Source organism: Pseudonocardia sp. OZ21 (assembly GCF_059359135.1).
This window is the reverse complement of sequence record NZ_JCADBN010000001.1, coordinates 282,098-337,545: the sequence shown is the minus strand read 5'-3', so window position 1 is coordinate 337,545 and position 55,448 is coordinate 282,098. Positions and strand designations below refer to the sequence as shown.

Genomic DNA, 55,448 nt, shown 5'->3' with positions numbered 1-55,448 from the left:
GCTCGCGACGTACCGGGCCAGGGGAGGAGTTCGTTCCGTGCCGAGACGCAGCGCCGACACCCGTGCCGAGATCCGGGAGGTCGCCACGGAGCTGTTCGCCGCCCAGGGGATCGAGCAGACGAGCCTGCGTGAGATCGCCGAGCGTCTCGACATCACCAAGGCGGCGCTCTACTACCACTTCCCGTCGAAGGACGAGCTGATCGCCGAGCTCGTCCGGCCGATGGTCGCCGACCTCGAGGCGTTCCATACCGACGTCACGAGCGTGGCTCCCGGCGATCTCCGCTCCCTGCTGCAGCGCTACCTCGACCTGTGCCACCGGCACCGCCTGCTCTTCCAAGGGCTGCTGCGCGACATCGCCGTCCTCGGCCGGCTCGACGTGCTCAGCACCGTGCTCGAGAAGCGCGCCGAGGTGGACCGGGTACTGGTGGGCGGCGACGCCCCGGCCGACCGGGTGCGGGCGGTGATCGCCCTGGGCGGCCTGCAGGACTGCGTGGTGCTGATGTCCGACGAGCCCCTGGAGTCCTACCGCGAAGCGGCAGTGGACTCCGCGCTGAGAGCACTCCGCCCGGCCTAGCCGCGCTCACCGAAGTTCAGGAAAGCCACTTTCAGGCCCTCTCCGGGCAGCAAAGTGGCTTTCCTGAACCACGGGGGCCGCGGCGGGGGCGGGGCGCGTTTACTTCGCTCCGGCCCGACGCTCAGACTGTCCGGCGTGGATCGCGGGAGAGTGTCCTTCATCGGGGCCGGGCCGGGTGCGGCCGACCTGATCACGCTGCGTGGTGCGCGGCGGATCGCCGAGGCCGACGTGGTGATCTGGGCCGCGAGCCTCGTGATGGAGGAGTGCGTCACCGAGCACGCCCGTGCGGACGCCGAGCTCGTCGACTCCTCGGCGATCGCCCACGAGGACGTGCTCGCGCTCTACCGCCGCGCCGCGGCCGACGGGCTGAAGGTCGCCCGCGTGCACTCCGGCGACCCGTCGCTGTGGGGCGCAGTGCAGGAGCAGTACGACGCGGCGGAGGAACTCGGCCTCGACGTCGAGATCGTGCCGGGGGTCTCCGCGTTCGGGGCCGCCGCCGCCGTCGCCGGGCGGGAGCTGACGATCCCCGAGGTCGCGCAGTCGGTGGTGCTCACCCGGCTCGAGGGCGGCAAGACGCCGATGCCGGAGCGGGAGAAGCTGCGCGAGTTCGCTCGCCACGGCACCACGATGGCGATCTTCCTGTCCGCCGCCCGCACCGCCCAGATGGTCGACGAGCTGCGCGCGGGCGGCTACCCGGTCGACACGCCCGTCGTGGTCGCCTACCGCACCAGCTGGCCCGACGAGCTGACGCTGCGCTGCCGGCTCGACGAGGTGGAGGCCGTCTGCAAGGAGCGCAAGCTGTGGCGGCAGACGTTGTTCCTGGTGGGTCCCGCACTCGGCGCGACGGGGCGGCGCAGCCACCTGTACCACCCCGGCCACTTCCACACCTTCCGCAAGCCGGACGCCGCGGCGCGCCGTGAGCTGCGCGCGGCCCGGGCGGCCGGGCGCCCCGCTCCGTGACCCTCACCGTCATCGGGCTCGACGGCGCCCCGCTCCCGCCGGGCGCGGCCGCGGCGCTCGCGGAGGCCGAGATCGTGGTCGGGGCGCCTCGGCACCTGGCGGCAGCGCCGGTGCCGGATGCCGCCGAGCGCGTCGAGCTGGGCCCGGTCGAGCCCGCACTGGCGAAGCTCGCCGGTCGCCGGGCCGTGCTGCTGGCCAGCGGTGACCCGGGGTTCTTCGGGATCGTGCGGCTGCTGCGCGAGCGAGGTCACGAGCCCGTCGTGCTGCCCGCCCGGTCGAGCGTGCAGCTGCTCTTCGCCCGCATCGGCCGCTCCTGGGACGACGTGGCCGTGGTGAGCGCGCACGGGCGTGCCCTCGGCCCGGCGGTCAACGTCTGCCGGGCCCGCGGGGCCACGGCCGTCCTCACCGGGCCGGGTGCCGGGCCTGCCGAGATCGGCGCCGCCCTCGACGGCTGGCCGCGCACGCTCGTCGTGGCCGAGGACCTGGGCGGTCCGGGGGAGCGGGTGACCACCCTGGCGGCTGCCGAGGCCGCCACCCGCGCGTGGCATCCGCTCAGCGTGGTGCTGTGCCTGCGCTCCACCGACGCACCGGACGTTCCCGCCCGCGGCTGGTTCGCCGGTGGTGAGCCCGCGCCGCCGCCCGGCGGGTGGGCGCTGCCCGACACCGCCTTCGAGCACCGCGCCGGGATGGTCACGAAGGCCGAGGTCCGGGCCGTCGCGCTCGCCCGGCTCGCCCCGCGCCCCGGCACGCTCGTCTGGGACGTCGGCGCCGGGTCGGGCTCGGTGGCCGTCGAGTGCGCCCGCCTCGGCGCGGCGGCGCTCGCGGTGGAACGCCGGGACGACGACGCCGCACGGGTCCGGGCCAACGCCGCCGCCCACGGCGTCGAGGTGCGGGTCGTGGCCGGAGCGGCGCCTGCCGCGCTGGCCGGGCTGCCGCGCCCGGACGCCGTGTTCGTGGGTGGTGGGGGCCCCGAGGTGGTTGCCGCCGCCGCGGCGGCGGGGCCGGAGCGGATCGTCGTGGCGCTCGCCGCGCTGGACCGGATCGCCCCGACCCGCGCCGTGCTCCTGGCCGCCGGCTATGCGGCCGGTGGCACGCAGATCGCCGCGAGCCGGCTCGCCGAGCTGCCCGACGGCTCGGTGCGGCTCGCGGCCACCAACCCGATCACGCTCGTCTGGGGAGAGGTGCAGGACCGATGACCGACGCTCCGCTCGGTGGGTACGCCGCATGAGCATCGCGCTGTTCGCCGTGACCGAGGCAGGCAGGCGGGCCGCCGCCGAGGTGGCGGGCCCGCTCGGCGCCACCCCGCACGGACTGGCCGAGCTGGCGCAGCTGTGGCCGCGCCTCGACGGGGCCGTGTTCTTCCTCGCCACCGGCGCGACCGTGCGGCTGATCGCCCCGCTGCTGGCCGACAAGCGCACCGACCCCGGCGTGGTCTGCGTGGACGAGGGCCGTCGGTTCGCCGTGGCACTCGCCGGCGGTCACGAGGGCGGGGCCAACGCCCTCGCCACGCGGGTCGGGGCGGTGCTCGGCGCCGAACCGGTGATCACCACCGCGTCCGACGCGGCGGGGAGCACGGGCCTCGACGAGCTGGTGGCGCTGCTCGGTGCCGCGGTCGACGGGGACCTCGCCGCCGCCGGCACGGCGCTGCTGGACGGCGCCGCGCACGTGGAGAACCCGCTGGGCTTCCCGCTGCCCCCGATGCCGCCCGGCACCGGGGAGCCCCGGCACCGGATCGTGATCACCGACCGCCTGCCGCGGGTCCCCGAGACTGCAGCGGGCGTCACGCGGCTCGTGCCGCCCACGCTCGTGGTCGGGATCGGCAGCGCCCGCGGGGTCCCGCCCGAGGCGGTCCGAGCGACCCTGCACCGGCTGGAGACCGGCAACCGAGTCGACCTGCGAGCCGTCCGCGCCTACGCGAGCGTCGACCTCAAGGCGGGCGAGGCGGGCATCCTCGCCGCGATCGCGCCGGCCGAGCTGCTCACCTACCCGGCCGCGGTGCTGGCCGCGGTCGACGTGCCGAACCCCAGCGAGGTGGTGCGCGCCGAGGTCGGTACGGCCAGCGTCGCGGAGGCGGCAGCGCTGCACGCCGCGGCCGAGCTGGGCGGCGGTGCACCGGTCGAGCTGGTCGTCGAGAAGATCAAGGGCGACAACGTGACGGTCGCGGCCGCGCGGATCCGCCCCCGGGGCCGGCTGGCGATCGTCGGGCTCGGGCCCGGTGCCGCCGACCTCCGCGTGCCCCGGGCCGACGCTGAGCTGCGGCGCGCGTCGATCGTGGTGGGGCTCGACCAGTACGTCGACCAGGTGCGGCACCTGCTGCGGCCGGGCACCGAGATCCGGGCCAGCGGCCTCGGCGACGAGGAGCAGCGCGCCGCCGACGCCGTCGCCCTCGCCGCGAAGGGGCACGCCGTGGCGCTGATCGGCTCCGGCGACGCCGGGGTCTACGCGATGGCGAGCCCCGCGTTGCAGGGCGCCGGAGCCGACATCGACGTGGTCGGGGTGCCGGGTGTGACCGCGGCGCTCGCCGCCGCGTCGCTGCTCGGGGCGCCGCTCGGCCACGACCACGTGCTGATCTCGCTGTCGGACCTGCACACCCCGTGGCCGGTTATCGAGCAGCGGGTGGCGGCCGCCGCGTCCGCCGACCTCGTCACGTGCTTCTACAACCCGCGCAGCCGCGACCGGCACTGGCAGCTCGGCGCCGCGCTGGACGCGTTCCGGGCCCACCGCCCCCCGACGACACCCGTGGGCGCGGTGCGGCAGGCGGGCCGGCCGGGGCAGCGGGTGTGGACGGCCGCCCTGGCCGACTTCGACCCGGCGGAGGTGGACATGCTCACCACGGTGGTGGTCGGCTCGTCGGCGACGAGGATGGTGGCGGGCCGCATGGTGACCCCCCGCGGCTACCGCTGGACGACCCCCCACCCGTGAGGGCCCCAGGAGCGCCCCCGGCAAAGTTCAGGAAAGCCACTTTCCTGCCCTCTGCGGGCAGCATCGTGGCTTTCCTGAACCAGGGGGCCGGGAGCCGCGGGTTATGCTCGGCGCGATCGGCAGCGTGGAACCCGGTGCGATCCCGGGACGGTCCCGCCACTGTGACCCCGGGTGACCCGGGGGAGTCAGACCCCCGCCGCCGACGACCACCGAACCCGTCCGGGCGTGGATACCCGGGGAGGAGACAGCGTGCGCGCCACCGTGCACCCCATCGAGGTGGAGTCGTACGCGATCCTGCGTTCCCGGCTCGACACCTCGGACCTGCCCCCGCTCACCCGCGCGGTGGTGGAGCGGGTGGTCCACACCAGCGCCGACCCGAGCTGGGCGGGCGACCTCGTCTGTGCCGAGGACGCGCTGCGCGCCGGGCGCACGGCGTTGCTCGCCGGGGCGCCACTGGTGACGGACGTGCGCATGGTCGCCGTCGGGGTCACCGCCCGGCCCGCCACGGTGGCCATCGACCTGCCCGGCGTGCGTGAGCTCGCGGCCGCCGAGGGGCTCACCCGGTCGGCAGCGGGGATCCGCGTCGCCGTCGGCGAGCACCCGGCAGGCGCCGTCTGGGCCATCGGCAATGCGCCGACCGCGCTGGCCGAACTGGTGCGCTGCGCCGCTGCGGGCCTGGTCACCATGCCGCTCGTGGTGGGGCTGCCCGTGGGCTTCGTCGGTGCGGTGGCGGCGAAGGCCGCACTGCGCTCGGCGCTGCTGCCCGCGGTGTCCAACCGATCGGAACGGGGCGGGGCGGCCGCCGCGGCCGCCACCGTCAACGCGTTGCTGTACAGCGAGGAGACCGCATGAACGCCCCGCCGGTGCTGCTGGTCGGCCACGGAACGGTCGACGCCACGGGCGTGGCCGAGTTCGTGGCGTTCACCGACCGGGTTCGGCGGGTGCTCGCTGCCGAGGGCGTCGACGTCGACGGCGGGTTCATCGAGCTGTCCCAGCCGACCGTGCACGAGGCCTGGACGGCCCTGTCCGGCCGGGGCCACACCGCGCTGGCGGCGGTGCCGATGGTGCTCGTGGCCGCCGGGCACGCCAAGGGCGACATCCCCGCGGCACTGCAGCGGGAGGTGGTGCGCGACCGGGCCACCAGCTACGTGCTCGGTCGCCCGCTCGGCCCGCACCCCGTGCTCCAGCACCTGCTCGACCAGCGGGTCACCGCGGCGTTGCAGGGCGACCCGGGAGCGGGCACGGCCGTGCTGCTGGTCGGGCGGGGCTCCACCGACCCGGACGCCAACGCGGAGGTCTGCAAGGTCGCGCGGCTGCTGCAGGAGGGCAGGCCGTACGACTTCGTCGAGCCCGCGTTCGTCTCGCTGGCCCGTCCCGACGTCACCGCCGGGCTCGCCCGCTGCCGGGCGCTCGGCGCGCGCCGGGTGGTGGTGGCGCCGTACTTCCTGTTCGACGGAGTGCTGCCGCGCCGGGTCGTCGACCAGGCCACGGCGTTCGGCGCGGAGCACCCGGACGTCGACGTGCGCATCGCGGGCTACCTCGGCGACTGCGACGAGCTGGCCGGGCTCGTCGTCGAGCGCTACCGCGAGGCGCTGCACGGCGACATCAGGATGAACTGCGACACCTGCGCGTACCGGGTGCTGCTGCCCGGGTTCGAGGACAAGCTCGGGGCCGCACAGACCCCGCATCACCACCCCGACGACCCGGCCCACGGCCATGGCCACGGGCACGGCCACGGGCAGGTGGAGGCGGTGGCCGGAGAATGAGGATCGTGGATCCCTATCTGGTGGGACTGGACCTCGGGGGCAGGCGCGTCGTCGTGGTGGGCGGTGGCGCGGTCGCCCAGCGGCGGATCACCGGCCTGCTCGCGGCCGGAGCCGACGTCGAGGTCGTGGCGCCCGAGGTCACCCCGGCGGTCGAGGGCATGGCGACGGCCGGGGAGGTGCGCTGGAGCGCGCGGCCCTACCGCGACGGTGATCTCGAGGCGGCCTGGTACGTGGTCGCGTGCACGGACGCCCCGGCCGTCAACGCGGCGGTGGGCGCCGACGCCGAGGCCCGGCGGATCTTCTGCGTGCGCGCCGACGACGCGCCGGCAGGCAGCGCGGTCACCCCGGCCGTGGGGCATCACGACGGGCTCACCGTCGGGGTGCTCGCCGGCCGCCGTCCCCGGCGCTCGGCGGCGGTCCGCACGGCGCTGGTCGAGGCACTGCAGACCGGCCTGGTCGACGACTCCGCCGAACCGGTGCACCCGGGGGTGGCGCTGATCGGTGGCGGCCCCGGCGACCCGGAGCTGATCACCGTGCGGGGCAGGCGGCTGCTGTCCCGTGCCGACGTCGTCGTCACCGACCGGCTCGGCCCCCGTGACCTGCTCGACACGCTCGCCCCGCACGTCGAGGTGATCGACGCCTCGAAGATCCCCTACGGCCGCGCGATGAACCAGGCCCGGATCAACGAACTGCTCGTGGAGCACGCCAGGGCAGGCCGGTTCGTCGTGCGGCTCAAGGGCGGCGACCCCTACGTCTTCGGCCGCGGCTTCGAGGAGGCGCTCGCCTGCGCCGAGGCCGGCGTGCCCGTCACCGTCGTCCCCGGCGTGACCAGCGCGTTCGCCGCGCCCGCCGTGGCCGACGTCCCGGTGAGCCATCGCGGGGTCGCGCACGAGATCGTCGTGGTGTCGGGACACGTCGCCCCCGGCGACCCGCGCAGCCTCGTCGACTGGCCGGCGCTCGGGCGCCTGCGCGGCACGCTCGTGCTGCTCATGGCGGTCGAGCGGATCGGCGCGTTCTCCACCGCGCTGATCGAGGGTGGTCGCCCCGCGGACACGCCCGTCGCCGTGGTGCAGGACGGGACGATGCGGATCCAGCGCTCACTGCGCGCCACTCTCGCCACGGTGGCCGATGCCGTGCGCGAGCAGCGGATCAGCCCGCCGGCGGTGATCGTGGTGGGACCGGTCGCCGGCCTGGCCCACGAGCCGGTCACCGGCTGAGACGAGGGGAACCCGTGCCGGACGAGGAGTCGCTGCTCGATCTCACCGTGCGTGAGCTGCTCGACGCCGTGGCCGCCCGCACCTCCGCCCCTGGCGGGGGCGGGGCGGCCGCGCTCGCCACCGCGCTGGCCGCCGCGCTCGCCGGGATGGCCTCGCGGTTCGGCGACGGCTCCGCCGCGCAGGAGGCCGACGCCCTGCGCGCCCGTGCCGCCCTGCTCGCCGATGCCGACGCCGCGGCGTACCGGGCGTACCTGGCGGCGGTGCGCCTCCCGCGCGACGACCCCTCCCGCGCCGACGCCGTGACCGCCGCCCGGAGCGACGCCGTCGGCGTCCCCGCGGAGATCGGGGGGATCGCGGGCGCGGTCGCCGACCTGGCCGCCGGGATCGTCCGCGACGGCAACCCGAACCTGCACGGCGACGCGGTGGCGGCGATCCACCTCGCGGCGGCGGCCGCGGCCACCTCCGCCGAGCTGGTGGCGGCCAACACCCCGCCCGACGACGTGCTGGCCAACGCCCGCGTCGTGGCGGCCGCCGCGCGGGCGCGCGCAGCCGAGGTGCAGGGCGGCTGACCGGCAGCGCTCAGCAGGCCTGCGGCGGGGCGATCGTGCGCGCTCCGCGGATCAGCAGGCCAGGGGCCGGGCCCGCCAGGCTGTAGGTGAGCCGCCAGTTCGTGCAGGTCTGGCCGCCCGGGCCAAGCTCGGCGGACTGGGTGCTGGTGAACGTCACGTCCACCTCGAGCCCGTCCGCGTCGTCGTCGCGCACCGCCGTCAGCACGGGGGAGTGGATGACCGTGGTGGCCTGCCCCTTCGCCCACACCTCCAGCCCGCTCCTGGCGATGTCGGAGTCGGGGTGCAGGAGCGCGAACGCGTCGGCGTAGCGGTTCTCGTTGATCCCCGCGACGTACTCGCTGATCACGGTGCGTGCCTCCGCCAGCGCGGGGTGCGCCACCCCCGGCGCGACGTCGACCAGGTCGTCGGGCGGGAGCTCGCCGGCCGACGTGCCGGTCGTGCCCGTGACGGCCGCGGGTTCGCTCGGCGCGGCGCGCACCGCCCGCGGACGGTCGACGAGGTGCAGGAACGCGATCGTTGCGAGCGTGGCCACCAGCACCGCGGCGACCATGGTCACCACCAGCGGACGGCGCCTGCGCCCCGGCGACACCCGCGTGGGCGGCGGCGCGAACTGCGGAGCCGGGGCGGCGGTGACGGAGGGATGCAGCCGCGGGACGTACACCGTCGCGGTGGTGCCGGGTCCGCCGGCGACCGGACCCTCGACGACGGCCCGGGTGACCGGCTGTCCCGTGGCCCGCTGCGCGCCCTGCAGTGCCTCGGCGGCCTCGGCGGCGGAGGCGAACCGGTCGCCCGGCGCCTTCGCCATCAGCCGCTCCACCACCCGGCACACCGCGTCGGGCACCCCTGCCGGGCGCAGGTCGGGGACCGGGTCATGGGCGATCCGCAAGACCGTGGCGACCAGCTCCTCGGTGTCGGTGACGAACGCCGGACGGCCGGTGAGCAGCGCGAACATCGTGGCGCCGAGTCCGTAGAGGTCGGCGGCGGGGGTGGCGTGCCCCTCCAGCAGCCGCTCCGGTGACGCGTAGGCCGCGCTCGCGCGGATCCGGCCGTCGGCCCTGGTCTCGGTGACGCCGGGGAGGCGCGAGATGCCGAAGTCGCCGAGCTTCGGCTCGCCGTAGCGGGAGACGAGCACGTTGGCCGGCTTGAGGTCCAGGTGCAGGATGCCGGCGCGGTGCGCCGTCTCCAGCGCCCCGGCCACCATGACCGCCACGTCCAGCACCTCGGCCCACGGCAACGGCCCGTCCCGGCGGATCCGGTCGGCGAGCGACCCCGCCGACATCAGGTCCATCACGATGTAGGGCTCGCCGCGGGCAGTGGTGCCGCTGCGGTGCACCGTGACGATGTGGGGGTGCCCGGAGAGCGCCCCCATCGCCTGGCACTCGCGGACGAACGCGCGCCGCACACCCTCGCCGTCGAGCCGTTCGTGCAGCACCTTGACGGCGACCCGGCGGCCGAACTCCGGTTCCTCGGCGGCGTAGACGGTGCCGTACCCGCCCTGGCCGACCACCTCGGGACGGGCCAGCCCCGGTATGCCGGGATCCGGCACGTCGGAGATCATCGGCGCAGTCTAGGAGCGCGCTCCTCGGGATGATCGTGCGCACGTCGGCATCCTCACGCCGCGTTGACCCGTGACCTCCCGATGTGTTCCAGTTCTCCGCGACGTCAGTGGAGGAAGCCGGTGTGAGTCCGGCGCGGTCCCGCCACTGTCACCGGGCCGGCACGCGCGGGCCTGGGAGCCAGACACTCGCTGCCGTCGCACCTCCACCAGTAGAGGGCGCGGACCCTCGGAAGGAACGCTGATGACGCGCGCTGCCTCCGCCACCACCGGCCGGGAGGGATCCGCCGCCGACGGGGCGTCGAGCACCGTCCTGCTGCTGTCCACCGCCGACACCGAGTTGCTGGCTGCCCGCAGCTCGGGGGCCCTCTACCGCACGGCCAACCCGGCGCGCGTCGAGCCCGCCGGCCTGGCGCCGCTGCTCGACGGCGTCGACGTCGTCGTGCTCCGGCTCCTCGGCGGGCGCCGCGCCTGGCCGGAGGGGGTCGACGCGCTCGTGGCGTCCGGGCGTCCCGTCGTGCTGCTGGGCGGGGAGGCCGCGCCCGACGCGGAGCTGATGGCCGCATCGACCGTGCCGGCGGGCGTGACGTCGGAGGCGCTGGCCTACCTCGCCGCCGGCGGGCGGGACAACCTGCGCGAGCTGCACCGGTTCCTGTCCGACACGGTGCTGCTGACCGGCGAGGGATTCGCCCCGCCCGCGCCCGCCCCCGACTTCGGGGTGCACGGCGAGCGCGAGCAGGCCGCCGGCCGTCCGACGGTCGCGGTGGTCTTCTACCGGGCGCACGAGCTGTCGGGCAACACCGCGTTCGTCGACACGCTCTGCGACGCGATCGAGGCGCGGGGCGCCAACGCGCTGCCGGTGTTCTGCGGGTCGTTGCGCGGTGTCCCGGCCGGCGGGGCGGACGGCCTGATGGAGCTGCTCGCCCGGGCCGACGCGCTGGTCGCCACCGTCCTCGCCGCGGGCGGCACCCGCGCGAGCGACGCCGTGGCGGGCGGCGAGGAGGACTCCTGGGACGCGGGCGCGCTCGCCGCGCTGGACGTGCCGGTGCTGCAGGGGCTCTGCCTGACCACGTCGCGGGCCACCTGGGCCGACTCCGACGCGGCACTCTCGCCCATGGACGCCGCGATGCAGGTGGCGATCCCGGAGTTCGACGGCCGGCTGATCACGGTGCCGTTCTCGTTCAAGGAGGTCGACGCGGGTGACGACATCCCCGTGTACCGGGCCGACCCGGAGCGCGCGGCCCGGCTGGCCGGGCTCGCCGTCCGCCACGCCCGGCTGCGGGCCACGCCCGTCGCCGAGCGGAAGCTCGCCGTGGTGCTGTCGAGCTACCCGACGAAGCACGCCCGCGTGGGCAACGCGGTCGGGCTGGACACCCCGGCGTCCGCGGTGGTGCTGCTGCGCGCGCTGCGGGACGCCGGCTACGCGGTGGGCGACTTCCCGGAGGACTCCGACCAGCTGATCCACACCCTGATCGCCGCCGGGGGCCACGACGTCGAATGGCTCACGGAGGAACAGCTCGCCGCCGCCCCGTCACGCGTGCGGCTGGAGCACTACCGCCGCTGGTTCGACGCGCTACCGTCCGAGCTGACCGACGGGATCCGCGAGCACTGGGGCGAGCCGCCGGGCTCGCTCTACGTCGACGGAACCGACGTCGTGCTGGCATCTCTGCAGTTCGGGAACGTGGTGCTGATGATCCAGCCGCCGCGCGGGTTCGGGGAGAACCCGGTGGCGATCTACCACGACCCGGACCTGCCGCCGTCACACCACTACCTGGCGGCGTACCGGTGGCTCGACCACGAGTTCGGCGCCGACGCCGTGATCCACCTCGGGAAGCACGGCACGCTGGAGTGGCTGCCCGGCAAGGGGCTCGGGCTGTCGGCCGAGTGCGCCCCGGACGCCGTGCTCGGCGAGCTGCCGCTGGTCTACCCGTTCATCGTCAACGACCCGGGCGAGGGCACGCAGGCCAAGCGCCGCGGGCACGCCGTGGTCGTCGACCATCTGGTGCCGCCGATGGCGCGCGCCGACACCTACGGCGAGATGGCGAAGCTCGAGCAGTTGCTCGACGAGTACGCGACCGTCGCCGCGATGGACCCGGCGAAGCTCCCGGCGCTGCGCGCGCGGATCTGGGAGGTCGTCACCACCGCTCAGCTGCACCACGACCTGCACGTCGACAACGCGCCCGGCGAGCAGGACTTCGACGACTTCGTCCTGCACATCGACGGGTACCTGTGCGAGGTCAAGGACGTCCAGATCCGCGACGGGCTGCACGTGCTGGGTGGGGTGCCTGCCGGTGAGGCGCAGGTCAACCTGGTGCTGTCGATCCTGCGCGCCACGCAGGTCTGGGGCGGGAAGCGGGCGCTCCCCGGCCTCCGCGCGGCACTGGCCGCGTGGGCGGGCCTGGACGAGCAGTCCCTCCTCGCGTCTCCCGGTGAGCGGTTGCAGCAAAGCCACTTTGACGCAACCTCGCTGCATGAAAGTGGCTTTGCTGCAACGGGGGCTGCGGCTGCCACCGGGGGCACTCCCGTGGAGCGGCTCGTCGGGCTCGCCGGGGGGCCGTCGGTCACCGGGGCCGACCTCGTCGACGTCCTCGAGGGCGTCGCCCGCGCGCTGGTCACGGAGGTGCAGGCCCGGGGCTGGAGCGACGCGGCGCAGGTGTGCGCGCAGCTGCTGGGCGAGGAGATCCCGGACGTCGTGGCGGTGCTGGAGTTCGGCTGCGCCGAGGTCGTGCCGCGGCTGAACCGCACCACCGACGAGATCGCCGGCGTGCTGCACGCCCTCGACGGCGGGTACGTGCCCGCCGGTCCGTCGGGCTCGCCGACCCGCGGCCTGGTCAATGTGCTGCCGACCGGCCGGAACTTCTACTCCGTCGACCCCAAGGCGATCCCGTCGCGCTCGGCGTGGGAGATCGGGAGCGCGCTGGCCGACTCGCTCGTCGCCCGGCACCTCGCCGACACCGGCACCTACCCGCAGAGCGTCGGGCTGACGGTGTGGGGGACGTCGGCGATGCGCACCCAGGGCGACGACCTCGCCGAGATCCTCGCGCTGATCGGCTGCCGCCCGGTGTGGGACGAGGCGTCGCGGCGGGTCACCGGCGTCGAGGTCGTGCCGCCTGCGGAGCTCGGGCGCCCGCGGATCGACGTCACGGTGCGGATCTCGGGGTTCTTCCGCGACGCGTTCCCGCACGTCATCACGCTGCTCGACGACGCGTTCGCGATGGTCGCCGAGCTGGATGAGCCGGCCGAGCAGAACTATCTGCGCGCTCACGTCGAGGAGGACGTGGCCACACACGGCGACCGCCGCCGCGCCACGTCCCGGATCTTCGGCTCGAAGCCGGGTGCCTACGGCGCCGGTCTCCTGCCGCTGATCGACGCCCGCAACTGGCGCAGTGATGCCGACCTCGCCGAGGTCTACGCCGTCTGGGGCGGCTACGCCTACGGGCGCGGGCTGGACGGCCGCGAGGCGCGCGCCGACATGGAGCAGTCGTTCCGCCGGATCGCGGTGGCGGCCAAGAACCAGGACACCCGCGAGCACGACATCGTCGACTCCGACGACTACTTCCAGTACCACGGCGGGATGGTCGCGATGGTGCGCGCGCTGACCGGGCGCTCGCCCGCGGCGTACGTGGGCGACTCCGCGGTCACCGACGCCGTGAAGACGCGCACGCTCGCCGAGGAGACAAAACGGGTCTTCCGCGCGAGGGTCGTGAACCCGAAGTGGATCGCAGCCATGCAGCGCCACGGCTACAAGGGCGCGTTCGAGCTCGCCGCCACCGTCGACTACCTGTTCGGCTACGACGCCACCGCCGGTGTGGTCGACGACTGGATGTACGCCCAGCTCGCCGAGAGCTACGTCTTCGACGAGACCAACCGCGACTTCATGCAGCGGTCCAACCCGTGGGCGCTGCGCGGGATCACCGAGCGCCTGCTCGAGGCCGCCGACCGCGGGCTCTGGGCCAAGCCCGACGACGCCGTGCTCGACCGGCTGCGCCAGACCTACCTCGACCTCGAAGGCGACCTGGAAGGCGAGTCGTGATGAACACGCTGGTCGGGGTCGGGGTCGGGCCGGGCGATCCGGAGCTGGTCACCGTGAAGGCGGCGAACCTGCTGGCCAAGGCCGACATCGTGTTCGTGCCCGTCGCCGACTCCGGCGAGACCGGACGCGCCGAGCAGACCGTGCTCTTCTACGCCGAGGCCTGGCGGGTCGAGCGGGTGGTGTTCGCGCTGCACGACCGCGAGCACACGCAGCGCCGGGAGCAGGCCTGGGACGCGGCCGCGGCGCAGGTGGCGCGCTGGTACGCCCGTCACCCTGGCGGCACGGCGGTGTTCGCGACGATCGGCGACCCGTGCGTCTACTCCACGTTCAGCTACCTGGCCGCGTCGGTGCGGTCGGTGGTGGGGGAGCTGTCGGTCGAGCTGGTGCCGGGGATCACCGCGATGCAGGACCTCGCAGCGCGCAGCGGAACGTCGCTGGTGGAGGGCCGGGAGGCGCTCGCCCTGTTCCCGATGACCGCGGGGCCCGAGCGGTTCCGGGAGGCGCTGGCGCGCGGGGACGCCGTGGCCGCCTACAAGTTCGGCCGGATGCTGCCGGAGACGCTCGCCGTCCTGCGCGAGACGGGCCGGATCGACGAGGCGGTGTACGGCGCCGGGCTGGGGCTCGCGGAGGAGGACATCCGCCCCGCCCGCGAGCTGGACCCGCACGAGGCCGGCCCCTACCTCTCCACGCTGGTCGTCCCGCCGAAACGCAACGGCCGCGGCCACGGGCTGCGCTGACGCCGCTGTGGATCCCGACGCGTTCTACGAGGTCGTGCACTCCCGCCGGGACGTGCGCTCGGGGTTCCTGCCCGGCGCCGCCGTCGACGACGCCGTGCTGCGCCGGGTGCTCGGTGCCGCCCACGCCGCGCCCAGCGTGGGTTTCTCCCAGCCGTGGGACTTCCTCGTCGTCCGCGACCGGGCCGTGCGGGAGCGGGTGCAGGCCCACGTCGCCGCCGCCCGGGCCGAGTACGCCGCCACACTGCCCGGCGCACGGGCCGCCGCGTTCCGCGACCTCAAGGTCGAGGCGATCCTGGACGCCGCGCTGAACATCGCCGTCACCTGCGACCCGACCCGCGGTGGGCGGCACACGCTGGGCCGCCACACCCAGCCTCGAATGGCGCCCTACTCGACGGTCGGCGCCGTGCAGAACCTGTGGCTGGCCGCGCGGGCGGAGGGTCTGGGCGTCGGCTGGGTCAGCTTCGGTGACGAGCGCGCGCTGGCCGGCCTGCTCGGCCTGCCGGCCCACCTGGAGCTGGTGGCGTACCTGTGCGTCGGGCCCGTCACGGGCTTCGCGCCCGAGCCGGAGCTCGCCACGGCGGGCTGGGCGCAGCGCAGACCGCTGCAGTGGGCCGTGCACCACGACACGTACGGCCGCCGCGGACTACCCGGGGAGGAACCGATGGACCTGCTCGAGACAGTGGCCGCGATCGTCGCACCGGACTCCGCGGCCCGAGCCGCGGCCGCGGATCGCCTCGACCGGATGACGAAGCCGCGGGGCTCGCTCGGCCGCGTCGAGGACGTCGCCGTGACCCTCGCCGGGATCGCCGGGAGCTGCCCCCCACCGGTACCCGAGCCCGCGGCCGTGGCCGTGTTCGCCGCCGATCATGGCGTGCACGCCCAGGGGGTGTCGCCGTGGCCGCAGGAGGTCACGGCGCAGATGGTGGGCAACTTCGTGGCCGGTGGTGCCGTTGTCAACGCCTTTGCGCGGCGGCTCGGCGCCGAGGTGTGCGTGGTGGACGTGGGGGTGGCCGCGCCACTCGCGACGCCGGACGCCGCGACCGTCCCGGGCCTGCTCCCGCGGCGCATCGCCGACGGCACAGCGGACATGACCGTGGGCCCCGCCCTCACCCGCGAGCAGGCGCAGGCTGCCGTCGAGGTGGGCATCGAGACCGCCCGTGACCTCGTCGCGGCCGGCAACCGGTGCCTCGTCACCGGCGACATGGGCATCGCGAACACCACGGCGGCGGCCGCGCTGATCTGCGCCTTCACCGGATCCGAGCCGGGTGCGGCCACGGGGCGCGGCACCGGCATCGACGACGCGACGCTGGCGCACAAGACGGCGGTGGTGGCCTCGGCGCTCGCCCGGCACGACCCCGACCCGGCCGACCCGGTCGGCGTGCTCGCCGCGTTCGGTGGGCTCGAGCACGCCGCGCTGGCCGGGTTCGTGCTCGGCGCCGCGGCTCTGCGGGTGCCGGTGCTCCTCGACGGGGTGAACGCCGGCGCCGCCGCGCTCGTGGCCGCGGCCCTCGCCCCCGCCGCCACGGGCTACTGCGTCGCCGGGCACCGCTCGGCGGAGCCGGGGCACGCCGTCACCCTCGCCCACCTCGGCCTCGAACCGCTGCTCGACCTCGGGATGCGGCTGGGTGAGGGCAGCGGGGCGCTGCTCGCCCTCCCGCTGCTGCAGGCCGCCGCTCAGGCGCTGCAGGACGTCGCCACCTTCGACGCTGCCGGGGTGGCCGACAAGGAGGGTGCTGTTCAGCGCGCTCCTCGCGCCTGAGCTGTACGGGGCAGGTCCGGCACCCTTCCGCGCGACGTCAGGCACCCGGCCGGCCCCGGCATCGGTGAGTTTCGCGACCCCCCGTAACGCGGGTCCCTGCCGGCTCCGATTCCATCCCCGACCCACCCGACCTGATGACAGGACGCCGGCCGATGGCTTCGCCCGCATGACCGCCCGTTCAGTGCGCACGACGCCCGCTGGTGACTGGTTCCTCCCCGCCGACGGTGGATCGGGCTCCCTGCTCCGGGTGGCCGACGGAGTGGCCGCGGGGGACGTGCGGCGGATCCGTGACCTCGGCGTGGCGGGGCTGCTGCCGATCGGGAACGTCGTCGCCGCCAACGGGCAGGTGTGGCTGCGCACCCCGCAGCCGCCCACGCCCACGCTGGACGACCTACGGAGCGCATCCCTGACCGGACCTGACGCGGTGGCGGTGCTGACCGTCGTCGTCCGGACGGTGGCCGAACTGCACGCGCAGGGCCTCGTCCACGGGCACCTCGACGGCGAGGCCGTGTTCCTCGACCCGGACGGGACTCCGCTCGTGGTGATGATCGACGCCGGGCGCGGCGACCCCGCGCAGGACCTCGACGCGATCGCCGACATCGCGGCGATGCTCGCCGACGTCTGGTGCTCCGGCGACGGCCCGACCGCGGATCTCCTGCGCCGGTGCGGGGCCGTGGCCCGCAGTACCGGGCCGGACGCCGCGCTGGAGGCCCTGCTCCCTGCTTCGCAAGTCTCGGGCGGACCGGCCGCGGTGGGCGCCCCGCCCGCGGCCGGTGATCACCCGGCCGACGTCGCTGTCATCTCCTGACTACGTCAGCAGGGCGGGGCCGCCGCGGTGTCGGCCTGCCACGGGCCCGTGCGGGAGCGGCCGGCCTGCCACGACACCCGCAGCAGATGCACCGCCAGTACCCCGACGACCGCGCCGTGGACGAGCAGCGCCATTCGCTGCAGGAGGCCGCCGGGGTCGACACCGCCGAACACCGACACGAACCCGGGGATCCAGTCGTTCAGCCTGCTCACGACGTACACGACGGCCAGCACCGCCGCTCCTGCCGACAACCGCCGGACGAGCCCGACCACCGGCAGCCACGCCGGGCTCTCCGCCAGCCGGGGGGCCGCCGCGAAGCCGGCGAGGGACAGCAGCGCGAAGATCCCGGCACCGGCGAACTGGTGCACCCACCCGCTGACCGTCAGGATCTGCGGCGAGTCGTCGGTGGGGAAGATCGCCGCCACCAGCAGGCACGCCGTCCACGCGATGAACAGCACCGCCGGGCGACCGGCCAGCCGCACCCCGGCGCGGGCCATGCCGAGCACCACGGCCTGGGTCCCGACGGCGAGGGCCACCACCGCCGAGCCGAGCAGTTCGGCGGCTCCGTCGACGAACTCGTAGAAACTCAGTGGTTGGGAGATCGGGTCGACCTCGTGCCGGTAGGCCACCCCGAGGTAGAACATCAGCACCATGGCACGCCCGGCCGCGAGGATGGCGAGCACCGCGAGCAGCGACGTGCCGATTCCCGGCCACCTCGGGGCGGGTCGCTGCATGGTCCACATCATGCCGCGCGAGACTCTCTTCCGCGATCATCACGCGCTACCCGAACGGGCCCGGTCCGGCGGGCCGTCTCAGGGGTCGAGTGCCTCGATCAGGTCCCTGACGGTGACGGCTCCCTGGTACTGCTCACCGTTGACGAAAAGGGTCGGAGTACCGCGCACGCCGCTGCGTACCCCGGAGTTGAAGTCGGCCTCCACCCGTTCCTCGACGAACTGGGTGGCGGGCCACACCACCTTCTCCGGCGGCACGCCGATCTCCTCGGCGTAGCGGCGCAGGTCCTCCTGCCGCAGCTGAGGCTCGTCGCCCGAGAAGAGCCGGTCGTGCATCGGCCAGAACCGGCCCTTGAGGGCAGCGGCCTCCGCCGCGACCGCGGCCGACAGCGCATAGGGATGCAGCTCGGCCAGCGGGAAATGGCGGAATGCGAAGACGAGACGAGTGCCGAGATGCTTGCGCACCTCCTCGATCACCGGGGCGGCCTTACGGCAGTACGGACATTCGAAATCGCCGTACTCGACGAGCGAGAGCTCTGCTCCGAGTACGCCCTGCAGATGGTCGTAGGTCCCTATCCGGGGGTCGAGAGCGATCGTGACCTCCAGTGACGTCTGACGAAGTGCTGGTTCCCAGGATGGCAGGATTCCCCGCGTGGCCGTAACGACCCTAACCGAGCGCGGCGAGCTGAGTCGCGCCGCGCGGTCCTTCATGCGGACCGAGTCCGGCTCGGCGGTCCTTCTGCTCGCCGCCGCGGTGATCGCATTGGTCTGGGCCAACGTCGGGGGTTACGAGGCGTTCTGGCACACGCCGCTCTCGTTCGCGGTCGGCTCCATCGACCTGACCCTCGACCTTCGCCACTGGGTCAACGACGGCCTCATGGTGCTGTTCTTCCTCAGCGTCGGCCTGGAGATCTCGCGCGAGACCGTGCTCGGCGAGCTGCGGGGTGTCCGGGCGCTCGCCACCCCGGCGGTGGCCGCCATCGGCGGACTGCTGGTCCCGGCCGGGATCTTCCTGCTGTTCAACGCGGGTGGACCGGCCGCGGGCGCGTGGGGCATCCCGATCTCGACCGACACGGCGATCGTCATCGGCATGCTCGCGCTGATCGGGCCGCGCTGCCCGGACCAGCTCCGGGTGTTCCTGCTCGCGCTCGCGATCGTCGACGACATCGGCGCCGTGATCGCGATCGCGATCTTCTACACCCATGGGGTGAACTACACGGCGTTGCTCCTGGCCGTCGTGCTGTTCCTGGCGCTGCTGGGGCTGCGGTTCGTCAATTTCTGGCGCACGCCGATCTACGTGGTGATCGCCGTCGTGATGTGGGTGGCCGTGCTGGAGTCGGGTGTGCACCCGAGCGTGGTCGGCGTCGCGCTCGGCCTGCTCGTCAACGCCTACGCCCCACGGCCGCGCGACATCGCCAGGTTGCAGGTGCTGGGCGGCAGCTTCCTCGTCGACCCCAGCCCGGAACGAGCCCTCGCCGCCCGGGCCGCCGCGGCGGAGGCCGTGTCGCCGAACGAGCGGCTCCAGCTGCGCATCCAGCCGTGGAGCAGCTACGTGATCGTCCCGATCTTCGTGCTGGCCAACGCCGGTGTGGTGCTGTCGAGCGAGTCCATCGCCGCCGCGGTCACCTCACCGCTCTTCTGGGGCATCGTGGTGGGCCTGACGGTCGGCAAGCTGATCGGCGTCACGCTGGGCACCTGGGTGGCGCTGCGCACCGGGATCGGCCGGGTGCCCGACACGCTGCGGTGGGGCCAGATAGTGGGAGGCGCCGGGCTCGCCGGCATCGGGTTCACGGTGGCCCTGTTCATCACCGACCTCGCCCTGACCGACCCGGTCCTGGTGAACGACGCCAAGATCGGCATCCTCACCGGCTCCATCGTCGCGGGCGTCATCGGCTGGCTGATCTTCCGGCTGGCGGGGGAGCGCGGTGGCCAGTGCGCCCCGACCGGGCTCCCGGTGCTGCCGCCCCGCCCGTGGCGCCCGCCGGTGTAGCTGGACCCCCCGAACCGGGCGACTCGCGCACGCGAGTCGCCCGTTCTGTGCCCGCGAGTCGCCCGGTTCCTGCCCGCGAGTCGCCCGTTCCGTGCGCGTGTTGCTGGTTCCGGCGGGTGGGGGTGCGCCGGGTTCGGTCAGTACAGGCTGCCCAGTGGGTCGGCCCGGGCGAGGTCGGGGTCGGCGGCGGCGAAGGTGCGCGCCCGGCCCGGGCCGGTGCTGCGGGTCTCGAACCGGACGGTGACGCGGCCGTGCCCAGCCCCCTGCACCCAGCCGTGGCCGTGCTCGGGGTGGCGCACGTCGTCGCCCGGGCGCCACGCCTGGCTCATCGCGTCCGCCGGGGACGGGTCCGGGAGCGGACCCGGATCATCGGGTGCGAGGACGGCAGGGCCTACCGGGGCCGAGACGGTGTGGCTCGGGCCGGGCTCGGGTTCGGGCGGGGCAGCGTCGGCGTCGAACCGGACCGCTTCGAACAGCGCGGGAGGTGGGTCGTCGATGAGCCCGGCCAGCGACACCCCGATCAGCCGGACCCCGCCCTCGGGTACCGCGGCCCTGGCCAGCCGCTGGGCGACCGCGGTGAGGGTGGGGAGGTCGGTGCTACCGCTGCCGGCGGTCTCGGAGCGGCTCGACGTGGTGAAGTCGGCGCTGCGCACCTTGACCGTGACGGTGCGGGCGGCGCGCCCCGACTCCACGAGCCGCCGGTGCGCAGCCTGCGTCATCCGGGCGACGGCGTCGTGCACGGCGGTCATCGCGGTGAGGTCGGTGTCGAAGGTGGTCTCGGCGCTCACCTGCTTCGCCGCTCCCCTCGGAGCGACGGGCCGGTCGTCGATGCCGCGGGCGAGCCTGTGCAGTTCCATCCCGATCGCGGTGCCCAGCAGGCCCGTGAGCTCGCGGAGGTCCATGGCGGCCAGCTCACCGATGGTGCGCACGCCGAGCCTGTGCAGGCCGGCCTCGGCCACCGGTCCCACGCCCCACAGGGCGCGCACCGGGAGCGGTGCGAGCACCGCCTGCTCGTCGTCGGGTGCCACTACCCGCAGCCCGTCGGGCTTGGCGAGCTCGGACGCGATCTTGGCGAGCTGTTTGCCCGATCCGGCGCCGACGGAGGCGGCGAGCCCGGTGGCGGTGTGGACCGCCGCCCGCAGTTGCGTGCCGAACCGCTCGACCTCGGCCGCCGATGCGCCCGCGAGCGCCGGCGGCTCCAGGAACGCCTCGTCCACCGAGACCGGCTCGAGCACCGGCGCGGCGTCGGCGAGGACGCTCATCACCCGCTCGCTGAGCGCCTGGTAGAGCACGAACCGGGCGGGCAGCACCACGGCGTGCGGACAGAGCCTGCGGGCCTGGCCCATCGGCATGGCCGAGCGTGCCCCGAACACCCGTGCCTGGTAGCTGGCCCCGGCCACCACGGCACGCGGACCGAGCCCGCCCACCAGCACCGGACGCTCGCGCAGCGTGGGACGGGTGAGCTGCTCGGCAGAGGCGAAGAACGCGTCCATGTCGAGGTGCAGCACCCAGCGCGCGCCCACGGCGCCATCATCCCCCGAGCCCCCGACAGTCTCGCTGCGGCCGGTCTCGTGCGGCGCCGGGGCCGGTGTCAGCCCACGCCGGCGCGCAGCAACGCGTTGCCGTCGGCCTCGACCACCTGCGACGGCGCCGCGCCGAGCCCGGCCACCGCGGCCGGGTACCCGTCGGCGGGGGTCAGGTCCCGGAGCCACACCGGCTCGGACGGTGCGCCGTCACCGGTCCACTCCCGCACCCCTGACGGCCCCAGCGTGATCGCCGTCATCGGGCTGGACAGGCCGCTGCCGGTGGCCTTGAGCAGCGCTTCCTTGCGCGTCCACAGCGTGAAGAAGGACGACGGGTCGGACACCGACTCGGCCGGTGAGCAGACGTGCCCGGCCATCGAGGGCAGTTCGGTGAGGTCCCGGATCTGCTCGACGTCGAGACCGACCGGGCCACCCGGGTGCACGGCCACGCCGACGAGGTCGCCGGAATGGGTGAGCGAGAACCCCGGGCCCCCGGGAAGAACGGGTTTGCCGTGCTGTTTCCCGCACTGGCAGGTGCGGTCGAACTCGAGATCCACGGCGGGACGACCCACGGCGTCGGCCAGCACGATCCGGGCGAGCGCGTGGGCGGCGACGTAGCGGGCGCGGTCGGCAGGCATCCGGAAGCGTTCCAGTCGGCCCCGCTCGTGCGGGTCGAGGAGCGCGACCAGGCCGGGTGCTGACTCCGGCGCCACCGGCGCCGCCCACCAGACGGTGGTGCCTCGGGTTCCGGAGTCGCTGCGCGCGATGGTCACGCTGCCATCGTCACACGCGGCCGGGCCGGGCCGGGGGTAACGAGCGCGACATGGACACCCGGCGCCGCCCGCGTCGCGGCGGACGTGTCCAGGTGGGCGGGGGTACCGCCGACCTCGTGGACGCGAGGCCGGCGGTACCGGAGCGGATCAACCGGTGCGACGCACAGGGTTGATCCGGCGGCCCTGCGCCGCACGGGCGCGGCCCGAGGAGCCGGGATGCACGGCTCCGTTCTGGGCCTGCTTGCCCGAGCGGCCGCGACGGGCCGCGCGGTTGGCCGGCAGCGATGCGGCCGGGTCGAGAACCGGACCGCCGCCGACGATGTCGGTGGTGTCGCCGAGGACGGTGCCGTCGGCGACGGTGGACAGCAACGGATCACGCACGAGTGCCTCCTGCAGGTGGGACGAAGCCGGCACAGCAACAGCAACAGCTGGACCGAGACAGGCCGGCCGGGTGGCTGGGACGGGCGGAGCCGGACGAGGGTCCGGGCCGCGGTGCCGCGCGAGGCGGTCGTCACTACAGGCGCATGAGAGGAACTGTAGGAGGAATCGGACACCGGCGCCACGGGTTTTCGGGCCGCACTACCGTCGGATTCATGACCAGCTCAGCGGACGTCGTCGTGATCGGTGGGGGCATCGCGGGCGCGTCGGTCGCCTACGAGCTCTCCGCCACCCGCTCGGTGGTCCTGCTCGAGGCGGAGACCGCGCTCGCCCGGCACTCCACGGCCCGCTCGGCGGCCACGTACATCCCCGGGCACGGCACGCGGCCCGTCCGGGCGCTCATCGTGGCCAGCGGGCCCCGGTTCGCCCGGCTCGCCGCTGAGCTGGACGCGCCACCGCTGCTGACGCCGCGCGCCGTCGTGCACGTCGCGGTGGACGCGGCAGGCGAAGCGGCGCTCGCCACGCTGCTCGCGGAGCAGGCGGGGGAGCCCGGTGCCCCGGTGGCGCTCGACCCCGCGGAGGCGGAGCGCCGGTGCCCGATGCTCCTGCCGGGCCTGGTGCGGGCCGCGGCGGTGGTGGAAGGCGCGGCCGACGTCGACACCGAGGCGCTGCACCAGGCCTACGTGCGCGGGCTGCGCCGCCGCGGCGGCACGGTGCGGGCCGCCGCCCGGGTGACGGCGATCGAGCGCAGCGGGAGCGGCTGGCGCGTGCAGGCCGGAACCGACGACCCGATCGACGCGGCCGACGTCGTCGACGCCGCGGGTGCGTGGGCCGACGTCGTGGCCGGCCTCGCCGGCGTGCCGCTCGTGGGGCTCGTCCCGCTGCGGCGCACGATCGCGGTGGTGCGCGTGCCCGACCAGTCCCGGCTGCGGGTGCCGGACGGTCGCGTGCCGATGGTCCGCGAGGCCGCCGAGCGCTTCTACTTCAAGCCGGAGGGCGACGGGTTGCTCGTGAGCCCTGCCGACGAGACGCCGGTCGAGCCGTACGACGCCCGGCCCGACGAGCTCGACGTGGCGACGGCGCTGGAACGCGTCGAGGCGGTCACCGGGCTCGGGCTGCGCTCGGTGCGCACCAGTTGGGCCGGGCTGCGCTCGTTCGTGCCCGACCGGCGTCCCGTGGTCGGGGCCTGGCCCGAGCACCCGGGCTTCTGGTTCTGCGCCGGACAGGGCGGTTCCGGTATCGAGTCCGCTCCGGCGCTGTCGGCCTTCGCCGCGGCGGTCGTCACCGGGGAGCCGGTGCCCACGGACGTGTCCGTCGATCCGGCGACGTTCTCCCCGAGTCGCCTGTAAGCTCCTGCTTACATCCGTTTGGGACGGCTGAAGGAGAACGTTGACCTCCACCCTCGAGCTCTTCGAAGGCGCCTTCTGGCGCGACCCGTACCCGGCATACGGCACCTTGCGGACCGACGAGCCGGTGATCCGGCTGGAGCGTCCGGAGGGCACGGTGTGGATGCTCTCCCGCTACGCCGACGTGCGGGCCGCGCTCGCCGACCCCCGGCTGGTCAAGGACTGGCGCTACACGCTGCCGCCGGAGGAGCGGGCCGCGGCTCCCGTGTCGCCCATGCCGATGATGCTGCTGATGGACCCGCCGGACCACACCCGGCTGCGCAAGCTGGTGTCGCGCTCGTTCACGCTGCGCCGGATGGAGGGGCTGCGCCCCCGCGTCGAGCAGATCGCGGGCGAGCTCCTCGACGCCCTGCCGCCCACCGGCCGGGTCGACATCATGGCCGACTACGCGTTCCTGCTGCCGGTGCTGGTGATCTGCGAGCTCCTCGGCGTGCCGGCCGAGGACCGCGACGACTTCGCTGCCTGGTCCAACACGATGGTGGACGAGTCCACGCGCGACGAGTCGAACGCCGCTTCGGGGAAGCTCTTCGAGTACCTCTCCCAGCTCATCGCGGAGAAGCGCGCGCACCCCGACGACGCCCTGATCAGCGGGTTGATCGAGGTGGCCGAGGACGGCGACCGGCTTTCCGAGGGCGAGCTCATCGGGATGGCGATGTTGCTGCTCATCGCCGGGCACGAGACCACCGTCAACCTGATCGGCAACGGGCTGCTCGCCCTGCTCACCCACCCCGAGCAGCTCGCTCTCCTGCGGGACCGCCCCGACCTGTTGCCCTCGGCCGTCGAGGAGTTCCTGCGCTGGGACTCCCCGGTGCACAGCACCCCGCTGCGGGTCGCCGCCGAGGACGTCGAGTACTCCGGGGTGACGATCCCGGCCAGGTCGGTCGTCACGCTCTCGCTCGCTGCGGCGAACCGCGACCCTGCCCGTTTCGACGGCGCAGAGGAGCTGCGTGTCGACCGCGACCCGGCGGGCCACGTCGCGTTCGGCCACGGGCTGCACCACTGCCTCGGCGCGCAGCTGGCGCGCATCGAGGGGCAGGAGGCGATCGGGCTGCTGCTCGCGCGCCGCCCGGAGCTGGCGCTGGCCATCGACCCGCAGGAGCTGCTGTACCGGCACAGCACGCTGATCCGCGGGCTCCGGACCCTCCCGGTGGAGCTCGGCCCGTCCGCCTGACCGAGCGCTCCCCGGCACGGCGAGGGGTGGCCGTGCCGGGGAGCGCCCGTGGGGCGGGGTCCCGCAGCGCTGCGGTCCCATGGATCGATCAGCGCGGCGCCGGGCCGTCGTGCAGGGGAGCGCCGGTGGCTGCGCGCACCTCGTCCGCGGTGACGCCGGGCGCGGTCTCGACCAGCGTGAGCCCGTCGTCCGTCACGTCGATCACGGCGAGGTCGGTGATGATCCGGTCGACGCAGGCGGCGCCGGTGAGCGGGAGAGTGCACTCCGGCACGATCTTGGGTGAGCCGTCGCGCGCGGTGTGCTCCATCATCACGATCACCCGCCGGGCACCGTGGACGAGGTCCATGGCCCCGCCCATGCCCTTGATCATCTTGCCGGGCACGGCCCAGTTGGCGAGGTCGCCACGGGCGCTGACCTGCATCGCGCCCAGCACGGCGACGTCGACGTGGCCGCCCCGGATCATGCCGAAGCTCGCGGCGGAGTCGAAGTAGGACGCCCCCGGCAGCACGGTGACGGTCTCCTTGCCCGCGTTGATGAGGTCGGGGTCCACCTCGTCGTCGGTCGGGTAGGGGCCGACGCCGAGGATGCCGTTCTCGGAGTGCAGCACGACCGTGCGTCCCGTCGGGATGAAGCCGGGCACGAGCGTCGGCATGCCGATCCCGAGGTTGACGTAGGAGCCGTCGGGAAGCTCGGTGGCCACTCGCGCGGCGAGCTGGTCACGGGTGAGGCTCATGCTGTCTCCACGTTCGGGGCGCGCACCGTCCGGATCTCGACGGGCTTGTCGGCGTCGGGCACGTGCACCACCCGCTGCACCTGGATGCCCGGGGTGTGCACGGCGTCGGGGTCGATCTCCCCGGGTTCGACGAGGTGCTCCACCTGCGCGATGGTGATCCGGCCGGCCGCGGCGCAGGCCGGGTTGAAGTTGCGGGAGCTGCGCCGGTACACGAGGTTGCCGTGCCGGTCGCCCTTCCAGGCGTGCACGAGGGCGAAGTCGGGGACGATCGCCTCCTCCAGCACGTAGGAGCGGCCGCCGAACTCGCGGACCTCCTTGCGGGGCGAGCGCACGGCCACCCCGCCGTCGGCGTCGTGGCGCCACGGCAGGCCACCGTCGGCGACCTGGGTGCCGACGCCTGCGGGGGTGAAGAACGCGGGGATGCCCGCGCCACCCGCCCGCAGCCGCTCGGCGAGCGTGCCCTGCGGCGTGAGCTCCAGTTCGATCTCCCCGGCCAGGTACTGGCGGGCGAACTCCTTGTTGTTGCCGACGTAGGAGCCGATCGTGCGGCGGATCCGGCCGGCGGCGAGCAGCGTGCCCAGCCCGAACCCGTCGATGCCGAGGTTGTTGCTGATCGTCTCCAGGTCGGTGGCGCCCTGTTCCAGCAGCGCCGCGATCAACGCCGCGGGGACGCCGGACATCCCGAACCCGCCCACCGCGAGCGACGCGCCGTCGGGGACGTCGGTCACCGCCTCGGCCGCGGTCGCGACCACCTTGTCCATCACGGGGCTCGACACTACGACGGCGTGCGCGCAACGCACAACCGTTCGCAGAGCGAACACGATCGGTGTCCGGCCGAGTTCAGGAAAGCCACTTTCCTGCCCGGAGAGGGCGGCAAAGTGGCTTTCCTGAACCTGGGTGGGTACCCACGCTGCTCCGCGCGGCCCGTACGGTTCCGCCTCATGTCCAGTGCGCTGTTCGACCCGGTGTTCGGGGCCGACCGGGTGGCGGCCCGGCTCGACGACGCCTCCTGGGTGGCGGCGCTCGTCGCCGTCGAGGTGGCGTTGTCCCGCGCCGCGGCCGAGCACGGGATCGTCCCCGCGGCCGACGCTGCCCGCATCGCGGCGGTGGCGGGCGACCTGCGGATCGACCCCGCGGAGCTGGGGCGGGCGGCCGTGGAGGGCGGAAACCCGGTGATCCCGCTGGTCAGGTTGCTGCGGGAGGCCGCGGGGGAGGCCGGTCGGTCCGTGCACCCCGGCGCCACGAGCCAGGACGTCATGGACACCGCCGCCGTGCTCCTCACCGGGTGGGCGGGCGAGATCGTGCTCGACGACCTGCGCGGCGCCGCCGACGCCGCCGCGGCGCTGGCTGCCGCGCACCGGAGCACCCCGATGATCGCGCGCACGCTGGGGCAGCAGGCCCTGCCCACGACGTTCGGCCTCGTCGCGGCGGGCTGGTGCGCCGGGCTGGACCGGGCCAGGGCCGGGCTCGTTCGTCTCCTCTCCTCGTTGCCCGTCCAGCTCGGCGGGGCTGCCGGCACGCTGGCGGCACTGCACCCGCACGGCCCTGCCGTGGCGGCGTCGCTCGCCGCGAGCCTCGGGCTCTCCGACACCCCGCCGTGGCACACCGAGCGCACCCGGATCGGCGAGCTGGCGGGCGCCCTGGCCGTGGCCGCAGGCGCCTGCGCGAAGCCGGCCACGGACGTCGTCCTGCTCGCCGGGACGGAGCTCGGCGAGGTGTCCGAGGCCGCGCCGGGCGACTCGTCGTCGATGCCGCACAAGCGCAACCCGATCGCCGCGATCACGGCGAGGGGAGCGGCGCGCCGCGCTCCCGGCCTCGCCGCGGTGCTGCTCGCCGCTGCCGACCACGAGCACCAGCGCGCGGCGGGAGCCTGGCACGCCGAGTGGCAGACGCTCGGCGAGCTCCTGCGGGCCACCGGCGGCGCCGCGGCCCGGCTGCGGACCTGCCTGGACGGCCTGGTGGTCCACCCGGACCGGATGGCCGCGAACCTCGCGCTCACCAGCGGGACGAGCCCCTCACCCGGCCACGCCGCCGACCTGGTGGACCGGTTGCTCGCGGACCGGCCGTGACTGCCGCGAGTCGCCCGAAATGCGTGCGCGAGTCGCCCGGTTCACGGGCGCGAGTCGCCCGTCCCATGGCGACGCCACTGCCGCCCTCCGCCCCGAACGGGACGGTGGCGCCGCGGTGACCGAACACGTCCGCTCGCTCGCCAGGGGCCTCGCCGTCATCCGGGCCTTCGACGCCGACCACCCCGAGCAGACCCTGAGCGAGGTCGCGCGCCGCACCGCGCTGCCGCGCGCCGCCACCCGGCGCTTCCTGCACACCCTCACCGAGCTCGGCTACGTCCGCTCCGACGGACGGATCTTCGCGCTCACCCCGCGGGTGCTGGAGCTGGGCTACTCCTACCTCTCCAGCCTGTCGCTGCCCGAGATCGCCGCGCCGCACCTGGAGGTGCTGGTCCGGGAGGTGCAGGAGTCGGCGTCGGTCTCGGTGCTCGACGGCGGCGACGTCGTCTACGTCGCCCGGGTGCCCACCTCGCGGATCATGACCGTGGCCATCACGATCGGCACCCGGCTGCCGGCCTACGTCACGTCGATGGGCCGGGTGCTGCTGGCGGCCCTCCCGCCCGAGGAGCGGGCGGCCCGGCTGGCGACGCTGCGCCCGCTGCCCCTGACGGAACGCACCCTCACCGACCCGGCGGCGCTCGCCCGCGAGCTCGACGCGGTCCGCGAGGCCGGATTCTGCGTGGTGGACCAGGAGCTGGAGCTGGGACTGCGCTCGATCTCCGTCCCGGTGCGCGGGACGGGCGGTGCCGTAGTGGCCGCGGCGAACGTCAGCACGAGGGCGGGCTCGCGGGACGTCGTGCGTGAGGTCCTTCCCGCGCTCCGGGCGTGCGCGTCGGCCATCGAGGCCGACATCACCGCGGGCGACCGGACCCCGCGCTGACACCTCCGCCCCGCCGGGGGAATGCCCCGGCGGCGGCACCGGGTTCGAACGAGGAACGGCCGACACGAGCCACCGGAGGGCACTGATGGGGCGCAGTACGTACCTGGCGGTGGAGGTGTCGGGAGCGGGGCGGCACCCGGCGGCGTGGCGGCGGGCCGACGCGCAACCGGAAGCCCTGCTCACAGCGTCGTACCACGTCGGGCTGGCGCAGCTCGCCGCCCGGGCGGGCGCCGACTTCCTCGCCGTGCCCGACTCCTTCGCCCCACCGTCGGCCGACCCGGACCTGGTGCCCCTGCGCCTGGACGCGGTGGCGATCGCCGCGCGGGTGGCGCCGGTCGTCCCCGGAGTCGGGCTGGTGCCCACGGTGACCGTCACCCACACCGAGCCGTTCCACGTCTCCAAGGCCATCGCCACCCTCGACCTGGTGTCCTCCGGTCGCGCCGGCTGGGAGCCCGTCGTCTCGCGGACGCCGGCGGAGGCTGAGCTGTTCGGCCGCAAGCAGGCGGCACCGCCAGCCGAGCTGTGGCGCGAGGCCGCCGAGGTCGTCGAGGTCGTGGTGGCGCTGTGGGACTCCTGGGAGGACGACGCCGTGATCCGCGACGTCGCCACCGGCCGTTACGTCGACCGCGACAAGCTGCACCACATCGACTTCACCGGTGAGTTCTTCTCGGTGAAGGGCCCGTCGATCACGCCGCGCAGCCCGCAGGCCCACCCGCTGGTCGTGGTGCGCGGTGACGAACCGGAGGCAGTCGCCGTGGCCGCGGCCCGGGCCGACGTGGTCCGCATCGCCGCCGCGGACCTCGCGGCGGCCCACACCGCGCGGGAGCGGGTGCGCGCGGCGGTGGCCGCGGCGGGCCGTGACCCGGACGCGGTCGCCGTGCTGCTCGACGTGGAGGTGCTGCTGGGCGCGGATGCCGGGAGCGCCCGCCGCGAGCTGGACGCGCTCGACGCCGACCGCGAGCTCGCCCCGTCCTCGGTGCGGGTCGTCGGCCCGGCGGACGCGCTGGTCGACGTGATCGCGGAGGCCGTGGCGGGCGGCGCCGCCGACGGTGTCACCGCCGTGCCGCTCGCGCTGCCGAGTGGGGTGCAGGCGATCGCCGCCGACGTGGCTCCCCGCCTTGCCGACCGCGGCCTGCGGACCCCGCTCGCGTCCGGCGCCACGCTGCGCGACCGCTTCGGCCTCACCCGGCCGGCGAACCGGTTCGAGGGGGCGCGCGCGTGACCGCCAAGAAGCAGATCCACCTGGCCGCGCACTTCCCGGGCGTCAACAACACCACCGTCTGGAGCGACCCGGAGTCCGGCAGCCAGACCGACTTCGCCTCGTTCGTGCACTTCGCGCAGACCGCCGAACGGGGCCTGTTCGACTTCCTGTTCCTCGCCGAGGGGCTGCGGCTGCGCGAGCACCGCGGCCGGATCCACGACCTCGACGTGGTGGGACGGCCCGACACGCTCACCGTGCTGAACGCGATCGCCGCCGTCACCACGCACCTGGGCCTCGGCGGCACGCTCAACACCACGTTCAACGAGCCCTACGAGCTGGCGAAGCAACTGGCGTCGCTCGACCATCTCTCCGGTGGCCGGGCCGCGTGGAACCTCGTGACCAGCTCGGACGCGTTCACCGGCGAGAACTTCCGGCGCGGCGGGTTCCTGGCGCCCGAACAGCGCTACGACCGTGCGCAGGAGATCCTCGACGCGACCCGCGAGCTGTGGCTGTCGTGGGCGGACGACGCGGTGGTGGCCGACCGGGAGCGCGGCGTCTTCGTGCGCGACGATGCGGTGCCGGTCGTCGAGCACCGGGGTGAGCAGTTCTCGTTCTCCGGACGGTTCTCGCTGCCGCCGACGCCCCAGGGGCACCCGGTGCTGATCCAGTCCGGCGACTCCGACGCGGGCCGCGAGTTCGGGGCCCGCACCGCCGACGCGATCTTCTCCCGGCACGGCACGCTGGAGGCGGGCCAGGCCTTCTACCGCGACCTCAAGGGCAGGCTCCCGCGCTACGGACGTGCCGAGCGGGACGTCACGATCCTGCCGGCCACCACGTTCGCGCTCGGCGACACCCCGCAGGACGCGGAGGAGGGGGCCGACCGGGTCCGGCGCTCCCAGGTGAGCCCACAGACCGCGATCGCGTTCCTCGAACAGGTGTGGGGCCGCGACCTGTCGGCGTACGACCCCGACGGCCCGCTGCCCGACGTCGACCCGGACCCGGACGGCACGTCGATCACGCGCGGCCGGGTGCGCCACGAGAAGGACCCGGCGGCCGTGGCCCGGCAGTGGCGGGAGCTCGCCGAGGCGAAGGGCGGCCTGTCGATCAGGGAGCTGATCATCGAGACCACCGCGCGGCAGTCCTTCGTCGGCACCCCGCGGCAGGTGGCCGAGCAGATGGACACCTACGTGCAGGAGAACGCCTGCGACGGCTTCATCCTCATCCCGCACCTGGTGCCCGGCGGCCTCGACGAGTTCGTCGAGAAGGTGGTGCCGGAGCTGCAGGACCGGGGCAGCTTCCGCGCGGAGTACACCGGGCCGACCCTGCGCCACCACCTCGGCCTGGCCCGCCCCGGCGCCTGAGCCCACCGCGCACACCTGATGGCCACCGTGCACACGTCCTGCGGTGTGTGCGGTGGCCACGGGGTGTGCGCGGTCAGGACGAAGACCGTCGGCTCTCGAGGAGTTCGGCCAGGACCGCCGCCTCACTGATCGCGGGGTCCCTGCTCGCGGTCAGCAGCGTCAGGGTCCGGCCCTGCGCCAGCTCCGACAGGTGCACGAGGGCGGACCCCTGCTCGCCGCTCCCGAGCTCCTGCCGGTAACGACGGCCGAACTCGGTGAAGAGCTCCGGGTCGTGGCCGTACCACCGGCGCAGCTCGGTGGAGGGGGCGACGTGTTTGCACCACTCGTCGATCCGCGCTCTGGCCTTGCTCATGCCGCGTGGCCAGAGCCGGTCGACCAGCACGCGGAGGCCGTCCTGCTCGGTGACCGGCTCGTAGATGCGGCGCACCCGCACCGCACCGGCAGGCCTCACCGCAGCGGGGTGATGCCCTGTGTCTCGCGAGGGAAGGTCGCGAGCGTCTCCTCCGGGATGTTGAGGTGCGCCGACACGAGCGACGGCGGGACATGGGCGAGCCAGTTCGCGAGCGACACCTCCTCGTAATGGTCGCTGCGGAAGGTCTCGACATAGATCAGGACTTCGTCCCCGGTGTTCTCGACGTAGTGACCGAGGTTCCGGTGCACCAGGCCGACGTCACCTGCGCGGAAATCCGACGTGTTCGCGTGCGGTCCGGTGTTGAAGACCGTCATGCGGCCCTGCCCGCGCAGGAAGTACTGCCATTCGTCGGCGTTCGGGTGCCAGTGCAGTTCCCGCATCGAGCCCGGCTGGATGATGTTGAGTGCGGCCGCGACCGAACGCGAGGCGGGGAAGTTGGTGCTGTCGGCGACCTGGATGCTCCCGCCGCTGTTCCGGTACCGCGCCTCCGAGCGCGACAGGCGGAAGATCACGGCCTCCGTCGCACCCCACTCCACGCCCGCCGCCTCCTGGTCCGCCGCCAGATCTCCGGGTTCGTCGCCGGGGAAGATCCAGAGGTTGTGCAGCGGGATGTCCGTGAAGACGTCCTGGGCGACGCCGAAGTTCTTGGCGAGCACCTCAGGCGGGGTATGGGCGAACCAGTCGGTCAGCAGCAGCGTGTTGCTCTCGGACTGCTCACCGTCGTCGAACGCGAGGACGAACTCCGCCCCGTCGGGCCCGAGCCCCTGCAGCGAGTGCGGCAGGCCGGCCGGGAAGAACCACAGGTCGCCGGCCTCGACGTCGTCGACGCTCGGCCGGCCGGTGCGGCTCAGCGTGGTGATCCGGCAGCGTCCCTCGGTCATCAGGGCCCACTCGGCGGTCTGGTGCCAGTGGAGCTCCCGGATGCCGCCCGGCTCGAGGTACATGTTGACGCCGGCGATCTCGTCCGAGATCGCGAAGTCCGACTGGGTGAGCTCGCGCGCCCAGCCGCCCTTCTGCACGCGTCGAGGGGAGATGTTGAACGAGGACCAGAAGAACGGCTGCGTGCTGATGTCGGTGGCAGGCGCGTGCATGTGGTTCGGGAACTGGCTCTCGATGACCGGGTTCCGCGGGCCTTTCATGGTGGTGCTCGCCGGATGGTCGAGGGTGTTGATCTCACCCTCCGGCGGGAGGTCCGGATCGCCGAAGCTCGGTGTCTCGTGGTGCGGTGCAGGTGCGCGATGTTCCATGGTCTGTCTCCTCCGCGTTTCGACGGTGAGCGGCCCCCGGCCACAACCCCACTACGGCGGCCAATTCCTCGCTTGAGCCAAATGACTGGGTTCTGGGCGGGACGGAAATCTCCTGCGGAGCGGGAGTCGACGACGACGCGGCCGGCGTCGTCCGAGTCGGATGACGCTAGTTGCCGAACTCGCGCCCTGCGTACGGTCCGATCGACCCGGCATCCCGGAGGACCTGCATGCGCGACCATGAGGCGGACGGACCGGACGCAGCGATGACGCCGGCGACGGCGCCCGGCAGTTCGGCGGTCGCCGTGACCGCGACGGATCTCGTGCTCGTGCTCATCGGTGGAGCCGTCGGCACGACGGTCCGGGCGCTCCTGTCACTGGCCATCCCGAACGCCGGAGCGTTCCCCGCATCCACGTTCATCATCAACGTGAGCGGAGCTCTGCTCATGGGACTGCTGCTCGGGCTCCTCGCGAGCGACGCGGAGTCGACGGTTCGCCGCTCGCTCCGGTTGGCGCTCGGTACCGGGTTCCTCGGCGGGTACACCACCTACGGCATGTTCGCGGTCGGGACCGACGGTCTCATCGCGACCGACCGGTTCATCGTGTCGATCGGCTACAGCTTGCCGACGGTGGTCCTCGGCGTGCTCGCGGCACTCGCCGGTGGTGCCGTGGCCGGCCTGCTCCGCAGGCTCGCGGCGGACCGAGGGGGACGGCGATGACCGCGTGGCCGCTCTCCGCGACCGCGGTGGCCGGGGGAGTCGGCGCGGTCGCGCGGTATCTCCTGGACGCCGTCATCACCTCGCGGTTCCACGGCCGCATCCCGTACGGGACGCTGGTCATCAACCTCACGGGGTCGTTCCTGCTCGGCCTCGTGACCGGGCTCGCGATCACGCAGACCGCGGCGATCGAGGTGCGGATGATCCTCGGCACCGGGTTCCTCGGCGGATACACGACGTTCAGCACGGCGTGCTCGCAGACAGCCGACCTGGTCAGGCGGCGGCAGCCGGCGGCTGCGTCGGTCCACGCGTTCGGGATGCTCGGTGGCGCGCTCCTCACGGCGGCGTTCGGCCTGTGGCTGGGCGGGATGTGATCGCACTCGCCGGTCGGGCTACAGCCAACCCCGGTCGCGGGCCACCCGCGCGGCCTCGATCCGGTTGCGGACCCCGAGCTTCGTGATGGCCGTGGAGAGATAGTTGCGCACCGTGCCCTCGGCCAGGTGCAGCGTCGCGGCGATGTCGGTGTTGGGCAGTCCTTCGGCGGCGAGGCGGAGCACGTCGCGCTCGCGGTCGGTCATCGGGTCGGCGCCGTCCCACGCGGCGACGGCGAGCGCCGGGTCCACCACCCGCTGCCCGGCGTGCACCCGGCGGACCGTGTCGACGAGCTGGTCGACGGGCGCGTCCTTGAGCACGTACCCCGAGACACCGCTCTCCAGTGCCCGGCGCAGGTAGCCGGAGCGCGCGAAGGTCGTGACGATCACCAGCCGCGTGCGGGTCCGCCTCCGGTGCAGCTCCGCGGCCACGTCCAGGCCGCTCAGGCCGGGCATCTCGACGTCGGTGACCAGCACGTCCGGGTCGTGCTCCGCGACGGCGGCCAACGCCTCCGCACCGTCGGTTGCCGTGGCCACCACCTCGAGGTCCGGTTCGAGGGAGAGCAGCCGGGCGAAGGCGCCGAGCACCATGCCCTGGTCCTCCGCGAGCACCAGCCGGATCACGCTCGCACTCCCGGTCATGTGGCCACCGCCGCCGGGACGGTGACGGTGAGCGCGGTACCGCCACGGGCGCGGCGCTGCACCTCGCCGCCCAGCGCCGCGATCCGCTCGCGCATCCCGGTGAGCCCGTTGCCGTCCGGTGACTCGCCGCCCACCCCGTCGTCGGCGACCTCCAGCACCAGCCGTCCGTCGACACGGTGCAGCGTGACCGTGCAGTTCCGGGCACTGGCGTGGCGCACCACGTTGGTGACGCCCTCCCGCAGCGCCAGGCTCAGCGCGGTCTCGGCCGACGGGGTGAGCACCAGCCCGGGTTCGCGCGTGACCTCGAGCGTCACGCCCGCGGCGGTCAGTGCGCTGCGGGACACGGCCAGCTCGTCGTCGAGGTCGACCTGCCGCCAGCCGGACACGGTGGCCCGCACCTCGGTGAGCGCGGCGCGTGCGGCCTGCTCCACCTCCGCCATCTCGGCGATCCCGGCCTCGGCGTCGACGCGGGTGAGGCGCTGCGCGAGCTGGGAGCGCACGACGATGCCGGTGAGGGTCTGTCCGAGCAGGTCGTGCAGGTCGCGGGAGATCCGCTCCCGCTCCGACAGGGTGGCCAGGTGTTCCACTCTGGCGTTGTGGATGCGGTTCGCGCGGCCCTCTTCGATCTCCTCGATCGTGACGAGCCCGACGACCCAGACGAGCACGAGCGACGGCGCGAACGCCCAGAGGCGCCAGGGCATCGGGATCGAGGAGAGCAGCACCAGCACCACGACGAGCGCCGTGAGCCCGGCGAGCCACCACCGGGCGACCTGCCGCGTCCGGCCGCTCGCGGCGAATGCCGCGGCGTAGACGAAGAGCACACTCGCGCCCGAGTTGACCGGCGCCGCGAGCACGCCCAGCACGGTGGTCGCCACCGGTGCCCAGCGCCGGACCGGGGCGGAACCGCGGTGGGCGAGAACGTAGATCGGGAGGAACACGACGACGACGGCGAAGGCCACCGTCCACTGCAGCGGCCGGTTCCGGTCGTCGTACAGCGGTTGGAAGAGCAGCATCCCCAGCCAGACGAGGTGCCAGAGGGTGGACGCTCGCAGCGGTGCCTGCCCGCGGAATGTGGCCCCCGCGCTGCCGGGTTCCGCGGTCATACGCGGAGATTACGGTAGGCCCAGCCGGCCAGCACCGCACTGATCGCCGTGGTGAGCAGGAGCGCGAGCAGGTTGCCCAGCGCGTCGGCTCCGGTGAGCTGGGCCAGCGCGAGCTGGGCGACGTGGTAGGTCGGCAGGAACGGCGCGAGCGCCTGCACGAACCCCGGCATCATGTCCAGCGGGAACCACAGGCCCGACGCCACCACCATCGGCAGGTACACCGCGTTCAGCACGGCCGCCGTCGCGTTCGACGAGGCGACGAAGCCGACGGCGAGCCCGAGCAGCGTGAACGGCAGGCCGCCGAGCAACAGGACGCCCACGAGCCGCAGCCACGTGCCGAGATCCAGCACCGGTCCCGCCACGAGCAGCGAGACACCGCTGATCGCGAGCACGACGGCCAGCGCGTAGGGCAGCGCGGAGATCACCTTGGCCGCGATGGTCGTGCCGATCGGGGCGGCCGACACCTTCTTCACCCGCAGCCAGCCGCTCGTCCGGTCCTCGGCCACGGCCACGCCCGGGTTGAGCAGCATCACCGAGACGACGCCGAACGTCCCGAACGTGGCCAGCATGGTCGCGGCCGTCGGCAGCCCGGACGCGGACGGCTGGTTGCCGAACAGCGACGCGAACAGCGCGAAGAACATCACCGGGAAGAGCACCGAGAAGAACAGGGCGGTGGGCTCCCGCAGGATGGCCCGCACCCCGTCGGCCACCTCGACGCCCAGCACCCGCAGGCCCCGTACCAGCGGGGACGTCGGTCCCGTCTCGATCGCGGTCATGCCCGCACCTCCACCTTGTCGCCTGTCGTGTTGTCGTCTGTCGTGTTGGCGCGCCTCGTGGCGTCCCCGGTGAGCGCGAGCAGGGCCTGTTCCAGGCCCGCGCCCTCCACCCGCAGGTCGGTGAGCTGTTCGTCGAGCACCAGCCAGCTGCGCAGCACGTCCTCCGGCGCTGCCGTGGCCACGTGCACGCGGTCGCCGTCCGTGGTCACGGACAGCACGCCGGGCAGTGTCCGCAGCACGCTCCCCGCCACGCGGGTGCGGGCGACGATCGTGCGGTCGGGCAGGCGGGCGGTGAGCCCGGCCGGGGTGTCGGCGGCCACGACGTGCCCCCGGTGCAGCACCACCACCCGGTCGGCCACCGCGGCGGCCTCCTCCACGATGTGGGTGGTCAGCAGGATCCCCACGCCGGCGTCGCGGCGAGCGGCGATCGTCTGCCAGAACGCGCGCCGCGAGGTGATGTCCAGCCCGACGGTCGGCTCGTCGAGCAGGAGCAGGGCCGGGTCGCCGACCAGCGCCATCGCCAGCGCCACCCGCTGCTGCTGGCCCCCCGAGAGCTTCCCGGCCCGCCTGCGCTGCAGGTCGGTGATCCCGACCTCGGCGAGCACCGGTCCGGCGGCGGAGGCGGGCCGCCCGGCCCGCACCGCCGCGCCTCGCACGAGCTCGGCGACGGTGAGGGTGCGCGGGAAGCCCATCGACTGCTGGACCACGCCGAGGTGCCTCCGGGTCGCCGCCCGGCGGGGGTCCCCGCCACAGACGCGGGCCCGTCCCGTCTGCGGGGCCAGCAGTCCCGTGGCCAGCCCGACGAGCGTGGTCTTGCCGGCGCCGTTCGGGCCGAGGAGTGCCACGCATTCGCCGGCACGGACGGTCATGTCCACCGAGTCGAGGGCGGTGAGGGCGCCGTACCGGTGGTGGGCGCCGGTGATCTGCAGGACGTCGATCATGGTGGTGACGGTGCCGGGTTCCGGCCCGCCTCGGCAGTGGGCGCAGTCAGCGTCGCGGCCTGACAAAAGTCATGTTCGTGCGTGATCGCGAGGTTGTCGGGGGTGCCGGGCACACTCCGGGCCATGGCGGAGCACGTGTTGTCCACCGATGAGCTCAACCGTGCGGTCCTCGCGCGCCAGCTCCTGCTCGCGCGGTCCGCGCTGCCGCCGGAGCGGGCCGTCGAGCAGGTCGGCTGCCTGCAGACGCAGTACTCGCCGTCGGGCTACATCGGGCTGTGGTCGCGGGTCGCCGGCTTCCGCCGGGAGCTGCTCACCGGCGCCCTGACGAGCGGCGCCGTCGTGCAGGGCTGGGTCATGCGCTGCACGATCCACATGCTCTCGGCGCCCGACTACTGGCCCCTCATCGCGGCGGTGCGGGCTCCCCGGCGGGAGTGGTGGGTCCGCGCCTACAGGGCCAACGGGATCGACATGCGCAAGGTCGCCGATGCCGTGCGCGGATATCTGGCCGACGGGCCGCTCAAGCAGGCCGAGATCCAGCGGCTCCTGGCGGCCGACGGGTTCCCGCGCGAGGTGTGGTCGGGCGTCCAGCTCTGGCTCGACCTGGTGCGGGTGCCGCCCGCGGGCACCTGGGGCACGCCGCGGGCCCACGTCTACGGGCTCGCGGAGCACACGGTTCCCCCACCCGGGTCCCCGCCGTCGCCGGAGGAGGGCGAGGAGTTGCTGGTCCGGCGCTATCTCGGGGGCTTCGGCCCCGCGTCGGCCAAGGACGTCTCGTCCTTCTGCGGATGGACGGTCACCGCCGCGCGGCAGGTGCTGGAGCGTCTCGAGCCGCGGCGCTTCCGTGACGGGTCGGGCGGCGAGCTGTTCGACCTGCCCGACGCCCCGTTACCGTCGGGCGACGCCCCCGCGCCCGTACGGTTCCTGGGCCAGTGGGAGGCGGTCCTGCTCGTGCACGCGCGGCGCACGCAGATCCTCCCGGAGGAGTACCGGCCGCTGGTCTTCGGCAAGTCGATGCCCCAGTCGGTGCCCACGTTCCTCGTCGACGGCCGGGTGGCGGGCACCTGGCGCTACGTCGAGGGTGCCGTCCAGTGCGAGCCTTTCCGTGCGCTGCCCCGTGCCGTCCTCGACGAGCTGCACGAGGAGGCCGGGCGCCTCACGGAGTTCTACGCGGGCGCGTGACGCCGGGGCGTCAGGGCAGGCGGATGTCGGAGTGGTAGCCGGGTAGCGCACGTAGCTCTGCGAGCTCCCGCTCGCGGTCGCGGTCCACCGGGTCGGACGACGTGACGCGTGTGGCCGGACGGACGATCGAGATCGCCACGGCGACGGCGACGACGAGCAGGACGATGATTGCGGTAGCCATGGCAGGAAGTATCCGCCGATCTACTTCCTGCCAACAGTGGCAGACGTGCCTACCACGGTTAATATCCTGCCATTATGCTGTCGGCATGCTCTCCACCGTCGCCGCACTGGTGCTTCCCGAGGTCTCGCCGTTCGAGTTCGGCACCATCTGCGAGGTCTTCGGCGTCGACCGCACCGCCGACGGTGTGCCGCCGTTCGAGCTGAGGGTGTGCGGTCCCGCTGCGGGCGAGCCGGTCTCCACCACCGTCGGGATGAGCGTCGTCCCGGAGTACGGCCTCGACGGGCTGCGCGACGCCGACCTCGTCGCGGTCGGGGCCACCCGGCTGCGGACCTTTCCCGAACCGGTGCTCGACGCGCTGCGAGAGGCCGCGGCGAGTGGCAGCACGATGCTCAGCGTGTGTTCCGGAGCGTTCGTGCTGGGCGCCGCCGGCCTGCTCGACGGCCGCTCGTGCACCACGCACTGGATGAACGTCGACGAGCTGCGCGAGCGCCACCCGCTGGCCCAGGTCGATCCGGACGTGCTGTTCGTGGACGACGGCGACCTCATCACCAGTGCAGGCACGGCGGCCGGCATCGACGCCTGCCTGCACCTGGTACGCCGGGAGCTGGGCAGCGCCGTCGTCAACCTGATCGCGCGCCGGATGGTCGTGCCCCCGCAACGCGACGGCGGGCAGCGCCAGTTCGTGGAGCAGCCGGTGCCGCAGTGTTCGTCCGACGGCCTCGCCCCGGTGCTGGACTGGGTGATCGACAACCTCGAGGTCGAGCACACGGTCAGTGACCTGGCCCAGCGGGCGCGCATGTCGGACCGCAGCTTCGCCCGTCGCTTCGTCGCCGAGACCGGCACCACACCGCACCGCTGGCTGACGCTGCAGCGGGTGCTGCGGGCGCAGCGGCTGCTCGAGGACACCGACCTCGGCATCGACGACGTCGCCGAGCGCAGCGGTTTCGGGAGCGGGGCACTGCTGCGCCACCACTTCCGCAAGGTCGTGGGGGTGGCGCCTGCCGACTACCGGCGCACGTTCACCCTGCGTGCGGCGGTGGCGGGCCACTGACGGCCCGGCGGGTGGTCAGTCGGCGAGCAGGCTCACCGGCTCGGACGCGCGGCCGCCGAGCTCGACCTGGTGCACGAGCTGGGGGATCGGCAGCGGCCGGTTGCGGGTGACGGTGGCCGCCGCCACCCCGGGCAGGGCGATGAAGGGGTAGACGTCCTCGAGGCGCGCCACGCGCTCGCACACCTCCTGGCAGAGCCACATGACCTTCTCCGGGGGCCAGGACGGGAGCACCATGAGGAAGTCCTCGCGGCCGATCCGCACCACCCGGTCGACGCCGGTGAGCAGGTCCTGCACGCATTCGCTCACGCCGTGGAGGGCTGCGAGCTCGGCGCGCAGCCCGTAGTCGGCCCGCACCTCGGCGATGCCGAACACCCGCAGCAGGGCCAGGCCGATCGGCAACGTGCCGGCGCCGAGCCCGGCGGTCCACCGCTGGAGGAACTTCTCGGTGTAGAGGCCCGTGCGCGGATCGCGCTCCCCGCTGTCCTCCACCACGGCTTCGAGCGCCACCTCCGCCGCGGTGCGAGCCAGGACCGCGGCTTCCATGCGGTCGGCGAGGTACCGGGCCGGGACGCCCCACCAGTCCTGGTAGGAGGGTTCGGCCACCAGTTGCACGGCGTGCAGGATCTCGTCCATCCGGGCCACCACGGGCGCGGGCAGCCGCAGCTGGGAACGCAGCCGGAGGACCGCCCGGAAGGCGTCCTCCCGGCGGAAGGACCATCGGCCGCGGAACGTGCGGCCCTCCTCGATCGTCCTGGCGACCGGATCGACCGTCTCCAGGTCGGCCGCGGCGAGGGTGGCGCCCCCGTGCGGACCGAGAACGGTGACGCTCCACTCGCGGGTGAGGGGGTCGGTCGCGGGCAGCAGCGCGGGCTGCACCCCGGGCGGCATCGGCGGCGCGACGTCCTCCGCCATCCCGATCACCGTGAGGGCCCCGCGGGCAGCGATCTCCTGGTAGACGGACTGCTCGCGCTCGAAGTAGGAGTGCTTCTGGAACATCGCGATGACGATCAGTGGCTCGCTGGCGGCCGCAGCAAGGGCGAACTGCTCGATGGCGTGTGACAGCTCGATGAGCACAGGCTTGCCGAGAAGCTCACCGGTCCCGCTACGGTCCACGAGGCGGGAGGGTAGCCCTCATGGCAGCACCGGCTGTTGCGCCGAACGGATGATCGGCAGCGTCCGAGATTTGTAACACACGTCACCACCGGTCGCCCGGTTCGCACTGGTCCGGTCGTACTGTCGGAGCGTGAGCGGACTGCGCGAAGAGCACGGAGACACCGACGCCGCCGTACTCGCTGATCACGCCCCCGGCGGCGTCCTCACGCTGACGTTCAACCGTCCGGAGCGGCGTAACGGGTGGGCCGAGGACATGGAGCGCGGCTACTACGACCTGCTGGTGCGGGCCGCCGCTGATCCGAATGTCCGTGCCGTCGTCGTGACGGGTGCGGGCAGCACGTTCTGCCCCGGCGCCGACCTCTCCCGCCTCGGGGGGCTCGGTGCGGAGGGCGCGCGGCTTCGGCACAAGCCGGTGGACGTGCCCCGGCAGTTCCCCAAGCCGTTGATCGCGGCGATCAACGGCGGCTGCGCGGGCGTGGGACTGGTGCAGGCGCTGTTCTGCCATGTGCGGTTCGCCGCCGACACCGCTCGCTTCTCCACCGCGTTCGCCCGGCGGGGCCTCATCGCGGAGTACGGGGTCGCGTGGACGCTCCAGCGGCTGGTCGGGGTCGAGAACGCGATGGACCTCCTGCTGTCGGGGCGCACGGTCGACGCGGCAGAGGCCAAGGAGCTGGGCCTGGTCAGCCGGGTCGTCCCGCGCGCCGACGTGCTCAGCGCTGCGCAGGCCTATGCGGGCGACCTCGCCCGCAACTGCAGTCCTCGCGCCATGGCCGTGATCGCCGGACAGGTGCTCGCCGACCAGGAAGGGTCGTTCGACGAGGCGCTGGAGCGCTCCTACGCCCACGCCGACCGGTTCATCGGTTCGGCGGACCTGCGGGAAGGAGTGGCGTCCTTCCTGGAGAAACGCCCGCCACGGTTCGCGCCACTGAGCGCCCGAGAGGGCACACTCCGTGCTCCGTGAGGTCGGCTATCCGGCGCGCTGAGCCAAGTCCGGATCCGCCCACGGTGGCAGGATCGGAGTAGGACCAGCACGGGAGATGAGCACATGCAGCAGGCACAGGCCCGGGTCGCGGTGATCGGAGCGGGCCCGTCCGGGCTGTACGCCGCGGCGGCTCTCCTCGCATCAGGCGAGCCGGTGAGCGTCGAGGTGCTGGATCGACTGCCGGCGCCGTACGGGCTCGTGCGCTACGGCGTGGCGCCCGACCACGTGAAGATGAAGTCGGTCATCCGCGTGCTGCAGAAGCCGTTCGACCCCGCGCACGTCGAGTTCCTCGGCGGCGTCCGGGTCGGGGAGAGCGGCATCCCGCTGGACGTCCTGCGCGACCACTTCCACGCCGTCGTCCACGCCACCGGCAGCTCCGTCGACCGTCGCCTCGGGGTGCCCGGCGAGGAGCTGGCCGGCTCGCTCGGCTCGGGCGCCTTCGTGAGCTGGTACTGCGGCCACCCCGACCACGTCGACCTGCTGCCGCTGCTGGACCACCCGGGTGTCGCCGTCGTCGGCGCGGGGAACGTGGCGCTGGACGTCGCCCGCGTGCTGGCCAAGACCGCTGACGAGATGGCCGAGACCGACGTTCCGGAGCCCGTGCTCGCCGCACTGCGCGCCAGCGCCGTCCGGGACGTGCACATCCTGATCCGCCGGGGGCCGCAGCACGTGCGGTTCACGCCCGCCGAGCTGCGCCAGATCGGGGAGCTCGCCAACGCCGATGTCGTCGTGCACGACGACGGGCTGCTCGCCGCCGGGGTGGACGAGCCCGAGGACCGGCGGCAGCGCCAGAACCTGGAGATGCTCCAGGAGTGGGCCGCCCAGCCGGCCACGGGCAAGCCGCGCCGGGTCCACCTGCGGTTCCTGCGCAACCCGGTGCGGTTGCTCGGGGAGGCCGGGCGGGTGAGCGCGGTGGTGGTGGAGCGCACCCGGATCGACGCCGAGGGCCGCGTGGTCGGCACCGGTGAGGAGGAGACGCTCGACGTCGGGCTCGTGGTGCGGGCGATCGGGTACGACGCGGAGCCGATCCCGGGCCTCCCGTTCGACGCCCGCACCGGCACGGTGCCCAACGACGGCGGGCGGGTGGTGCGCGACGGCGTCCCCGTGCCCGGCGCCTACGTCACGGGGTGGATCAAGCGCGGCCCGACCGGCGTGATCGGCACGAACAAGGCCGACGCCGCCGAGACGGTTGCGGCGCTGCTCGCCGATCTGCCCACGCTTCCCACGCCCCCGCACCCCGAGCCGGAGGCGTTTCGGAAGGCACTGGCCTCGTACGGGATGCGGCCGGTGGACTGGACCGGGTGGCTGCGCCTGGACGCCGAGGAGGTCCGCCGCGGCGGTCGCCGGGGAGCGGAGCGGGTGAAGGTTGCGGACCTCGCCGAGATGATGGAGGCCGCGCACGACGCGCCTGCTCCCTGAGCCGGGTTAGCCTCAGGCGTGCGATCACTGCTGCTGTCGCGACGTGACCTCGACTTCCTGCTGCACGACTGGCTCGACGTGGGGTCGCTCACCGCGCGCCCACGGTTCGCCGAGCACTCCCGCACCACGTTCGACGCCGTGCTGGACCTGTCCGAGCAGGTGGCGACCGAGCAGTTCGCCACGCACAACCGGGCTGCCGACCTCGCTGAGCCCCGGTTCGACGGCGAACGCGTCCACATGATCCCCGAGGTCGGTGAGGCGCTGCGGGTACTCGGCGAGACGGGGATCGTGGGTGCCGGGCTGGACGAGTCGGTCGGCGGGATGCAGCTGCCGCAGACCGTGGTGCAGGCGTGTTTCCTGTGGTTCCAGGCCGCGAACATCGCCACGGCGGGCTACCCGTTCCTGACCGTGGCCAACGCGAACCTGCTGATGGCGCACGGCAGCGCGGAGCAGGTGCGGACCTTCGTGCAGCCCATGGTCGAGGGCCGGTACTTCGGCACGATGTGCCTGTCCGAGCCGCAGGCGGGGTCGTCGCTGGCCGACATCACCACGCGTGCCGAGCCCCGCGACGACGGCACCTACCGGCTCTTCGGCAACAAGATGTGGATCTCGGCCGGTGACCACGAGCTGAGCGAGAACATCGTCCACCTGGTGCTGGCGAAGGTGCCCGGCGGTCCGCCGGGGGTGAAGGGCATCTCGCTGTTCGTGGTGCCGCGGTTCCTCGTCGGGCCCGACGGCGCCCGCGGCGACCGCAACGACGTGGTGCTTGCCGGCGTGAACCACAAGATGGGCTACCGCGGAACGGTGAACACCCTGCTGAACTTCGGCGAGGGTCGGCACACGCCGGGCGGGGAGCCGGGAGCCGTCGGCTACCTCGTGGGCGAGCAGCACCGCGGGCTCACCTACATGTTCCACATGATGAACGAGGCGCGCGTCGGCGTCGGTGGGGGAGCGGCGGCGCTCGGGTACACGGGCTACCTGCACGCGCTCGACTACGCCCGCACCCGCACGCAGGGGCGGCCGGTCGCGGCGAAGGACCCGGCCGCACCTCAGGTCCCGATCATCGAGCACCCGGACGTCGCCCGGATGCTGCTGGCCCAGAAGTCCTACGCCGAGGGTGCGGTGGCGCTGGTCCTGTACTGCGCACGGCTGCTCGACGAGGAACGGACCGCGGCCACACCGGAGGACCGGGCCAGGGCGCACCTGCTGCTCGACGTGCTCACCCCGATCGCGAAGAGCTGGCCGTCGCAGTGGTGCCTGCACGCCAACGACCTGGCCATCCAGGTCCACGGCGGCTACGGCTACACCCGCGAGTACGCGGTGGAGCAGTTCTACCGGGACAACCGGCTCAACCCCATCCACGAGGGCACCCACGGCATCCAGGGCCTCGACCTGCTGGGCCGCAAGGTCGTGATGGACGGCGGCGCCGGGCTCGCCCTGCTGGTGGAGACGATCACCACCACGATCGGCAAGGCACGGGCCGCGGGCGGGGAGCCCGCCACGCAGGCCGACGTCCTCGCCGCCGCCGTGGCGAGCGTCGAGCAGGTCACGGCGCAGCTGTGGGCGGCCGGTGACCCGGCGGTGACCCTGGCGAACTCCTCGCTCTACCTCGAGGCCGTCGGGCACGTGGTGGTGGCGTGGATGTGGCTGGAACAGGGGGTGGCCGCCGCCGATCGCCCCGGCGACTTCTTCGAGGGCAAGCGGGCGGCGGCGCGGTACTTCTTCCGCTACGAGCTACCGCGCACGGGTCCGCAGCTCACCCTCCTGGCCAGTCTGGACCGCACCACGCTCGACGTGCGCCCCGAGTGGTTCTGACAGACAAGTCAGCAGGGTGCGATGGACACGACCGTCGGAAGCGCGCCCATCCGCTCGGTGAAGGTGGCCGACTCGTCGTTCGTGACCGAGACGGTGCAGGTCACGGAGCTGTAGGGGACGCCGTCGCGGACGTCGACGGCGAAGTCGCGAACCGGGAAGCCGCATGCGCGCAGCGCGTCGCCGACGCGTAGCACGCCGTCCATGCCGCCGGTGGTGACGATCTCGTGGCGGCGTTGCAGGCGGGGGACCCAGGTGGGACGGGGGGAATGGCCGAGAACTGTCATCGTGGCTCCAGGGTTCCGTGGGTACGGGTGACCCGAGCCAGGCCTCGGTGGAGGAAAGGGAGCAGAAAGGCGCGCCGACGGCCTGGCTCAGCCGACGCGCGGCCGTACGGCCACGTCGTGCGGGAAGGCGGTGCGCATGCCGACGACTGTAGCGCGGTCCGGCGCCGCCCACCACGCGCCCCGCCACGGCGAGGTGGTAACACAAGGGGCGGGTGCCGATCGGCACCCGCGGAAGACCCACCCCGGAGGAAGCCCATGACGTCTGTCGCCGTGACCGGAAGCAGCGGGAAGCTCGGTCGTCACGTGGTACGCCACCTGCAGGAACACGGCTACACCGTGATCGCCCTCGACCGCGTGCCCGATCCCGGCTCACCCGCCGCGGCCTCGGTCCGGGTGGATCTCACCGACCACGGGCAGGTGCTCGAGGCGTTGACGGCCGTCGACGGCCGCCACGACGGGGTGGACGCCGTCGTGCACCTCGCGGCGATCCCGGCGCCGGGGCTCGCGACCAACGCCACGACGTTCGCGAACAACATCACCGCCACCTACAACGTCTTCGCGGCGGCGCGGACGGCGGGGATCCGCAACATCGTCTGGGCGTCGAGCGAGACCGTGCTCGGGCTGCCGTTCGACAACCCGCCGCCCTACATCCCGGTGGACGAGGAGTACCCGGTGCGACCGGAGAGCACCTACTCCCTGGTCAAGAGCCTCGAGGAGGAGATGGCCGGGCACTTCTGCCGCTGGGTGGCGGACCTGAAGATGATCGGGCTGCGGTTCTCCAACGTGATGGATGCCGAGGACTACGCGAAGTTCCCGGGCTTCGACGCCGACCCGGCGTCGCGGCGGTGGAACCTGTGGGGCTACATCGACGGCCGGGACGGTGCGCAGGCGGTGCGGCTGGCGCTGGAGCACCAGGCCACCGGCGTGGACGTGTTCGTGATCGCCAACGCCGACACGGTGATGTCCCGGCGCAGTGCCGACCTCGCCGCCGAGGTCTATCCCGGAGTTCCGGTGACCCGCGAACTGGGCGAGCACGAGACGATGCTGTCGATCGACAAGGCGCGCCGGGTGCTCGGGTTCGAGCCGCGGTACAGCTGGCGCGACTGACCGAACGGCCGCGACCTGGGCCCGGCCCGCGTGGCGTGCCGGGCTCAGGTCGCGACGAGCGGGACAGGATCCGGGTCGTCGAGCCGGGCCGGGGTGAACAGCCGCCACGCCACCAGCGTGAGCGCCGCCATCCCGGCGAACGCGATCCAGAACGGCGCCGTGATGCCGAAGCCACGGGCGATCAGCCCACCGGTGAGCGCGCCGATCGCCGATCCCCCGACCGCGAACAGGAAGTAGACGCTGTTGACGCGCCCGCGCAGGGCGTCGGGCACCACCCGCTGGCGCCAGGACAGGGTGATCACGTTCCAGAGGCTCGCGTGCGCACCGAAGACGACCATCGTGGTGACGGCCACCCACGGCGCCGTGGTCAGTGCGAGGGACAGGTGCGTGCACGTCTCGATCACCAGCCCGACCCGCAGCAGGAACGCCGCTCCGAACCGCGTCAGCAGCCGCGCCGCGGCCAGCGAGCCGACGAGGCCGCCCACCGCGCTCGCCGCGAGGAGCAGGCCGAAGCCGATCTCGTCGAGGCCGAGCCGCTCGCGCGCGTAGAGCACGAGGATCGAGAACGCCGCGGTGAGCGTCACGTTCATCAGACACAGGCACAGCGCCAGCAGGCGCAGGACCGGGTGGCCGATGAGGGCCCGCAGACCGGTGGCGATGTCGCGGATCATCGGGCGGGGCGGCCCGGTGGGCACCTCGCGTGGCAGTGAGCCGCGCAGCGTGGCGACGAGCAGGGCCGCCATCAGGAAGGTGGCCGCGTTGAGGCCGAACGGCAGTGCGGTCGCCACGACGAACAGTGCGGCGCCGAGCGGGGGTGCCAGCAGCCTGTTGCCGACGATCTGGACGCCCATGAGCCGGGCGTTGGCCCGCGGCAGCTGGTCGGCCGGGACGAGGGCGGGCAGCAGCGCGGTGCTCGCGCTGTCGGCGAGCGTCTCCATCGAACCGATCACGAACAGCGCGGCGTAGATCAGGAACACGGTGACCACGCCGGTGGCGACGGCCACCGCGAGCGCGGCGATGACGACGGCGCGGACGACGTTGACCAGCACCACCAGCCTGCGACGGTCGAGCCGGTCGACGACCACCCCCGCGGGCAGCGCGAACATCAGCCACGGAAGCTGCTGGACGAACAGCGCCCCTGCGACCAGCGCCGGGTCGCTCGTCAGCGACGCCAGCAGGAGCGGCCCGGCCGTGAGCGCTACGCCGTCGCCGATGTTGGACACGGCGTTCGCCGCCCACAGCTTCGCGAACCCGCTGCCGAGCGGCACCCCCCGAGCCCTCACCGGCGCAGCCTGCCGTGCGATGGCCGCCCGCGACAACCCGGTTGCCGCGGGCGGCCACCGCGTCGGTCAGCGGCGGCTGCTGCGGCGCCAGCCCGAGGTCGAGGCGCCGACTCCCGCGAGGTGCAGAGCGACGCAGAGCAGGCCTGCGGTCAGGAGCACCTGGGCCGTGATGATGTCGAGAGAGATACCGGCGAGCTCGAAGATGAGGGCCAGGGCGAACAGCACTGCGGCGATGATCGCGAGCATGACGCGTCCTTCCGCGGGGAGATGGGTGGGTGGGGCGGATGTTCCCTTTGCCCGACCCGTCGCGCATCCGGAAGGCGCAATGGCGGGGGGATCGTGATGCGTCCGTTGCGCGAAAGGGCCCGATAGGGGAGGAGTGTCTCACCGGTGATACAGTCGGCGCATGGGCGAGGTGACGATCCGGGAACTGCGCAACCACGGAGGTGACGTCCTGCACCGGGTGGAGCAGGGCGAAACCGTCGTCGTCACGCGGGCCGGGGTGCCGGTCGGCGAGCTGCGGCCGCTGCCCCGGCCCAGGCTCTCCGCCGCCTCCCTGCTCACCCGCTGGCGCAGCGTGCCCGTGGTCGACCCGGCCGCATTCCGGGCCGACGTCGACGCCGTGCTGGATCCGGCATTGTGACTGCGCCAGAAGCTCGCCGCGGCCTCCTGGACACCAGCACGGTCATCGCACTCCCGCTCCTGCGCAGCGAGCGCGGGCTGCCCGCCGAGCCGCTGATCTCGACGGTCACGCTCGCCGAACTGTCCGTCGGGCCGCTGGTCGCCGCGTCCGACGACGAACGGGCAGCGCGACAGTCCGTTCTGCAGCAGGCCGAGTCCGACTTCGACCCGCTCCCGTTCGACGCGCCGGCCGCCCGAGCGTTCGGGCGGGTCGCAGCCTCCCTGCGCCACGCCGGTCGGAAGCCGCAGGCTCGCGCGTACGACGCCCTGATCGCCGCGGTCGCCATCGCGAACGACCTCCCGCTGCACACGTGCAACCCGGCCGACTTCACCGGGATCACGGGCCTGGAGGTCGTGGCCGTACCGGTGCCCGAGCGGCCCTGACCGGAGTCAGTCCGCCGCCCGCAGCTCCTCCATCGCGGGGACGAACAGGTCGTCGGCATGCGGGTAGGGGGCGTAGAAGGTGAACCGGTCCACCACGCCGCCGAACCGGTCCAGCACGGCGGCCCCGAGCTGGGCCGGCTCGGCGACCACGGCGAACGCGTGCAGCACCTCGTCGTCGATCAGCTCGCCCATCTGCCGCCAGCGGTCGTCGTCGGTGCCGCGCGAGAGCCGGTTCAGCTCGCCGCCCAGCTCACCCCAGCCGTGCAGGTCGAGCACCTTCCGGTAGGCCGGGGTGCTGCCGTAGAACGCGATCTGTTCCCGCGCGCCCCGTGCGGCTGCCTGCATCTCCTCCTCCGTCGTCCCGCTCACGACGAGACCGGAGTAGCTGACGGAGAGGTCGGCGAGTGTGCGCCCGGACCGAGCCAGACCCTCCTCCAGGATCGGCACCGTCCGCTCCCGCAGGTAGCGCGAGGTCGTGAACGGGTGCGGCTGGACGCCGTCGCACACCTCGCCCGCGACGCGCGTCATGTGCTCGCCGACGGCCGCGAGGTAGACCGCGGGTGGTCCCCACTGGCTCGGCGCGGGGGAGAAGAACGGGGTCATGAGCGTGTGGGAGTAGAAGTCGCCGCGGAAGTTCAGCGGCTCGCCCTCGTTCCAGGACGACCAGATCGCGCTTAGCGCCTGCACGTACTCCCGCATCCGCGGCGCCGGGTGGCCCCACGGCATGGCGAAGCGCCGCTCGATGTGCGGGCGCACCTGGCTGCCCAGCCCGAGCAGGAAGCGGCCCTGCGAGTGCACCTGCAGGTCGTGCGCGACGTACGCGGTGGACATCGGGTTGCGGGCGAAGGCGACCGCGATCGCCGTACCCACCGTCAGCCGGGAGGTGTGCTCGGCCACGGCCACGAGCGGGAGGAACGGGTCGTGCTGTCCCTCGAAGCTCCACAGCCCGTCGTACCCGGCCGCCTCCCGCTCCCGCGCCTCGGCAGCGAGCTCCGCCAGCCCCGTGCCCTGCAGCATCGCGTCGACCTTCATCCGCTCCCCACTTCGTCGTGCCCGGCTTCGTCATCCCGAGCATGGAGTACGGCGCGGTGCGCGCTCCGCGCGGCCCGGCCTCGCCTAGCCTCGGGCGCCGACGATCACGGAGGGCTGATGAGCGCAGGGCCGATGAGCGTGGGGCGGGCGACCGCGGACGCCGGGGTGCGCGGCAGGCGGGCGCTGCGCTGGGGCGCGGTCGGGGCGGTGGTGGCGCTCGCCGGGCAGGCCGTGGTGCTGGCGCTGTGGCCCGCCGCGCACCTGCTCATGATCGACCTGCAGGTGTACCGCGCGGGCGGTGAGCACGTGGTGCGCGGCGAGCCGCTCTACGCCGGTGGCGTGCTCCTGGAACTGCCCTTCGTGTACCCGCCCTTCGCGGCCGCGCTGTTCGCGCCGCTGGTGTTCCTGCCCCTCGACGTGCTGAAGGTCGTCTGGACCGTCGCCGGCCTGGGGCTACTCGGCTACGTCGTGCACCGGTGCGCGCGCAGCGTCGGGGTGCCGCCCGGTTCTGCGGCCGCGGCCACGGTGCTGCTCACCGTCCTCGCCACCTGCCTCGACCCGGTGCGCACCACGCTCTACCTCGGGCAGATCAACATCGTGCTGCTCGCGCTGGTGGTGGGTGACCTGCTCGGACGCCCCGGCAGCCGGTGGCGGGGGGTGGGCCTCGGCATCGCGGCCGCGGTCAAGCTGACACCCCTGATCTTCGTGGTCCACCTGGTGGTCACCGGGCGCCGACGGGCCGCGGCCACCGCGCTCGGGGTGTTCGTCGCCGCCGCCGGGGTCGGGTTCCTCGCCGCGCCGTCCGACTCGGCCGGGTACTGGTTCCACGGGACGTTCGCCGCCGCCGACCGGATCTCCGATGTCGCCGGCACCACCAACCACTCGCTGAACGGGCTGCTGGCGCGGCTCGGCAGCCAGCCGGCCCCGTCGGTACTGCCCTGGGTCCTCGGTGCCGCCGTGCTCGGGGCGCTGACCGTCTGGTTGGCCGCGCGGGCGCACCGGGCGGGGCAGGAGGTGCTCGCCCTGACGCTGTGCGGCCTCGGCTCGGCCGCGCTGGCCCCGTTCGCCTGGTCGCACCACTGGGTGTGGGTGGTGCCGCTGGTGGTCCTGCTCGCCCATCGCGCGGTGGCGGGTGGGCGAGCCGCCACCGTGGCGCTGCTCGGGGTGCTCGCCGCCACCGTCGCCGTGGTCACCGCACTGCCGGGCCCGGGGATCGGGCCGATCCCGAGCACCGGGCTCATCTCGCTGCAGCCCGACGTCTACCTGCTGCTGTTCCTCGCCGTGCTCGTCGGGAGCTGGTGGTGGCTCGGTTCTCCCGTCCCGTGGCGGACGGGCGAGCATCCCGAGCGTGCACCTGGTCGGCCCCGAGCCTGAACCGGTGCACGCTCAGCCGGTGGAACAGCGAGAGGGCCCCGCCGGTGTCCCGGTGGGGCCCTCTCGCGTACGTGCTGGTGTGACCCTCAGTCGCCTGCGGTCGGTCCCGAGTCGCCCGCGTGCGGACCTGTCAGGGCCTTGCGCTCCTGGCTGCGCGCCACGCTCTCGGCGTGACCCGAGTCGGGGGAGGCGCCGTTGTGCTGGGCAGCTTCCGCGGCGGCCTCCTCGGCCCTCGCCTGCTCCAGCGCGGCGGTCTCCGACGGCGGGTCGGGGGTGAGCAGCGAGCCCGACACCGGAGCGCCACCCATACCCAGCTGGTTCATCCTCTTGGGCACCGGCGCGCCCTGGTAGGCCAGCGGGATGGCGTGCCCGTGGTCGTCGACGCCGCCCAGGGGCTGGTGCACCTCGATGAACTCACCGTGCGGAAGCCGCTTGATGATGCCCGTCTCGATGCCGTGTTCGAGTACCGCCCTGTCGGACCGTTGCAGCCCGATGCAGAGCCGGTAGGTCACGTAGTACGCGATGGGCGGGACCACCAGGACCCCGATCCGGCCTGCCCACGTCGTCGCGTTCAGCGAGATGTCGAAGAAGTAGGCGATCAGGTCGTTGCTGCCGGAGAGGACCAGCACCGCGTAGAACGAGATGGCCATGACACCGAGCGAGGTGCGGACCGGAACGTCACGGGGCCGCTGCAGCAGGTTGTGCAGCGCGTTGTCCTTCGTGAAGTGGCGCTCGATGGCCGGGTAGGCGCCGGCGAGCACGTAGAGCACCGGAAGGAACGCGGGGCTGGCCCAGAAGGCGGGCGGGATCGTGTAGTCCCCGATCGCGATGTTCCACGGCGGGAAGATCCGCAGCATTCCCTCGGTGAAGAGCACGTACCAGTCCGGCTGGGAACCGGCGGAGATGTGCGAGGGGTTGTACGGGCCGAAGTTCCAGATCGGGTTGATCTGGAGCAGCCCGCCCATGATCGCGATGACGCCGACGGTGACCGCGAAGAACGCGCCGCCCTTTGCCGCGAACGCCGGGAGGATCCGGACGCCGACGACGTTCTTCTCGGAGCGGCCGGGGCCGGGGAACTGGGTGTGCTTCTGGTACCAGACCAGACCGACGTGCACCGCGATCAGCGCGAGCAGGATGCCCGGAATCAGCAGCACGTGGACGATGTAGAGCCGCGGAATGATCTCGGTGCCGGGGAACTCCCCGCCGAAGAGCGCGAACTGTGTCCAGGTGCCGATCACCGGCACCGCCAGGGTGAACCCGGAGGCGATCCGCAGCCCCGTGCCCGACAGCAGGTCGTCGGGGAGGGAGTAGCCGCTGAAGCCCGCGAAGAACCCGAGGAACAGCAGCAGCACGCCGATGATCCAGTTGGTCTCACGCGGCTTGCGGAACGCACCGGTGAAGAAGGTGCGGATCATGTGCGCGACCATCGCGGCCAGGAAGAGCAGCGCGGCCCAGTGGTGGACCTGCCGGACGAACAGCCCGCCGCGCACCTGGAACGAGATCTCCAGCGAGCTCTCGTACGCACGGCTCATGTGGACGCCGCGCAGGTTGTCGAACGGACCGTTGTAGGTGACCTCGACCATCGACGGGTCGAAGAACAATGCCAGGTAGGTGCCCGAGATCAGCAGGATGATGAAGCTGTAGAGCGCGACCTCCCCGAGCATGAACGACCAGTGGGTCGGGAAGACCTTGTTGAACTGCTTGCGCATCCCCGCTGCCGGGTGGAAACGCTGGTCCAGCTCGTCGAGGGCGGCTGCGCCCTTGGCCTGCAGCCCACCGCTCGAACTCGTGGGGGTGGTGATCGCGCTCATGATGATCTCAGCTCCCAGAAGGCCGGACCGACTGGCTCGTTGAAGTCCCCGCGGGCGACGAGATAGCCCTCGTCGTTCACGGTAATGGGAAGTTGGGGGAGCGCGCGCGTTGCAGGACCGAAAATCGGCTTCGCGTACTCCGTCGCGAGGAACTGCGACTGGTGGCACGGGCACAGGATCCGCTGGGTCTGCGCCTCGTACAGCGACGCCGGGCAACCCAGGTGCGTGCAGATCTTGGAGTAGGCGTAGTAGTCGCCGTAGTGGTAGTTCTCGAGGCCGGGAAGCTCGACCACCGTGGTGTTCGGGCGGAACCGGATGAGCATCACCGGGGTGTCGGAGCCGCGCAGGCCCGCCTGCAGCGCCTCCTCGTTGCCCCGGTCCGCCTCCCGGAACGGGAAGACGGTCTCCATCGAGCCGGCCTCCTGGTCCTCGGGACGCACCAGGGAGACCTCGTCCGGGTCGCCGGTGTCGCGGCGCAGGTACACCGTCTCGCCGTTCACCGGCTTCCACGCCGTGACCCACAGCGGGGCGTCGGCCCCGCCCTTCCACGGGTTGCGCACCAGCGGGGCGATCGCGGCGATGCCGAGCCCGAGGCCGAAGATGCCGGCCGCGGCGCCCGCCGCCCGCGTGATCAGCTTGCGCCGCGCGATGCCGGTGTCCTGGCCCGCCTTGGCAAGCTGCGCCAGCACGGTCTGCCGCGCCACCTCGTCGGACGCCCCGTCGTGGCGCTGCTGCACCGACACCTCGTCCGGGAAGAACTTCTTCACGTAGGAGATGACGGCGATGCCCAGCGCCAGCACCGCGAGACCGAAGGTGCCTCCGACGACCGGCGTGTAGAGCACATACATCGTGTAGCCGGGCTGCCCCGGTGCCACGTACTCGAAGGGCCAGAAGATGAAGGCCACCACGAACGCGAGCCCGGCGATCGCGGAGATCACGAACCACAGGGCCACGGAGCGCTCGGCCCGCTTCTCGGCGCGGGTGCCCGGGATCGGCCACTTCCGCTGGTTGTGGACGATCTCGACGTCATCGAGCTCCGCAGCGAGCCGCGCCCGCTGGTCCGGCGTCATCTCCTCCACCTCGGCGGCGGTGGGGGTGCGCGGATGCGGGTGCTCCGTGCCCGATGCGGGCAGGTCCTGCCGCGAGGTGGTCATGACTTGGCTCCCAGCCACAGTGCGAATCCGATCAGGCCGGCCAGGCCGACGATGAATGCGATCAAGCCCTCGGAGACCGGCCCGATGCCGCCCAGCGGCTCCCCACCGGGGTTGTTGTTGCCGTTGGTGACCGACTTGATGTAGCCGATGATGTCCTTCTTCTCCTCCGGCGAGAGCTGCCGGTCGGAGAAGCGGGGCATGTTCTGCGGGCCCGTGAGCATCGCCGTGTAGATGTCGGTCTCGGTGGCCGGGTCGAGGTTGGGCGCGAACTTGCCCGACGTCAGCGCGCCACCGCGACCGGTGAAGTTGTGGCAGGACGCGCAGTTGAGCCGGAACAGCTCACCGCCGCGGGCGGTGTCCGGGCCGCGCAGGGCCGCTCCGGACTCCGCCGGGCGCGTGGGACCGCCGCCGTTGGACTCGATGAACGCGCCCAGCGCGTCGAGGTTCGCCGCGCCCTGGGGGGTGTCCGGGTTGAACTCCGGGAGCGGCGGCTTGCGGATGGCCTGCGCCTCCTGGCGCGCCAGCGGCATGCGGCCGGTCGACACCTGGAAGTAGGCGGCCGCGTCGCCCACGCCGATCAGGCTCGGTCCGCGGTCCTCGACGCCCTGCAGGTTCGCCCCGTGGCAGGTGATGCAGTGGGAGTTGTAGAGCTCCTGCCCGAGCGCCACCTGTGCGGCGTCGTCCGGCTGCGCCACCGCGACCTGGGGTCGCGGCGCGAAGGTGGTGTAGAGGCCGCCTACGACCAACAGGCCGATGCCGAGCGCCATGACGCCGGCGATGCGGCGTCGAAAGCGGCTGCGCGGGCCCCGGAGGCGCTTCGAGGGAGGTGTGGTGGTCATCGTCTGCGTCTTCCAGCCCATGTCGGCGGTCAGCGGATGAAGTAGATGACGGCGAACAGGCCGATCCACACGACGTCGACGAAGTGCCAGTAGTACGACACGACGATCGCGGCGGTGGCCTGCTGCGGAGTGAATTTGCTGAGCTTGGTGCGGATGATCAAGAAGATGAAGGCGATGAGGCCGCCTGTGACGTGCAGCCCGTGGAACCCGGTGGCCAGGTAGAAGACCGTGCCGTACGCGCTCGACGAGATGGTGGTGCCCTCGTGCACGAGGTTCCAGTACTCGTAGCTCTGACCGAGCACGAAGATCGTGCCCATGATCAGGGTGAGCAGGTACCAGCGGCGTAGCCCGAACACGTCGCCACGCTCCGCGGCGAACACCCCGAACTGGCAGGTGAACGACGACGCCACCAGCACAATCGTCACGACGAGCGCGTACGGC

Annotated in this window: 54 protein-coding genes and 2 riboswitches (1 of these 56 cut by a window edge); of the genes, 30 read left to right on the top strand and 24 right to left on the bottom strand. The window is 73.4% G+C overall.

The genetic code is table 11. From position 1 onward, the window contains the following. The first annotated feature begins 37 nt into the window (after positions 1-37). From AC5L35_RS01665 to AC5L35_RS01630, 8 genes are all read left to right on the top strand, one after another. A complete protein-coding gene (locus AC5L35_RS01665) occupies positions 38-574 on the top strand; it encodes a TetR/AcrR family transcriptional regulator (RefSeq protein ID WP_495057701.1) in 537 nt (178 codons plus the stop codon). A 135-nt stretch (positions 575-709) separates the two neighbouring features. Then, the gene (gene cobM / locus AC5L35_RS01660; RefSeq protein ID WP_495057700.1) at positions 710-1,534 is read left to right on the top strand and encodes a precorrin-4 C(11)-methyltransferase; all 825 of its coding nucleotides are present in this window, start codon (positions 710-712) and stop codon (positions 1,532-1,534) included. Next, a complete protein-coding gene (gene cbiE / locus AC5L35_RS01655) occupies positions 1,531-2,730 on the top strand; it encodes a precorrin-6y C5,15-methyltransferase (decarboxylating) subunit CbiE (protein WP_495057699.1) in 1,200 nt (399 codons plus the stop codon). Before cobM ends, cbiE begins: the two co-directional genes overlap by 4 nt. A gap of 28 nt (positions 2,731-2,758) precedes the next feature. Further along, positions 2,759-4,456, top strand: coding sequence for a precorrin-3B C(17)-methyltransferase (gene cobJ, locus AC5L35_RS01650; protein WP_495057698.1), 1,698 nt, complete (start codon positions 2,759-2,761; stop codon positions 4,454-4,456). Between the two features lie 127 nt (positions 4,457-4,583). Beyond that, positions 4,584-4,640, top strand: a riboswitch (cobalamin riboswitch). Positions 4,641-4,705: 65 nt separating this feature from the next. Further along, on the top strand, positions 4,706-5,308 hold the full coding sequence (locus tag AC5L35_RS01645; RefSeq protein WP_495057697.1) for a precorrin-8X methylmutase: 603 nt from the start codon (positions 4,706-4,708) through the stop codon (positions 5,306-5,308). Then, positions 5,305-6,222: a sirohydrochlorin chelatase gene (locus AC5L35_RS01640; protein ID WP_495057696.1), complete on the top strand. Its 918-nt coding sequence runs from the start codon at positions 5,305-5,307 to the stop codon at positions 6,220-6,222. Before AC5L35_RS01645 ends, AC5L35_RS01640 begins: the two co-directional genes overlap by 4 nt. Then, a complete protein-coding gene (gene cobA / locus AC5L35_RS01635) occupies positions 6,219-7,439 on the top strand; it encodes a uroporphyrinogen-III C-methyltransferase (RefSeq protein WP_495057695.1) in 1,221 nt (406 codons plus the stop codon). The genes AC5L35_RS01640 and cobA overlap by 4 nt, the downstream gene beginning before the upstream one ends. A 14-nt stretch (positions 7,440-7,453) precedes the next feature. After that, the gene (locus AC5L35_RS01630) at positions 7,454-8,008 is read left to right on the top strand and encodes a cyclodeaminase/cyclohydrolase family protein (RefSeq protein WP_495057694.1); all 555 of its coding nucleotides are present in this window, start codon (positions 7,454-7,456) and stop codon (positions 8,006-8,008) included. Between the two features lie 10 nt (positions 8,009-8,018). Here the strand turns inward: AC5L35_RS01630 and AC5L35_RS01625 are convergent, their stop codons facing one another. Beyond that, positions 8,019-9,566, bottom strand: a complete 1,548-nt coding sequence (locus AC5L35_RS01625) for a serine/threonine-protein kinase (protein WP_495057693.1) — start codon at positions 9,564-9,566, stop codon at positions 8,019-8,021. Positions 9,567-9,654: 88 nt separating this feature from the next. Beyond that, positions 9,655-9,774, top strand: a riboswitch (cobalamin riboswitch). A gap of 33 nt (positions 9,775-9,807) precedes the next feature. On the opposite strand from AC5L35_RS01625, the gene cobN reads away from it, so the two are divergent. From cobN to AC5L35_RS01605, 4 genes are all read left to right on the top strand, one after another. Beyond that, positions 9,808-13,596 carry a cobaltochelatase subunit CobN gene (gene cobN / locus AC5L35_RS01620; RefSeq protein ID WP_495057692.1) on the top strand — a complete coding sequence of 1,263 codons (3,789 nt, stop codon included), beginning with the start codon at positions 9,808-9,810 and terminating at the stop codon, positions 13,594-13,596. After that, positions 13,596-14,333 carry a precorrin-2 C(20)-methyltransferase gene (gene cobI / locus AC5L35_RS01615; protein WP_495057691.1) on the top strand — a complete coding sequence of 246 codons (738 nt, stop codon included), beginning with the start codon at positions 13,596-13,598 and terminating at the stop codon, positions 14,331-14,333. Before cobN ends, cobI begins: the two co-directional genes overlap by 1 nt. Positions 14,334-14,340: 7 nt before the next feature. Then, complete coding sequence (gene cobT / locus AC5L35_RS01610; protein ID WP_495057690.1) at positions 14,341-16,092, top strand: nicotinate-nucleotide--dimethylbenzimidazole phosphoribosyltransferase; 1,752 nt, start codon at positions 14,341-14,343, stop codon at positions 16,090-16,092. Positions 16,093-16,258: 166 nt separating this feature from the next. Then, entirely contained in the window at positions 16,259-16,900 is a 642-nt protein-coding gene (locus AC5L35_RS01605) for a hypothetical protein (protein ID WP_495057689.1), read from the top strand. Between the two features lie 5 nt (positions 16,901-16,905). On the opposite strand, the gene AC5L35_RS01600 is transcribed toward AC5L35_RS01605, so the two are convergent. Continuing rightward, complete coding sequence (locus tag AC5L35_RS01600; protein ID WP_495057688.1) at positions 16,906-17,634, bottom strand: DUF998 domain-containing protein; 729 nt, start codon at positions 17,632-17,634, stop codon at positions 16,906-16,908. Positions 17,635-17,712: 78 nt separating this feature from the next. Beyond that, positions 17,713-18,342, bottom strand: a complete 630-nt coding sequence (locus AC5L35_RS01595; RefSeq protein WP_495057687.1) for a DsbA family protein — start codon at positions 18,340-18,342, stop codon at positions 17,713-17,715. Between AC5L35_RS01595 and nhaA the strand changes: the two genes are divergently transcribed. Next, complete coding sequence (gene nhaA, locus AC5L35_RS01590) at positions 18,284-19,621, top strand: Na+/H+ antiporter NhaA (protein WP_495057686.1); 1,338 nt, start codon at positions 18,284-18,286, stop codon at positions 19,619-19,621. The two genes, AC5L35_RS01595 and nhaA, sit on opposite strands and share 59 nt — an antisense overlap. Positions 19,622-19,758: 137 nt before the next feature. On the opposite strand, the gene AC5L35_RS01585 is transcribed toward nhaA, so the two are convergent. The 3 genes from AC5L35_RS01585 to AC5L35_RS01575 all read right to left on the bottom strand — a co-directional run bounded on the left by AC5L35_RS01585 (position 19,759) and on the right by AC5L35_RS01575 (position 22,298). Continuing rightward, positions 19,759-21,144, bottom strand: a complete 1,386-nt coding sequence (locus AC5L35_RS01585; RefSeq protein ID WP_495057685.1) for a DNA polymerase IV — start codon at positions 21,142-21,144, stop codon at positions 19,759-19,761. 68 nt (positions 21,145-21,212) lie between these two features. Next, positions 21,213-21,917 (bottom strand): 4'-phosphopantetheinyl transferase family protein, encoded by a 705-nt coding sequence (locus AC5L35_RS01580; RefSeq protein ID WP_495057684.1) that lies wholly within the window; start codon positions 21,915-21,917, stop codon positions 21,213-21,215. A 147-nt stretch (positions 21,918-22,064) separates the two neighbouring features. Then, complete coding sequence (locus AC5L35_RS01575) at positions 22,065-22,298, bottom strand: hypothetical protein (RefSeq protein ID WP_495057683.1); 234 nt, start codon at positions 22,296-22,298, stop codon at positions 22,065-22,067. Positions 22,299-22,510: 212 nt separating this feature from the next. Between AC5L35_RS01575 and AC5L35_RS01570 the strand changes: the two genes are divergently transcribed. Both AC5L35_RS01570 and AC5L35_RS01565 read left to right on the top strand, forming a co-directional pair. Beyond that, entirely contained in the window at positions 22,511-23,644 is a 1,134-nt protein-coding gene (locus AC5L35_RS01570; RefSeq protein WP_495057682.1) for an NAD(P)/FAD-dependent oxidoreductase, read from the top strand. 40 nt (positions 23,645-23,684) lie between these two features. Further along, on the top strand, positions 23,685-24,872 hold the full coding sequence (locus AC5L35_RS01565) for a cytochrome P450 family protein (protein WP_495057681.1): 1,188 nt from the start codon (positions 23,685-23,687) through the stop codon (positions 24,870-24,872). An 88-nt stretch (positions 24,873-24,960) separates the two neighbouring features. Here the strand turns inward: AC5L35_RS01565 and AC5L35_RS01560 are convergent, their stop codons facing one another. After that, on the bottom strand, positions 24,961-25,605 hold the full coding sequence (locus AC5L35_RS01560) for a CoA transferase subunit B (protein ID WP_495057680.1): 645 nt from the start codon (positions 25,603-25,605) through the stop codon (positions 24,961-24,963). Beyond that, positions 25,602-26,366: a CoA transferase subunit A gene (locus AC5L35_RS01555; RefSeq protein WP_495058067.1), complete on the bottom strand. Its 765-nt coding sequence runs from the start codon at positions 26,364-26,366 to the stop codon at positions 25,602-25,604. Before AC5L35_RS01555 ends, AC5L35_RS01560 begins: the two co-directional genes overlap by 4 nt. 180 nt (positions 26,367-26,546) lie before the next feature. Between AC5L35_RS01555 and pcaB the strand changes: the two genes are divergently transcribed. From pcaB to AC5L35_RS01535, 4 genes are all read left to right on the top strand, one after another. After that, entirely contained in the window at positions 26,547-27,674 is a 1,128-nt protein-coding gene (gene pcaB / locus AC5L35_RS01550; protein ID WP_495057679.1) for a 3-carboxy-cis,cis-muconate cycloisomerase, read from the top strand. A gap of 115 nt (positions 27,675-27,789) precedes the next feature. Then, on the top strand, positions 27,790-28,551 hold the full coding sequence (locus AC5L35_RS01545) for an IclR family transcriptional regulator domain-containing protein (protein WP_495057678.1): 762 nt from the start codon (positions 27,790-27,792) through the stop codon (positions 28,549-28,551). Positions 28,552-28,636: 85 nt separating this feature from the next. Next, a complete protein-coding gene (locus AC5L35_RS01540) occupies positions 28,637-29,773 on the top strand; it encodes an LLM class flavin-dependent oxidoreductase (protein WP_495057677.1) in 1,137 nt (378 codons plus the stop codon). Further along, complete coding sequence (locus AC5L35_RS01535; RefSeq protein ID WP_495057676.1) at positions 29,770-31,113, top strand: NtaA/DmoA family FMN-dependent monooxygenase; 1,344 nt, start codon at positions 29,770-29,772, stop codon at positions 31,111-31,113. Before AC5L35_RS01540 ends, AC5L35_RS01535 begins: the two co-directional genes overlap by 4 nt. 73 nt (positions 31,114-31,186) lie before the next feature. On the opposite strand, the gene AC5L35_RS01530 is transcribed toward AC5L35_RS01535, so the two are convergent. Further along, a complete protein-coding gene (locus AC5L35_RS01530; RefSeq protein ID WP_495057675.1) occupies positions 31,187-31,564 on the bottom strand; it encodes a DUF488 domain-containing protein in 378 nt (125 codons plus the stop codon). Continuing rightward, on the bottom strand, positions 31,561-32,772 hold the full coding sequence (locus tag AC5L35_RS01525) for a cupin domain-containing protein (protein WP_495057674.1): 1,212 nt from the start codon (positions 32,770-32,772) through the stop codon (positions 31,561-31,563). The genes AC5L35_RS01530 and AC5L35_RS01525 overlap by 4 nt, the downstream gene beginning before the upstream one ends. A gap of 227 nt (positions 32,773-32,999) precedes the next feature. On the opposite strand from AC5L35_RS01525, the gene AC5L35_RS01520 reads away from it, so the two are divergent. Together AC5L35_RS01520 and crcB are read left to right on the top strand one after the other, a co-directional pair. Further along, positions 33,000-33,488, top strand: a complete 489-nt coding sequence (locus AC5L35_RS01520) for a fluoride efflux transporter FluC (RefSeq protein ID WP_495057673.1) — start codon at positions 33,000-33,002, stop codon at positions 33,486-33,488. Then, the gene (gene crcB, locus AC5L35_RS01515; protein WP_495057672.1) at positions 33,485-33,859 is read left to right on the top strand and encodes a fluoride efflux transporter CrcB; all 375 of its coding nucleotides are present in this window, start codon (positions 33,485-33,487) and stop codon (positions 33,857-33,859) included. The genes AC5L35_RS01520 and crcB overlap by 4 nt, the downstream gene beginning before the upstream one ends. A gap of 18 nt (positions 33,860-33,877) precedes the next feature. Here the strand turns inward: crcB and AC5L35_RS01510 are convergent, their stop codons facing one another. The 4 genes from AC5L35_RS01510 to AC5L35_RS01495 are packed head-to-tail and all read right to left on the bottom strand — an operon-like array spanning position 33,878 to position 37,318. After that, complete coding sequence (locus AC5L35_RS01510; protein WP_495057671.1) at positions 33,878-34,498, bottom strand: response regulator transcription factor; 621 nt, start codon at positions 34,496-34,498, stop codon at positions 33,878-33,880. Beyond that, positions 34,495-35,601: a sensor histidine kinase gene (locus AC5L35_RS01505; protein ID WP_495057670.1), complete on the bottom strand. Its 1,107-nt coding sequence runs from the start codon at positions 35,599-35,601 to the stop codon at positions 34,495-34,497. The genes AC5L35_RS01510 and AC5L35_RS01505 overlap by 4 nt, the downstream gene beginning before the upstream one ends. Beyond that, positions 35,598-36,377 (bottom strand): ABC transporter permease, encoded by a 780-nt coding sequence (locus AC5L35_RS01500; RefSeq protein WP_495057669.1) that lies wholly within the window; start codon positions 36,375-36,377, stop codon positions 35,598-35,600. Before AC5L35_RS01500 ends, AC5L35_RS01505 begins: the two co-directional genes overlap by 4 nt. Continuing rightward, the gene (locus AC5L35_RS01495) at positions 36,374-37,318 is read right to left on the bottom strand and encodes an ABC transporter ATP-binding protein (RefSeq protein WP_495057668.1); all 945 of its coding nucleotides are present in this window, start codon (positions 37,316-37,318) and stop codon (positions 36,374-36,376) included. Before AC5L35_RS01495 ends, AC5L35_RS01500 begins: the two co-directional genes overlap by 4 nt. A 123-nt stretch (positions 37,319-37,441) precedes the next feature. Between AC5L35_RS01495 and AC5L35_RS01490 the strand changes: the two genes are divergently transcribed. Then, on the top strand, positions 37,442-38,497 hold the full coding sequence (locus AC5L35_RS01490; RefSeq protein ID WP_495057667.1) for a winged helix DNA-binding domain-containing protein: 1,056 nt from the start codon (positions 37,442-37,444) through the stop codon (positions 38,495-38,497). Positions 38,498-38,507: 10 nt separating this feature from the next. On the opposite strand, the gene AC5L35_RS01485 is transcribed toward AC5L35_RS01490, so the two are convergent. Then, positions 38,508-38,678, bottom strand: a complete 171-nt coding sequence (locus AC5L35_RS01485) for a hypothetical protein (protein ID WP_495057666.1) — start codon at positions 38,676-38,678, stop codon at positions 38,508-38,510. An 85-nt stretch (positions 38,679-38,763) separates the two neighbouring features. Between AC5L35_RS01485 and AC5L35_RS01480 the strand changes: the two genes are divergently transcribed. After that, positions 38,764-39,729, top strand: coding sequence for a GlxA family transcriptional regulator (locus tag AC5L35_RS01480; RefSeq protein WP_495057665.1), 966 nt, complete (start codon positions 38,764-38,766; stop codon positions 39,727-39,729). A 15-nt stretch (positions 39,730-39,744) separates the two neighbouring features. Here the strand turns inward: AC5L35_RS01480 and AC5L35_RS01475 are convergent, their stop codons facing one another. After that, positions 39,745-40,842, bottom strand: a complete 1,098-nt coding sequence (locus AC5L35_RS01475) for a sensor domain-containing diguanylate cyclase (protein WP_495057664.1) — start codon at positions 40,840-40,842, stop codon at positions 39,745-39,747. Positions 40,843-40,972: 130 nt separating this feature from the next. Here AC5L35_RS01475 and AC5L35_RS01470 point away from each other — a divergent pair, with 130 nt between their 5' ends. From AC5L35_RS01470 to AC5L35_RS01460, 3 genes are all read left to right on the top strand, one after another. Next, positions 40,973-41,803 carry an enoyl-CoA hydratase-related protein gene (locus AC5L35_RS01470; RefSeq protein WP_495057663.1) on the top strand — a complete coding sequence of 277 codons (831 nt, stop codon included), beginning with the start codon at positions 40,973-40,975 and terminating at the stop codon, positions 41,801-41,803. An 84-nt stretch (positions 41,804-41,887) separates the two neighbouring features. Then, positions 41,888-43,243, top strand: a complete 1,356-nt coding sequence (locus AC5L35_RS01465) for an FAD-dependent oxidoreductase (RefSeq protein WP_495057662.1) — start codon at positions 41,888-41,890, stop codon at positions 43,241-43,243. An 18-nt stretch (positions 43,244-43,261) separates the two neighbouring features. Next, a complete protein-coding gene (locus AC5L35_RS01460; RefSeq protein WP_495057661.1) occupies positions 43,262-45,058 on the top strand; it encodes an acyl-CoA dehydrogenase in 1,797 nt (598 codons plus the stop codon). A gap of 8 nt (positions 45,059-45,066) precedes the next feature. Here AC5L35_RS01460 and AC5L35_RS01455 read toward each other — a convergent pair whose 3' ends face one another. Then, positions 45,067-45,342, bottom strand: coding sequence for a hypothetical protein (locus AC5L35_RS01455; RefSeq protein WP_495057660.1), 276 nt, complete (start codon positions 45,340-45,342; stop codon positions 45,067-45,069). 255 nt (positions 45,343-45,597) lie between these two features. On the opposite strand from AC5L35_RS01455, the gene AC5L35_RS01450 reads away from it, so the two are divergent. Continuing rightward, a complete protein-coding gene (locus AC5L35_RS01450) occupies positions 45,598-46,449 on the top strand; it encodes an NAD-dependent epimerase/dehydratase family protein (RefSeq protein ID WP_495057659.1) in 852 nt (283 codons plus the stop codon). Between the two features lie 44 nt (positions 46,450-46,493). Here the strand turns inward: AC5L35_RS01450 and AC5L35_RS01445 are convergent, their stop codons facing one another. Both AC5L35_RS01445 and AC5L35_RS01440 read right to left on the bottom strand, forming a co-directional pair. Continuing rightward, positions 46,494-47,732: an MFS transporter gene (locus AC5L35_RS01445; protein WP_495057658.1), complete on the bottom strand. Its 1,239-nt coding sequence runs from the start codon at positions 47,730-47,732 to the stop codon at positions 46,494-46,496. Between the two features lie 66 nt (positions 47,733-47,798). Beyond that, the gene (locus AC5L35_RS01440; RefSeq protein WP_169397978.1) at positions 47,799-47,978 is read right to left on the bottom strand and encodes a hypothetical protein; all 180 of its coding nucleotides are present in this window, start codon (positions 47,976-47,978) and stop codon (positions 47,799-47,801) included. 160 nt (positions 47,979-48,138) lie between these two features. On the opposite strand from AC5L35_RS01440, the gene AC5L35_RS01435 reads away from it, so the two are divergent. Beyond that, positions 48,139-48,375 carry a type II toxin-antitoxin system Phd/YefM family antitoxin gene (locus tag AC5L35_RS01435; protein WP_495057657.1) on the top strand — a complete coding sequence of 79 codons (237 nt, stop codon included), beginning with the start codon at positions 48,139-48,141 and terminating at the stop codon, positions 48,373-48,375. Then, positions 48,372-48,797 (top strand): type II toxin-antitoxin system VapC family toxin, encoded by a 426-nt coding sequence (locus AC5L35_RS01430; protein ID WP_495057656.1) that lies wholly within the window; start codon positions 48,372-48,374, stop codon positions 48,795-48,797. The genes AC5L35_RS01435 and AC5L35_RS01430 overlap by 4 nt, the downstream gene beginning before the upstream one ends. A 6-nt stretch (positions 48,798-48,803) precedes the next feature. On the opposite strand, the gene AC5L35_RS01425 is transcribed toward AC5L35_RS01430, so the two are convergent. Continuing rightward, on the bottom strand, positions 48,804-49,829 hold the full coding sequence (locus tag AC5L35_RS01425; protein ID WP_495057655.1) for an LLM class F420-dependent oxidoreductase: 1,026 nt from the start codon (positions 49,827-49,829) through the stop codon (positions 48,804-48,806). 117 nt (positions 49,830-49,946) lie between these two features. Between AC5L35_RS01425 and AC5L35_RS01420 the strand changes: the two genes are divergently transcribed. Further along, the gene (locus tag AC5L35_RS01420) at positions 49,947-51,203 is read left to right on the top strand and encodes a glycosyltransferase 87 family protein (RefSeq protein ID WP_495057654.1); all 1,257 of its coding nucleotides are present in this window, start codon (positions 49,947-49,949) and stop codon (positions 51,201-51,203) included. Between the two features lie 86 nt (positions 51,204-51,289). On the opposite strand, the gene qcrB is transcribed toward AC5L35_RS01420, so the two are convergent. The 4 genes in view from qcrB to ctaE are tightly spaced (at most 29 nt apart) and all read right to left on the bottom strand, a layout consistent with a single transcriptional unit that may run on beyond the window. After that, entirely contained in the window at positions 51,290-53,014 is a 1,725-nt protein-coding gene (gene qcrB / locus AC5L35_RS01415; RefSeq protein ID WP_495057653.1) for a cytochrome bc1 complex cytochrome b subunit, read from the bottom strand. Beyond that, positions 53,011-54,168 carry a cytochrome bc1 complex Rieske iron-sulfur subunit gene (gene qcrA / locus AC5L35_RS01410; protein ID WP_495057652.1) on the bottom strand — a complete coding sequence of 386 codons (1,158 nt, stop codon included), beginning with the start codon at positions 54,166-54,168 and terminating at the stop codon, positions 53,011-53,013. The genes qcrB and qcrA overlap by 4 nt, the downstream gene beginning before the upstream one ends. Further along, entirely contained in the window at positions 54,165-55,007 is an 843-nt protein-coding gene (gene qcrC, locus AC5L35_RS01405; RefSeq protein ID WP_495057651.1) for a cytochrome bc1 complex diheme cytochrome c subunit, read from the bottom strand. The genes qcrA and qcrC overlap by 4 nt, the downstream gene beginning before the upstream one ends. Positions 55,008-55,036: 29 nt before the next feature. Beyond that, positions 55,037-55,448, bottom strand: the 3' portion of a protein-coding gene (ctaE, locus tag AC5L35_RS01400) for an aa3-type cytochrome oxidase subunit III (protein ID WP_495057650.1). 194 nt of this gene lie beyond the right edge of the window; only the last 412 of its 606 coding nucleotides appear in the window; the start codon falls outside the window, past its right edge; its stop codon occupies positions 55,037-55,039.

Bases quoted from the DNA above. Each gene is read 5' to 3' on its own strand.
- cobJ (WP_495057698.1), top strand. From the start codon at position 2,759: ATGAGCATCGCGCTGTTCGCCGTGACCGAGGCAGGCAGGCGGGCCGCC.
- AC5L35_RS01640 (WP_495057696.1), top strand. From the start codon at position 5,305: ATGAACGCCCCGCCGGTGCTGCTGGTCGGCCACGGAACGGTCGACGCC.
- cobA (WP_495057695.1), top strand. From the start codon at position 6,219: ATGAGGATCGTGGATCCCTATCTGGTGGGACTGGACCTCGGGGGCAGG.
- AC5L35_RS01625 (WP_495057693.1), bottom strand. From the start codon at position 9,566: ATGATCTCCGACGTGCCGGATCCCGGCATACCGGGGCTGGCCCGTCCC.
- cobN (WP_495057692.1), top strand. From the start codon at position 9,808: ATGACGCGCGCTGCCTCCGCCACCACCGGCCGGGAGGGATCCGCCGCC.
- cobI (WP_495057691.1), top strand. From the start codon at position 13,596: ATGAACACGCTGGTCGGGGTCGGGGTCGGGCCGGGCGATCCGGAGCTG.
- AC5L35_RS01605 (WP_495057689.1), top strand. From the start codon at position 16,259: ATGACCGCCCGTTCAGTGCGCACGACGCCCGCTGGTGACTGGTTCCTC.
- AC5L35_RS01600 (WP_495057688.1), bottom strand. From the start codon at position 17,634: ATGCAGCGACCCGCCCCGAGGTGGCCGGGAATCGGCACGTCGCTGCTC.
- AC5L35_RS01595 (WP_495057687.1), bottom strand. From the start codon at position 18,342: ATGAAGGACCGCGCGGCGCGACTCAGCTCGCCGCGCTCGGTTAGGGTC.
- AC5L35_RS01570 (WP_495057682.1), top strand. From the start codon at position 22,511: ATGACCAGCTCAGCGGACGTCGTCGTGATCGGTGGGGGCATCGCGGGC.
- AC5L35_RS01560 (WP_495057680.1), bottom strand. From the start codon at position 25,605: ATGAGCCTCACCCGTGACCAGCTCGCCGCGCGAGTGGCCACCGAGCTT.
- AC5L35_RS01555 (WP_495058067.1), bottom strand. From the start codon at position 26,366: ATGGACAAGGTGGTCGCGACCGCGGCCGAGGCGGTGACCGACGTCCCC.
- pcaB (WP_495057679.1), top strand. From the start codon at position 26,547: ATGTCCAGTGCGCTGTTCGACCCGGTGTTCGGGGCCGACCGGGTGGCG.
- AC5L35_RS01540 (WP_495057677.1), top strand. From the start codon at position 28,637: ATGGGGCGCAGTACGTACCTGGCGGTGGAGGTGTCGGGAGCGGGGCGG.
- AC5L35_RS01525 (WP_495057674.1), bottom strand. From the start codon at position 32,772: ATGGAACATCGCGCACCTGCACCGCACCACGAGACACCGAGCTTCGGC.
- AC5L35_RS01520 (WP_495057673.1), top strand. From the start codon at position 33,000: ATGCGCGACCATGAGGCGGACGGACCGGACGCAGCGATGACGCCGGCG.
- crcB (WP_495057672.1), top strand. From the start codon at position 33,485: ATGACCGCGTGGCCGCTCTCCGCGACCGCGGTGGCCGGGGGAGTCGGC.
- AC5L35_RS01510 (WP_495057671.1), bottom strand. From the start codon at position 34,498: ATGACCGGGAGTGCGAGCGTGATCCGGCTGGTGCTCGCGGAGGACCAG.
- AC5L35_RS01505 (WP_495057670.1), bottom strand. From the start codon at position 35,601: ATGACCGCGGAACCCGGCAGCGCGGGGGCCACATTCCGCGGGCAGGCA.
- AC5L35_RS01500 (WP_495057669.1), bottom strand. From the start codon at position 36,377: ATGACCGCGATCGAGACGGGACCGACGTCCCCGCTGGTACGGGGCCTG.
- AC5L35_RS01495 (WP_495057668.1), bottom strand. From the start codon at position 37,318: ATGATCGACGTCCTGCAGATCACCGGCGCCCACCACCGGTACGGCGCC.
- AC5L35_RS01490 (WP_495057667.1), top strand. From the start codon at position 37,442: ATGGCGGAGCACGTGTTGTCCACCGATGAGCTCAACCGTGCGGTCCTC.
- AC5L35_RS01485 (WP_495057666.1), bottom strand. From the start codon at position 38,678: ATGGCTACCGCAATCATCGTCCTGCTCGTCGTCGCCGTCGCCGTGGCG.
- AC5L35_RS01480 (WP_495057665.1), top strand. From the start codon at position 38,764: ATGCTCTCCACCGTCGCCGCACTGGTGCTTCCCGAGGTCTCGCCGTTC.
- AC5L35_RS01465 (WP_495057662.1), top strand. From the start codon at position 41,888: ATGCAGCAGGCACAGGCCCGGGTCGCGGTGATCGGAGCGGGCCCGTCC.
- AC5L35_RS01455 (WP_495057660.1), bottom strand. From the start codon at position 45,342: ATGACAGTTCTCGGCCATTCCCCCCGTCCCACCTGGGTCCCCCGCCTG.
- AC5L35_RS01450 (WP_495057659.1), top strand. From the start codon at position 45,598: ATGACGTCTGTCGCCGTGACCGGAAGCAGCGGGAAGCTCGGTCGTCAC.
- AC5L35_RS01440 (WP_169397978.1), bottom strand. From the start codon at position 47,978: ATGCTCGCGATCATCGCCGCAGTGCTGTTCGCCCTGGCCCTCATCTTC.
- AC5L35_RS01435 (WP_495057657.1), top strand. From the start codon at position 48,139: ATGGGCGAGGTGACGATCCGGGAACTGCGCAACCACGGAGGTGACGTC.
- AC5L35_RS01425 (WP_495057655.1), bottom strand. From the start codon at position 49,829: ATGAAGGTCGACGCGATGCTGCAGGGCACGGGGCTGGCGGAGCTCGCT.
- AC5L35_RS01420 (WP_495057654.1), top strand. From the start codon at position 49,947: ATGAGCGCAGGGCCGATGAGCGTGGGGCGGGCGACCGCGGACGCCGGG.
- qcrB (WP_495057653.1), bottom strand. From the start codon at position 53,014: ATGAGCGCGATCACCACCCCCACGAGTTCGAGCGGTGGGCTGCAGGCC.
- qcrA (WP_495057652.1), bottom strand. From the start codon at position 54,168: ATGACCACCTCGCGGCAGGACCTGCCCGCATCGGGCACGGAGCACCCG.
- qcrC (WP_495057651.1), bottom strand. From the start codon at position 55,007: ATGACCACCACACCTCCCTCGAAGCGCCTCCGGGGCCCGCGCAGCCGC.